Source organism: Paraburkholderia sediminicola (assembly GCF_046030555.1).
Classification (GTDB): domain Bacteria; phylum Pseudomonadota; class Gammaproteobacteria; order Burkholderiales; family Burkholderiaceae; genus Paraburkholderia; species Paraburkholderia sediminicola_E.
This window is the reverse complement of sequence record NZ_JAQQCH010000006.1, coordinates 173,015-230,130: the sequence shown is the minus strand read 5'-3', so window position 1 is coordinate 230,130 and position 57,116 is coordinate 173,015. Positions and strand designations below refer to the sequence as shown.

The 57,116-nt window shown below is 60.5% G+C and carries 53 protein-coding genes, 2 pseudogenes and 1 riboswitch (1 of these 56 cut by a window edge); of the genes and pseudogenes, 35 read left to right on the top strand and 20 right to left on the bottom strand.

What is annotated here, in order from left to right:
• Both PQQ52_RS11925 and PQQ52_RS11920 read left to right on the top strand, forming a co-directional pair.
• Positions 1-686 carry the 3' end of an ATP-dependent DNA ligase gene (locus tag PQQ52_RS11925; RefSeq protein ID WP_408210826.1) on the top strand. The gene continues 991 nt to the left of window position 1, outside the view, so only the last 686 of its 1,677 coding nucleotides appear in the window; its start codon lies beyond the left edge, outside the window; the stop codon is at positions 684-686.
• A 457-nt stretch (positions 687-1,143) separates the two neighbouring features.
• Positions 1,144-1,602 (top strand): response regulator, encoded by a 459-nt coding sequence (locus PQQ52_RS11920; protein WP_408210823.1) that lies wholly within the window; start codon positions 1,144-1,146, stop codon positions 1,600-1,602.
• A 105-nt stretch (positions 1,603-1,707) separates the two neighbouring features.
• Here the strand turns inward: PQQ52_RS11920 and PQQ52_RS11915 are convergent, their stop codons facing one another.
• Entirely contained in the window at positions 1,708-2,112 is a 405-nt protein-coding gene (locus PQQ52_RS11915) for a PRC-barrel domain-containing protein (RefSeq protein ID WP_408210820.1), read from the bottom strand.
• A 185-nt stretch (positions 2,113-2,297) separates the two neighbouring features.
• On the opposite strand from PQQ52_RS11915, the gene glgX reads away from it, so the two are divergent.
• Together glgX and PQQ52_RS11905 are read left to right on the top strand one after the other, a co-directional pair.
• Positions 2,298-4,514, top strand: a complete 2,217-nt coding sequence (glgX, locus tag PQQ52_RS11910) for a glycogen debranching protein GlgX (protein ID WP_408210817.1) — start codon at positions 2,298-2,300, stop codon at positions 4,512-4,514.
• 141 nt (positions 4,515-4,655) lie between these two features.
• Entirely contained in the window at positions 4,656-4,847 is a 192-nt protein-coding gene (locus PQQ52_RS11905) for a DUF2934 domain-containing protein (RefSeq protein ID WP_408210815.1), read from the top strand.
• A 166-nt stretch (positions 4,848-5,013) separates the two neighbouring features.
• On the opposite strand, the gene PQQ52_RS11900 is transcribed toward PQQ52_RS11905, so the two are convergent.
• A complete protein-coding gene (locus PQQ52_RS11900) occupies positions 5,014-5,196 on the bottom strand; it encodes a hypothetical protein (protein WP_408210812.1) in 183 nt (60 codons plus the stop codon).
• Positions 5,197-5,294: 98 nt separating this feature from the next.
• Positions 5,295-6,845, bottom strand: a complete 1,551-nt coding sequence (locus PQQ52_RS11895; RefSeq protein ID WP_408210810.1) for an FAD-dependent oxidoreductase — start codon at positions 6,843-6,845, stop codon at positions 5,295-5,297.
• A 386-nt stretch (positions 6,846-7,231) separates the two neighbouring features.
• On the opposite strand from PQQ52_RS11895, the gene PQQ52_RS11890 reads away from it, so the two are divergent.
• Together PQQ52_RS11890 and PQQ52_RS11885 are read left to right on the top strand one after the other, a co-directional pair.
• A complete protein-coding gene (locus PQQ52_RS11890; protein ID WP_408211042.1) occupies positions 7,232-9,385 on the top strand; it encodes a hybrid sensor histidine kinase/response regulator family protein in 2,154 nt (717 codons plus the stop codon).
• Positions 9,386-9,695: 310 nt separating this feature from the next.
• The gene (locus PQQ52_RS11885; RefSeq protein ID WP_408210807.1) at positions 9,696-13,913 is read left to right on the top strand and encodes a chemotaxis protein CheB; all 4,218 of its coding nucleotides are present in this window, start codon (positions 9,696-9,698) and stop codon (positions 13,911-13,913) included.
• A 105-nt stretch (positions 13,914-14,018) separates the two neighbouring features.
• Here PQQ52_RS11885 and PQQ52_RS11880 read toward each other — a convergent pair whose 3' ends face one another.
• From PQQ52_RS11880 to PQQ52_RS11865, 4 genes are all read right to left on the bottom strand, one after another.
• A complete protein-coding gene (locus tag PQQ52_RS11880) occupies positions 14,019-15,038 on the bottom strand; it encodes a class I fructose-bisphosphate aldolase (RefSeq protein ID WP_408210804.1) in 1,020 nt (339 codons plus the stop codon).
• Positions 15,039-15,102: 64 nt separating this feature from the next.
• On the bottom strand, positions 15,103-15,423 hold the full coding sequence (locus PQQ52_RS11875; protein WP_408210802.1) for a thioredoxin family protein: 321 nt from the start codon (positions 15,421-15,423) through the stop codon (positions 15,103-15,105).
• Between the two features lie 201 nt (positions 15,424-15,624).
• Positions 15,625-15,972 (bottom strand): hypothetical protein, encoded by a 348-nt coding sequence (locus PQQ52_RS11870; protein WP_408210800.1) that lies wholly within the window; start codon positions 15,970-15,972, stop codon positions 15,625-15,627.
• Positions 15,965-16,390, bottom strand: coding sequence for a MarR family winged helix-turn-helix transcriptional regulator (locus PQQ52_RS11865; RefSeq protein ID WP_408210797.1), 426 nt, complete (start codon positions 16,388-16,390; stop codon positions 15,965-15,967). The genes PQQ52_RS11870 and PQQ52_RS11865 overlap by 8 nt, the downstream gene beginning before the upstream one ends.
• Positions 16,391-16,555: 165 nt before the next feature.
• Here PQQ52_RS11865 and PQQ52_RS11860 point away from each other — a divergent pair, with 165 nt between their 5' ends.
• The 5 genes from PQQ52_RS11860 to PQQ52_RS11840 all read left to right on the top strand — a co-directional run bounded on the left by PQQ52_RS11860 (position 16,556) and on the right by PQQ52_RS11840 (position 21,214).
• A complete protein-coding gene (locus tag PQQ52_RS11860) occupies positions 16,556-16,936 on the top strand; it encodes a DUF2628 domain-containing protein (protein WP_408210795.1) in 381 nt (126 codons plus the stop codon).
• A 42-nt stretch (positions 16,937-16,978) separates the two neighbouring features.
• On the top strand, positions 16,979-17,500 hold the full coding sequence (locus tag PQQ52_RS11855; protein WP_408210793.1) for a hypothetical protein: 522 nt from the start codon (positions 16,979-16,981) through the stop codon (positions 17,498-17,500).
• Positions 17,501-17,672: 172 nt separating this feature from the next.
• Complete coding sequence (locus PQQ52_RS11850; RefSeq protein WP_408210791.1) at positions 17,673-18,995, top strand: sugar efflux transporter; 1,323 nt, start codon at positions 17,673-17,675, stop codon at positions 18,993-18,995.
• A gap of 473 nt (positions 18,996-19,468) precedes the next feature.
• The gene (gene gnd / locus PQQ52_RS11845) at positions 19,469-20,506 is read left to right on the top strand and encodes a phosphogluconate dehydrogenase (NAD(+)-dependent, decarboxylating) (RefSeq protein WP_408210789.1); all 1,038 of its coding nucleotides are present in this window, start codon (positions 19,469-19,471) and stop codon (positions 20,504-20,506) included.
• Between the two features lie 15 nt (positions 20,507-20,521).
• On the top strand, positions 20,522-21,214 hold the full coding sequence (locus tag PQQ52_RS11840) for an HAD family hydrolase (protein ID WP_408210786.1): 693 nt from the start codon (positions 20,522-20,524) through the stop codon (positions 21,212-21,214).
• On the opposite strand, the gene PQQ52_RS11835 is transcribed toward PQQ52_RS11840, so the two are convergent.
• Both PQQ52_RS11835 and PQQ52_RS11830 read right to left on the bottom strand, forming a co-directional pair.
• Positions 21,211-21,747 (bottom strand): ankyrin repeat domain-containing protein, encoded by a 537-nt coding sequence (locus tag PQQ52_RS11835; RefSeq protein ID WP_408210784.1) that lies wholly within the window; start codon positions 21,745-21,747, stop codon positions 21,211-21,213. The genes PQQ52_RS11840 and PQQ52_RS11835 overlap by 4 nt on opposite strands.
• Before the next feature lie 96 nt (positions 21,748-21,843).
• Positions 21,844-21,969, bottom strand: coding sequence for a hypothetical protein (locus tag PQQ52_RS11830; RefSeq protein WP_325047661.1), 126 nt, complete (start codon positions 21,967-21,969; stop codon positions 21,844-21,846).
• 307 nt (positions 21,970-22,276) lie between these two features.
• Between PQQ52_RS11830 and PQQ52_RS11825 the strand changes: the two genes are divergently transcribed.
• The 19 genes and pseudogenes from PQQ52_RS11825 to PQQ52_RS11735 all read left to right on the top strand — a co-directional run bounded on the left by PQQ52_RS11825 (position 22,277) and on the right by PQQ52_RS11735 (position 42,272).
• The gene (locus PQQ52_RS11825; protein ID WP_408210783.1) at positions 22,277-22,399 is read left to right on the top strand and encodes a hypothetical protein; all 123 of its coding nucleotides are present in this window, start codon (positions 22,277-22,279) and stop codon (positions 22,397-22,399) included.
• Positions 22,400-22,431: 32 nt separating this feature from the next.
• Entirely contained in the window at positions 22,432-22,638 is a 207-nt protein-coding gene (locus tag PQQ52_RS11820; protein WP_408210780.1) for a hypothetical protein, read from the top strand.
• A 388-nt stretch (positions 22,639-23,026) separates the two neighbouring features.
• Complete coding sequence (locus PQQ52_RS11815) at positions 23,027-25,420, top strand: phosphoketolase family protein (protein WP_408210778.1); 2,394 nt, start codon at positions 23,027-23,029, stop codon at positions 25,418-25,420.
• Positions 25,421-25,432: 12 nt separating this feature from the next.
• Positions 25,433-26,596: an acetate/propionate family kinase gene (locus PQQ52_RS11810; RefSeq protein ID WP_408210775.1), complete on the top strand. Its 1,164-nt coding sequence runs from the start codon at positions 25,433-25,435 to the stop codon at positions 26,594-26,596.
• 81 nt (positions 26,597-26,677) lie between these two features.
• Positions 26,678-27,184 (top strand): annotated as a pseudogene (locus PQQ52_RS11805) (TnsA endonuclease N-terminal domain-containing protein); the annotation flags it as partial.
• 27 nt (positions 27,185-27,211) lie between these two features.
• The gene (locus tag PQQ52_RS11800; protein ID WP_408211040.1) at positions 27,212-27,526 is read left to right on the top strand and encodes a TnsA endonuclease C-terminal domain-containing protein; all 315 of its coding nucleotides are present in this window, start codon (positions 27,212-27,214) and stop codon (positions 27,524-27,526) included.
• 1 nt (position 27,527) lies between these two features.
• A complete protein-coding gene (locus PQQ52_RS11795; protein WP_408210772.1) occupies positions 27,528-29,735 on the top strand; it encodes a TnsB C-terminal domain-containing protein in 2,208 nt (735 codons plus the stop codon).
• Positions 29,732-31,222, top strand: a complete 1,491-nt coding sequence (locus PQQ52_RS11790) for an ATP-binding protein (RefSeq protein ID WP_408210770.1) — start codon at positions 29,732-29,734, stop codon at positions 31,220-31,222. The genes PQQ52_RS11795 and PQQ52_RS11790 overlap by 4 nt, the downstream gene beginning before the upstream one ends.
• A complete protein-coding gene (locus PQQ52_RS11785; protein ID WP_408210767.1) occupies positions 31,149-32,924 on the top strand; it encodes a TnsD family Tn7-like transposition protein in 1,776 nt (591 codons plus the stop codon). The genes PQQ52_RS11790 and PQQ52_RS11785 overlap by 74 nt, the downstream gene beginning before the upstream one ends.
• 227 nt (positions 32,925-33,151) lie before the next feature.
• Positions 33,152-33,961 (top strand): type 2 periplasmic-binding domain-containing protein, encoded by an 810-nt coding sequence (locus PQQ52_RS11780; RefSeq protein ID WP_408210765.1) that lies wholly within the window; start codon positions 33,152-33,154, stop codon positions 33,959-33,961.
• Between the two features lie 188 nt (positions 33,962-34,149).
• Complete coding sequence (locus PQQ52_RS11775; protein WP_408210762.1) at positions 34,150-35,025, top strand: type 2 periplasmic-binding domain-containing protein; 876 nt, start codon at positions 34,150-34,152, stop codon at positions 35,023-35,025.
• Positions 35,026-35,048: 23 nt separating this feature from the next.
• The gene (locus tag PQQ52_RS11770) at positions 35,049-36,197 is read left to right on the top strand and encodes a methionine aminotransferase (protein WP_408210759.1); all 1,149 of its coding nucleotides are present in this window, start codon (positions 35,049-35,051) and stop codon (positions 36,195-36,197) included.
• Between the two features lie 3 nt (positions 36,198-36,200).
• Positions 36,201-36,866 (top strand): DUF2848 domain-containing protein, encoded by a 666-nt coding sequence (locus tag PQQ52_RS11765; RefSeq protein WP_408210756.1) that lies wholly within the window; start codon positions 36,201-36,203, stop codon positions 36,864-36,866.
• A gap of 13 nt (positions 36,867-36,879) precedes the next feature.
• Positions 36,880-37,292: pseudogene (locus tag PQQ52_RS11760) on the top strand (cupin domain-containing protein).
• A gap of 11 nt (positions 37,293-37,303) precedes the next feature.
• The gene (locus PQQ52_RS11755) at positions 37,304-38,572 is read left to right on the top strand and encodes an MFS transporter (RefSeq protein WP_408210753.1); all 1,269 of its coding nucleotides are present in this window, start codon (positions 37,304-37,306) and stop codon (positions 38,570-38,572) included.
• Positions 38,573-38,574: 2 nt separating this feature from the next.
• Positions 38,575-38,877, top strand: a complete 303-nt coding sequence (locus PQQ52_RS11750) for a YciI family protein (RefSeq protein ID WP_408210750.1) — start codon at positions 38,575-38,577, stop codon at positions 38,875-38,877.
• Between the two features lie 111 nt (positions 38,878-38,988).
• A complete protein-coding gene (locus PQQ52_RS11745; RefSeq protein ID WP_408210747.1) occupies positions 38,989-41,190 on the top strand; it encodes a sensor domain-containing diguanylate cyclase in 2,202 nt (733 codons plus the stop codon).
• Between the two features lie 44 nt (positions 41,191-41,234).
• The gene (locus PQQ52_RS11740) at positions 41,235-41,504 is read left to right on the top strand and encodes a hypothetical protein (RefSeq protein ID WP_408210744.1); all 270 of its coding nucleotides are present in this window, start codon (positions 41,235-41,237) and stop codon (positions 41,502-41,504) included.
• Between the two features lie 30 nt (positions 41,505-41,534).
• The gene (locus PQQ52_RS11735) at positions 41,535-42,272 is read left to right on the top strand and encodes a helix-turn-helix transcriptional regulator (protein ID WP_408210741.1); all 738 of its coding nucleotides are present in this window, start codon (positions 41,535-41,537) and stop codon (positions 42,270-42,272) included.
• Between the two features lie 90 nt (positions 42,273-42,362).
• On the opposite strand, the gene dctP is transcribed toward PQQ52_RS11735, so the two are convergent.
• The 3 genes from dctP to PQQ52_RS11720 form a co-directional block, all read right to left on the bottom strand.
• Positions 42,363-43,358: a TRAP transporter substrate-binding protein DctP gene (dctP, locus tag PQQ52_RS11730; protein ID WP_408210738.1), complete on the bottom strand. Its 996-nt coding sequence runs from the start codon at positions 43,356-43,358 to the stop codon at positions 42,363-42,365.
• A 675-nt stretch (positions 43,359-44,033) separates the two neighbouring features.
• Positions 44,034-44,294: a BON domain-containing protein gene (locus tag PQQ52_RS11725; protein ID WP_408210736.1), complete on the bottom strand. Its 261-nt coding sequence runs from the start codon at positions 44,292-44,294 to the stop codon at positions 44,034-44,036.
• 216 nt (positions 44,295-44,510) lie between these two features.
• The gene (locus tag PQQ52_RS11720; RefSeq protein WP_408210734.1) at positions 44,511-45,719 is read right to left on the bottom strand and encodes a D-amino acid dehydrogenase; all 1,209 of its coding nucleotides are present in this window, start codon (positions 45,717-45,719) and stop codon (positions 44,511-44,513) included.
• Between the two features lie 174 nt (positions 45,720-45,893).
• Positions 45,894-45,987: riboswitch (glycine riboswitch) on the bottom strand.
• 226 nt (positions 45,988-46,213) lie between these two features.
• On the opposite strand from PQQ52_RS11720, the gene PQQ52_RS11715 reads away from it, so the two are divergent.
• Positions 46,214-46,846 (top strand): LysE family translocator, encoded by a 633-nt coding sequence (locus PQQ52_RS11715; RefSeq protein WP_408210731.1) that lies wholly within the window; start codon positions 46,214-46,216, stop codon positions 46,844-46,846.
• 107 nt (positions 46,847-46,953) lie between these two features.
• Here the strand turns inward: PQQ52_RS11715 and PQQ52_RS11710 are convergent, their stop codons facing one another.
• Together PQQ52_RS11710 and PQQ52_RS11705 are read right to left on the bottom strand one after the other, a co-directional pair.
• Positions 46,954-47,487: a GNAT family N-acetyltransferase gene (locus tag PQQ52_RS11710; protein WP_408210728.1), complete on the bottom strand. Its 534-nt coding sequence runs from the start codon at positions 47,485-47,487 to the stop codon at positions 46,954-46,956.
• 12 nt (positions 47,488-47,499) lie between these two features.
• Positions 47,500-48,072 (bottom strand): helix-turn-helix domain-containing protein, encoded by a 573-nt coding sequence (locus PQQ52_RS11705; protein WP_408210726.1) that lies wholly within the window; start codon positions 48,070-48,072, stop codon positions 47,500-47,502.
• 223 nt (positions 48,073-48,295) lie between these two features.
• On the opposite strand from PQQ52_RS11705, the gene PQQ52_RS11700 reads away from it, so the two are divergent.
• A complete protein-coding gene (locus PQQ52_RS11700) occupies positions 48,296-49,000 on the top strand; it encodes a YceH family protein (RefSeq protein ID WP_408210723.1) in 705 nt (234 codons plus the stop codon).
• Positions 49,001-49,047: 47 nt separating this feature from the next.
• Here the strand turns inward: PQQ52_RS11700 and PQQ52_RS11695 are convergent, their stop codons facing one another.
• The 3 genes from PQQ52_RS11695 to PQQ52_RS11685 all read right to left on the bottom strand — a co-directional run bounded on the left by PQQ52_RS11695 (position 49,048) and on the right by PQQ52_RS11685 (position 51,587).
• Complete coding sequence (locus tag PQQ52_RS11695) at positions 49,048-49,845, bottom strand: MipA/OmpV family protein (RefSeq protein WP_408211038.1); 798 nt, start codon at positions 49,843-49,845, stop codon at positions 49,048-49,050.
• Positions 49,846-49,925: 80 nt separating this feature from the next.
• Positions 49,926-50,813, bottom strand: a complete 888-nt coding sequence (locus PQQ52_RS11690; RefSeq protein ID WP_408210720.1) for an alpha/beta hydrolase — start codon at positions 50,811-50,813, stop codon at positions 49,926-49,928.
• A 3-nt stretch (positions 50,814-50,816) separates the two neighbouring features.
• Positions 50,817-51,587, bottom strand: a complete 771-nt coding sequence (locus PQQ52_RS11685; protein WP_408210717.1) for a DUF4118 domain-containing protein — start codon at positions 51,585-51,587, stop codon at positions 50,817-50,819.
• On the opposite strand from PQQ52_RS11685, the gene PQQ52_RS11680 reads away from it, so the two are divergent.
• Together PQQ52_RS11680 and PQQ52_RS11675 are read left to right on the top strand one after the other, a co-directional pair.
• On the top strand, positions 51,493-51,744 hold the full coding sequence (locus tag PQQ52_RS11680) for a hypothetical protein (protein ID WP_408211061.1): 252 nt from the start codon (positions 51,493-51,495) through the stop codon (positions 51,742-51,744). The two genes, PQQ52_RS11685 and PQQ52_RS11680, sit on opposite strands and share 95 nt — an antisense overlap.
• 251 nt (positions 51,745-51,995) lie before the next feature.
• Positions 51,996-52,724: a class I SAM-dependent methyltransferase gene (locus tag PQQ52_RS11675; protein ID WP_408210714.1), complete on the top strand. Its 729-nt coding sequence runs from the start codon at positions 51,996-51,998 to the stop codon at positions 52,722-52,724.
• 23 nt (positions 52,725-52,747) lie between these two features.
• On the opposite strand, the gene PQQ52_RS11670 is transcribed toward PQQ52_RS11675, so the two are convergent.
• Together PQQ52_RS11670 and PQQ52_RS11665 are read right to left on the bottom strand one after the other, a co-directional pair.
• Entirely contained in the window at positions 52,748-53,266 is a 519-nt protein-coding gene (locus PQQ52_RS11670; protein WP_408210711.1) for an SLATT domain-containing protein, read from the bottom strand.
• A gap of 102 nt (positions 53,267-53,368) precedes the next feature.
• A complete protein-coding gene (locus PQQ52_RS11665; protein WP_408210709.1) occupies positions 53,369-54,427 on the bottom strand; it encodes an LLM class flavin-dependent oxidoreductase in 1,059 nt (352 codons plus the stop codon).
• Between the two features lie 178 nt (positions 54,428-54,605).
• Between PQQ52_RS11665 and PQQ52_RS11660 the strand changes: the two genes are divergently transcribed.
• Positions 54,606-55,580: an aliphatic sulfonate ABC transporter substrate-binding protein gene (locus PQQ52_RS11660; RefSeq protein ID WP_408210706.1), complete on the top strand. Its 975-nt coding sequence runs from the start codon at positions 54,606-54,608 to the stop codon at positions 55,578-55,580.
• A 1-nt stretch (position 55,581) separates the two neighbouring features.
• Here the strand turns inward: PQQ52_RS11660 and PQQ52_RS11655 are convergent, their stop codons facing one another.
• Positions 55,582-56,862 (bottom strand): acyl-CoA dehydrogenase family protein, encoded by a 1,281-nt coding sequence (locus PQQ52_RS11655; RefSeq protein WP_408210703.1) that lies wholly within the window; start codon positions 56,860-56,862, stop codon positions 55,582-55,584.
• Positions 56,863-57,116 lie beyond the last annotated feature (254 nt).

Below are 57,116 nucleotides of genomic sequence, written 5' to 3'. Positions count from 1 at the left end.
TCGCCTACGATCTGCTCGAAGCGCACGGCAAGGATCTGCGCATGACCCCGCTGGCAGAGCGGCGTGCGCAACTCGACGCGCTGGCCGCGTCGGTCGACGGGACCCTTGCACGCGATCTCTTGCGCGTGTCGCCGGTGATCTCCGCGCCGGATTGGCAGACGCTTGCGAGGCTGCGTGAGGAGAGCCGGGCACGCGGCGTGGAAGGCCTGATGGTGAAAGAAAGCGAGTCGATGTACGGGGTGGGCCGCACCAAAGCTTCCGGCACGTGGTGGAAGTGGAAGATCGATCCGTATGCGGTGGATGCGGTGCTGGTCTATGCCCAACGCGGTCATGGCCGGCGTGCGAGCCTGTACACCGATTTCACCTTCGCCGTCTGGGACGAGGCCAACGGGGTGCGCACGCTCGTACCGTTCGCCAAGGCTTATTCCGGACTTACGGACGAGGAAATGCGCCAGGTGGACGCAATCGTGCGTAAGACCACGATCGATAAGTTCGGACCGGTGCGCAGCGTCACGCCGACGCTTGTATTCGAAATCGGCTTCGAGGGGATTCAGGCGAGCCCGCGTCATAAGTCCGGTGTCGCGGTACGGTTTCCGCGCATGCTGCGCTGGCGCACGGACAAACATATCGACGACGCTGATACGCTCGCCATGTTAAAGGGCTTCATCGACGACCGCGCGGGATAACCCGCAGGCAGGATTCCATAGCGCGGTGTCGCGTTTTTCAAAATTTGGGTATTGGCCATAAGCCGAAGCCTGCGTGTTTTCCCCAACTCGCCGCGACTATATTCGCTCGTATACAACGGCCGATGATGCCGACGTGAATACGAAGTTATGCGTAATGCACGCAGCAAGGGCAGCACGCACGACGGAAGTGCGTTTCATCCATATTTCAACGCAACATCCCGTGCTTGCGCACGATGTATAGCGACGAGTCAAGAGAGCATAAATCTGGAAGCGGCGGTCCGCCCAGTGAGTTATGGTGATGAGGTAGTGCGCGTGACGGCGCATCCCGGGCACTGTGGCGAAAAACGAGGCCAAGGCTCGGCGAGCAGTCAGCGCTCGCTGCTCGGCGGGAGCGAATCTTGCGCGCGTGTTCCTCGGTGCCCAGAATCGGCACCAGGAAGAAGCCAAGGAGAATAGGGTGACGTTCGACGACAGAATGGACGAGAACGACGACGTCGTAGTCTGGCGGACTATCCAGTATGCGATGGCATCAAACCGTCGCGTGCTCGTGGTCGACGATTACCGGGAAGCGGCCGAAGCTTTGCAGATGCTCCTGAATGCAGACGGTTTCGAGTGCCGCGCGCTGGAAGATCCGTTAGCCGTCTGCGATATGGCCTGTGAGTGGCAGCCGTTCGCCGTTGTGCTCGACATCAAGATGCCCGGCCTCGATGGCCTTGAGCTTGCTCGCCGCCTGCGGGCCGACCCGTTAACTTCAGACATGCTGCTGGTGGCCTGTACCGCCTTTGCTTCGCGCGAAGACCGGGCGCGTGCCAAGGCGGCCGGGTTCGACGCGCATTGTGCCAAACCCCTGACGCCGGAGCGGCTTCTGCGCGTGCTCGAATCGGCCGCCGCGCTGCATGCGATCGGGCCGCCTTAGCGCAAAGTGCATCATCCATGGCGTATGACCACACATGCGTCATGCCCGATGCCTTAACCCATCTGCCGTAGCAGGCCGATGCTGCTACCGGCAACGACAGGCGCTTTAGTCTGGGGCGTACTTGAATTCAGGCTGGGCTTCCAGCGACTTTTTCGTCGCCTCGGGCAGAACGACGCGGCGGTTGTCGATTTGCAAATCGGTGAATGGCACGGCAACGAGATGTTTGCCCATGCCAAGGAAGCCGCCGACCGACAGAATCGCGTACGTGCTGCGGTCCGCGCTCGGCGAGACGATCAGATCGTCCAGTGTGCCAATAGTGTCTTTGTTTTTGTTGTAAACGTCCGCACCGCGCAGCTTCGACGCTCGATAGCCGCTCGCCAGCTGGACGACGTCCGTGCGTTTTTCCGTGATGGCCTGAGGAGCACCCTGGGCACAGGCGGTATTGCTGGCCGCCAGCGTGCCGAGGAGTAGCGCTGCAGCAACGAGCGGCCTGGTTGACATGGTTCGCATGGTGACTGATCTCCCTGTTGTCTGGTTTCGGCGCATATGGCGGGAGCCATATTGAGTCTTTCATCTTGCCGGCTGCAAGAGTTGTGCCTCGAAAAAAACAAACGTTCGGGTCCGAAATTTGCTATTTCAGCGGGCTTGTACACTAAAGCACGCGCGCCCGCGCCTCAGCCTCCACAGGAATTCCTATGTCATCCCAGGCCAGCTACTCGACGCGCATCGCGGAAGGCACGCCTTTCCCGCTCGGTGCGACGTGGAACGGAAGCGGTGTCAACTTCGCACTGTTTTCAGCGCATGCAACGAGGGTCGAACTCTGTCTGTTCGATGAAACCGGCGAGACGGAAATCGAACGTATCGAACTGCCGGAGTACACCGACGAGGTCTGGCACGTGTTCGTGCCGAATCTCAAACCCGGTGCGGTCTACGGCTATCGCGTCCACGGTCCCTATGAACCCGAAAAAGGACATCGCTTCAATCCCAACAAGCTTCTGCTCGATCCCTACGCCAAAGCCCATATCGGCGAGCTCAAATGGGCGCCGGAAATCTTCGGCTATACGCTCGATTCGGAAGAGGGCGACCTTTCATTCGACGAGCGCGATAGCGCCCCTTTCGTGCCGAAGTGCAAGGTGGTCGACGCCAACTTTTCGTGGAGTCATCCAGAACGCAATGCGCTGCCCTGGGAGCGCGCGATCTTCTATGAGACTCATGTACGCGGTTTTACCAAACGTCATCCCGACGTACCGGAAAATCTGCGCGGCACCTTCGCCGGGCTCGGCCAGCAAGTCGTGCTCGATTACATCAAGGGTCTTGGCGTCACGTCGGTCGAATTGATGCCGATTCAAACCTTCGTCAACGACAGCCATCTGCTCGACAAAGGTCTCACCAATTACTGGGGCTACAACACGATCGGCTTCTTCGCGGCTGATCCGCGTTTCTTTGCCTCGTCGATCGACCCGGTCGGCGAATTCAAGGAAATGGTGGACCGCTTTCATAACGCCAACCTCGAAGTCATTCTCGACGTGGTCTACAACCACACCGCCGAAGGCAACGAGCGGGGTCCGACGATTTCCTTCAAAGGTATCGACAACGCGTCCTACTATCGCCTGATGCCGGACGAGCCTCGCTATTACATCAACGATACCGGCACCGGCAACACGCTCAATCTGTCCCATCCGCGCGTGTTGCAAATGGTGACCGACAGCCTGCGCTACTGGGTGACGGAGATGAAGGTCGATGGGTTCCGTTTCGACCTCGCCACGATTCTTGGCCGTGAAACGCACGGGTTCGACGAAGGCGGCGGGTTCCTCGACAGTTGCCGGCAGGACCCTGTGCTTTCCGCCGTGCGGCTCGTCGCCGAACCGTGGGACTGCGGCCCCGGCGGTTATCAGGTGGGCGGTTTTCCACCCGGCTGGGCAGAATGGAATGATCGCTTTCGCGATACCGTGCGCGGCTACTGGAAGGGCGACGAAGGCGAGGTCGCCGATCTCGCCAAACGCCTGACCGGTTCGGGCGACAAGTTCAACCATCGCGGGCGCCGTCCGTGGGCGAGCGTCAACTTCATCGCCGCGCACGACGGCTTCACGCTCAACGATCTGGTCTCGTATAACGACAAGCACAACGAGGCCAACGGCGAAGACAACAATGACGGGCATTCGGACAACAAGTCATGGAACATGGGCGTGGAAGGCCCAACCGACGACCCCGAAATCCGGCAGCAGCGCGAGCGCCAGAAACGCAATCTGATGGCCACGCTGCTGCTCTCGCAAGGCACGCCGATGATCCTCGCGGGCGACGAATTCGGCCGCACGCAGAAGGGCAATAACAATGCGTATTGCCAGGACAACGCAATCAGTTGGGTCGATTGGGAGGGCATCGACGACGATGGCCGCGCGCTGACCGAGTTCGTCAAGAATCTGACCACGCTGCGCCATCGTCTGCCGGTGCTGCGTCGCGGGCGCTTTCTCGCCGGCGAATATAACGAGGCGCTCGACGTGACCGACGCGCGTTGGCTTTCTCCAGACGGTACCGATCTTTCGCAGGACCAGTGGGACGATCCGTCGATGCGCTGCTTCGGGCTCGTGATCGACGGACGCGCTCAGGCGAGCGGCATTCGACGTCCCGCGTCCGATGCGACTTTGCTGCTGGTACTGAATGCTCATCACGACGTGGTCAATTTCACGCTGCCCGACATTCCCGAGGGCGATCAGTGGACTTGTCTGCTGGATACGAACATGCCGGTGCGTGCCGAGTTGCCGCAATTCAGCGCCGGCGACGCGTATCAGGTCACCGGCCGTTCATTGCTGCTGTTCGCACTGGACGCGCCGAGCCGCGCGACGCAACGCGTGTTCGATCGCCTGGAAGAACAACTTACCACTGACGAAAGCGAACACCCCGCGGCAACGTGACGAGCTGAGGACCTGGCGCAAGCGCTAGCCGCTAGGTATAGCGCTTGCTCGATTCCGGATAGCCACCGTTTGCCGCATCCCGCGACAAACGCGCAAGGTCGCCGGTGCCGGTCTCGACCGGGTCCAACTGAGGGTGCTGAAATGGAACAGGAACAAACGTCTCCCGACTCTTCTCAAGAAGAGCAGATTCGCACACGCGCCTATTACCTCTGGCAGCAGGCCGGCGATCCGAAGGGGACGCCTGACGAGTATTGGGAACAGGCGCGAGACGAAATCGAGAAGGAAGCGCCCCCGATAGAAAGTGGGCCAGTGACCGACGCGCCGAAAAAGTGAAGGTGCGAAGGGGCGTCGTTCCGCGGGCCGTCGCAAAAGAAAAGCAGAGGCAGCAACGAACCCGATGAAGGCACTCCACGACCCGCGTGCCTTGGGCGCGATGTATCGATAATGAAAATCGCCCGGCGCAAAAGACGCCGGGCGATGTTTGAAACGTGGACAAGAATTAGTGGCTCGGCGGTTTGCCGGTCGACGATTTTTCTTTCGACCCGCCATGCGTATCAGGAACGATCTTCGTCGTGCCGCCGGTGGAGGGCGGATCGCTCGCGGGGAAGCTGTCTTCGACCTCCTTGTCGATCTGCTTCTCAGTCTTGTTGGCGTGCGGATGTTTTTCTTTGTGGTCTGTCATGGCAATTTCTCCTTTGAGTGAATGCGGATAAACGCGCGGGCCGACTTGGATGTTTCCTGCCTGCGCATGTCGTTGCGTGCTGGTTCGCGCAATGCCAACTAATCGCCTTTGACGATCTCCAGCGCTTGCGCCAGGGACAACCCGCGACCCATGGCGTCGATTAAACGCGCGGTTTGCGCTTCGCGTTCGCAGGCGAGCACTGCGGCCACCTTGTCGTCCTTCACATACAGCGCAACGAATTGCTGGCGATCGAGTTCGCCGTCGATCACGATGTCGTCCCACTCGCTCGCATGGCCGAGATATTCGAAGCGCTTGCCGAAGTGATAGGTCCAGAAATACGGCACGCCGGCATAGCGATGGCGCGCGCCGCACATGTTTTCGGCGGCGATGCGCGCATGTTGCTGCGCGACGCGCCAATGCTCGATGCGCACGGGTTCCTGATTCTCGTGCAGCGGAAAGACGGCGAGATCGCCGGCTGCGTAAAGTCCGGGCGCGGCCTGCATGCCCGCGTTGACGATCACACCGCCGTCTTTTTGCAGCGGCAATCCTTCGACGAAACCGGTAGCCGGTGCAACACCTGTGCCCAGCAGCACGAGATCGGCGGCGACATGCTCGCCGCTTGCGAGCATCACCTCATGCACGTTGCCTTCCTCGCCTTCCAGTGAGGCGACTTTTGTTTCGAGGCGGAACACCACCCCGTTGCGTTCGTGCAGTTCGCGAAACATGGTGCCCGCGCGCTCGCCGAACTGTTTGGCGAACGGTATTTTTTCCGGCGAAATAACCGTCACTTGCGTGCCGCGCTGGCGCAGCGACGAAGCCGTTTCCAGGCCGATGAAGCTGCTGCCGAGAATGGCGATCTGCGCGTTCTTCGCTGCCTCGCCGATTGCATCGACGAGCGCGGCTGCGTCGTCCAGATTGCGCAGCACGTGCACGCCGCCGAACTCACGGCCAGGAATGGATGGGATCTTCGGCACGCTGCCGGTGGCAAGCAGCGCGGTGTCGTACACCAGTTCGCCGCCGCTTTCGAAATGGATCGTGCGCCTGGGCACATCGAGCCGCGCGACCTTTGTGACGATACGTTCCACGTCGTGCCCCTCGAGCCAATCCGGTGCAAGGAGGGGCGGCACATCGTCTGGCGCCATCTCGCCGGACGGCACAAATTTGCTGAGGACGGTGCGATCGTAGGGTGCCTGCGGCTCTTCTCCGACCAGCGTGATACGGCCGCCAAAGCCGCATTGCCGCAACGCTGCGCAAGCCGCGGCACCCGCTGCGCCCGCGCCGATCACGACGTAGTGCGGGTGTCGAACGGATGCGTTGTGCACGGGCTGCGGCATTTTCTCCGGCGTGACCATCACGTCGTCGCCGCTGACCACGACCGGATAACGGGTGAGCGCGACCAGCGCGGGTGGTTCGAGCACGTTGCCGGTGGCAACGTCGAACGTCGCTTTGTGCCACGGACAGATGATCCGGCCATTGCATAGCGCGCCCTTTTCCAGCGGACCGCCGGCATGCGGACAATCCGCGGCATAGGCGCGCACCGTATCGCCATCGCGCACCAGCAGAATGTTTTCGCCATCCACCACGATGCGTTCAGCGCTGTCCGCTCGCAGTTGCGATAGCTGGGCGACGCGGCGGGCGGGTGTTGCCATGGTCGGTTCCTCGCGGAAGGTCGGTGGGTAGCCGGCAATTCAGAATTTCAGCGTGCCACCGTCGATGTGGCAGTGACAGGGCATTGCCGACGGTGCGCCGCGCATGGAAGAACGCGGCATTCGCAGCGCACCGCAGTGCACATTGCGCCGTGCTGCAATGCGAAAACGGACAGCGCGGTACGACACATTGTCGGACGCCTTTGTGCAGCAAACCATGTGCCAGCATGCACGCTGCTATACGTGTGGCGTTTTCGTCGCTCGCCGCGCTATGGAGAACGACGGAAGTGCGGTAAATTCCGGTAAAGGAAATAGCGCTCGAACAATGCGGGGCATCTTGTGCACCGCCATCCTGAACTTTATTTATATCTTTCATGGAGATCGTGACAGTGCAACGTGCGGAGCGTGCCGCAGTCGATTTCCCCATGCCGTCGCGTAATTTCGCGGCAACGCGGCGGGTGCTTCTGATCGTGCTCGCTGTCTCGATTGTGTTTCCCCTGGCCTGCCTCACCGGGTATGGCTATTTCGATTACCAACGCCGGATTGCCGATTCGAATGACATGATCGACCGGCTCGCGCGCGTGATCGAAGAACAGGCCGTCAAGGTACTGGACCTCAATCAGCAGGTGTCCTCGCGCATCGTCGACCTGCTCGGCAATGACAATGACGCACAGATTCGCGCGCAGGAAAGCGGATTGCATGACCGTTTGCGGCAAATCGGCGGCGACTTTCCGCAGGTCGCGTCGATTTACGTGCTTGGCGTGAACGGCGATTTGCTGGCGTCGAGTCGTGCTTATCCGGCGCCGGCCATGTCGACCAGTCAACGTGAAGACTTCACCGCTGCCAAGGCGATGCGGCCGCAGCCGTATTTTTCTCTGCCCATGTTCGGGCCGGTGTCGCAGACCAATGTGTTCAACACCGCAACCGGCCGCTCAGGCGAAAACGGACAATTTCTCGGTGTCGTGTCCGTGGCGCTGCGCACCGAGTACTTTTCTCGCTTCTACCGTGAGTTGACGAACGGCGATACGTCGCTGTCGTTGGGACTGTACCGCCAGGACGGCAGTCTGCTGGTGCGTTATCCGGCGTGGCCAGCGGGCGCCAAACCGACCCAGGAGAGCGCGTTCACCGCGGCGCTGCGCGACAAGCAGCTATTCGGTCACATCCGCTTGACTTCCACGGTCGACGGCGTCGAACGGTTGCTGGCGTTTCGCCGCGTCGGCGACTACCCGCTCTATGTGATGAGCGCGTATGACACTTCCGCGATCGGCGCGGCGTGGCGTCAGCATTTCATGTTGATCGTGGCGATCACGGCTGTGCCCTGCGTGGCGATCTGGCTGCTGGTGTTTTTCTCGTTGCGCCAGCTGGCCGGCGAACGCCGCGCATGGGAACGCTGGCAGGGCGAAGTGGCCATGCGTCTTTCCGCGGAGGCGTCGAGCCGGCAATTGCAGCGCATGGGCGCGCTCGGCAACCTCGTCGCCAACGTCGCACACGACTTCAACAATCTGCTGATGGTGGTGTCGGCCAACACCGAACTGGCGCGCCTGAAGCGCTACAACAACCTTGAAAAGGAAGTACAGGCCATCGAGCGCGCCACCGCCACGGCGGAATCGCTGACGCGGCAACTGCTGAGCGTGGCGAAAAAGCAGCCGCTCAAGCAGGAACCCGTCAACCTGGCCACCTGGTTGCCGAGCGCCGCACCGCTGATCGATGCGGCGCTCGGCGACAACGTCGAAATGGCCTTGAACATGGTCGACAACGTCTGGCAGGTGCTGGCCGATCCAATCGACCTTGAATTCGCGATCATGAATCTGGCGGTCAACGCGCGTGACGCGATGCCGCGCGGCGGCCGCTTCGTGATTCGTTGCCAGAACAACCGTCTGGTGGGCAGCGACACCTTGCTGCCCGACGGCGAGTACGTGTTGATAGCCTGCTCCGACGACGGCGAAGGCATGCCTGAAACGGTCGCCCGTCGCGCGTTCGAGCCGCTATTCACCACCAAGCTGCGCGGCTCGGGCACCGGCCTCGGCCTGGCCCAGGTCCTCGCCATGTGCGAACAGGCGGGCGGTACCGCCAGAATCGACAGCGTGCCGGGCAGCGGGACGACGGTCAGACTTTATTTGCCGCGCTATCGCGAGCGGCAGAGGGCGCTGGTGCCCGACGTAGAACAGGCGCACCACGTGGCACCGGCTGCAAAGGGCGTCGTGCTGCTGGTGGAAGACAACGAAGATGTGGCGGCGGGCGTCACCGCCGTGCTGGAAACCTTTGGCTGCAAAGTACGGCACGAGCCGACCGCCGACCAGGCGCTCGACGTGCTGACCGCTGGCGCGAAGTTCGAACTCGTGCTGTCCGACATCCAGATGCCGGGCAGGCTCAACGGCATCGACCTCGCGGAGAAGGTCCGCAGCGCCTGGCCCGGGCAGAAGATCGCGCTGATGACGGGCTACGCCGACGAACTTGAACGGGCGCGCCGACTCGGCGTAGCCATCCTCGCCAAACCCTTCAATATCGACGAGTTGCACGCACTGGTGGTTTGCGAGCCGTAAGGTTCGCGTTGTGCGGCGCGCTCGCCGGCGTTCGAAGCATTTCAAGCCGCGCGGCACACCCCTTGCTGAGAACATGATGAGGGGCCGCATCCGACTGAGGATTCCAGCGGTTCCGGTGAGGCCATATCAATGCCTGGCGCCGCCAGGTCCCTCGGGCCTTTTCTCGTCCGGTTCGCGCCGTCAATGTCGTGTGCTCAAAGGTGTGCCGGCCTTTGCAATGCGGTGCAACACACGCGACAATGCGAGCGGAACCCGCATAGGCCCATCGCGGTAAAAAGATGAGGCGGGCCAAGGACGCAGCATATAAGGGATGAGTATGGCGGGCAGTGGAGCAGGGGCGTCTCCGACGAAAACGCAGTCGGCTGCGCAGACGAGCGCCCAGACAGGGACACCAACCGGCACTGATAGCGTCGACACCGGCGCGGAGGGCGCGCGCGCGGCTGATGTCGGCTCGCTGGACTTCCCGGTGGTCGGCATCGGCGCCTCCGCGGGCGGCGTGCAGGCACTGCTGCACTTCTTCGAGAACACGCCCTCCGATATCGGCATGGCCTTCGTCGTCGTGCTGCATCTCTCTCCCGACCATGCCAGCAGCGCCGATCAGGTTCTACAACACGCTACCGGCATGCCGGTGCGCCAGGTGCAGCACGCCATGCTGGTCGAAAAAAACCACGTCTATGTGATCTCGCCGTCGAGCGATCTGTCGCTCGAGGACGGCCATCTGACGCCCGTCGAAACCGACCGGCCGCGCGGCCGCCCAGTCGCCATCGACCTGTTTTTTCGCAGTCTCGCCGACGCGCACCGCGAACGGGCGATCGCGATCGTGCTTTCGGGCACGGGGGCGGACGGCGCCACCGGTATCGGCCGCATCAAGGAACATGGCGGAGTGACGATCGCGCAGGACCCGGCAGACGCCGAGTACCCCGAAATGCCGCAGAACGCGATGGCGACAGGCATGATCGATCTCACATTGCCGGCTGCGGAGATGCCGCGTAAGCTTCGCGAGCTCGCCGACAATGCTCGCGTGATCCGTCTCCCCCCTGCGGACGACGAACCCGAAACACTCGCTGCCGCGCAGCCCGATCCAGTATCAGTCGCCGAACGGGCTTTGCTCGGCGTGCTCGCTACCTTGCGCGCCCGCACCGGCCACGATTTCCGGCACTACAAGCGCGCCACGATCCTGCGCCGTATCGAACGCCGCCTGCAGGTCAACGGCATTCCCGATTTGCAGGCGTACCAGGACTATGTCCTCACGCATCCCGACGAAACACCGGCGCTGCTCAAGGACATGCTGATCGGCGTGACCAACTTCTTCCGCGATCGTGAAACGTTCGAGGTGGTCGAGCGCGAGATCGTGCCGAAACTGTTCCAGAGGAAATCCGCGGACGATCCGGTGCGCGCCTGGGTCGCTGGTTGCGCGACCGGTGAAGAAGCCTACTCGCTGGCCATGTTGCTTGCCGATCATCCGGAACGGCATGAAGGAATACCGGTGCAGTTGTTCGCGACCGATATCGACGAGCGCGCGATTGCTTTTGCCCGTGCGGGACTCTATCCCGAGTCGATCACCGCGGATGTCTCTGTACAGCGCCTGCGCCAGTTCTTCACGCCGGAGCGCGCGCACTTTCGCGTGTCCAAGGCCATCCGCGAAAAAGTGTTGTTCGCGGTGCATAACGTGCTGCGCGATCCGCCGTTTTCGCGTGTCGACCTGGTGTCGTGCCGCAATCTGCTGATCTATCTCGATCGCAGCGTGCAGAGCCAGGTGCTGCAAATGTTTCACTTTGCGTTGCAGCCCGGCGGCTATCTGCTGCTCGGCAGTTCGGAATCCGCGGAGGCTGCGGGAGAACTGTTTACACCGGTCGATAAAAAGAATCGGATTTACCGGGCGAACGTGGTGACCAGCGCGGTGCGGCCGCCGATCAGCATGCCGGTTGTCCAGCACGGCGGGGTGACCGCGGCCGCCAGCGCCGAGCCCACGCCGCCACTGCCGCAGATCCTGCCTTTCACGGCCTTGCATCAACGCATTCTCGAGATGTATGCGCCGCCGAGTGTGGTGGTCGATACGGATGCGAACATCCTGCATATGTCCGAGCACGCCGGCCGCTTCCTGCGTTTCGTGCGCGGCGAGCCGTCGTACAACCTGATCATGCTGGTGAATCCGGTTTTGCGCCTGGAACTACGCGGCGCGCTGTTCCAGGCCATGCGCAGCAACAGCGAGGTCGCGACCGCGCCGATCGAATTCACAGCCGAAGCGCACGTGCGGATCATCGTACGCCCGTACCGGCGCAGCGAGGATTCACCGGAGTTCGCGCTGGTGCTGTTCGACGAGAGCACAGTCGGCGTGCCTGCGGCAACCATCCAGCCTGCTACGGCGGCTGCACAGGATTCGCTGCTGGGCCATCTTGAGGACGAACTGCATCGCACGAAACAGGAGTTACGCTCGACGGTCGAACAGTCGGAGGCATCGACTGAGGAACTGAAAGCATCAAACGAAGAATTGCAGGCGATTAACGAAGAATTGCGCGCGGCCACCGAAGAACTGGAGACCAGCAAGGAAGAGTTGCAATCGTTGAACGAGGAGTTGTTTACCGTCAACGCCGAGTTGCAGGTCAAGATCGAGGAAACCGGCAAGGCCAAGGACGATTTGCAGAATGTAATCGCCTCGACCGGCATCGCGACGGTCTTCGTCGATCGGGAGATGCGTATCAAGCGCTATACGCCGGCCGCGACCGACCTGTTCAACGTGATTCCCTCCGATGTGGGCCGCCCGCTGCACGACATCACGCACCGGCTCGATTACCCGCAATTGGCCGAAGATACCGTCACCGTCTTCGAATCGCTGCAGTTGATCGAACGTGAGGTTCGCGGTGTCGATGGCCGTTATTTTCTGACGCGTCTCTCGCCGTATCGCACGACGGACGATCACATCGAAGGCGCGGTGCTGACCATCGTCGATATCACGGCAGTGCGGCGCGCCGAACAGTTGGTGCGCATGGGTGAAGAGCGTTTGCGTCTCGCCGCGCAAAGCACCAATGACTTCGCGATCATCGTGCAGGATATGGACGGCCGCGTGGTGACGTGGAACAAGGGTGCGGAGCGGATCTTCGGCTACAGCGAGAGCGAGATGACGGGGCAGTTGCTCGACCGTCTCTATCTGCCGGAAGAGCGCGAGGCCAACGAACCGTCGGTAGAACGGCAACGCGCGCAGAACGACGGCCGCGTCGAAGACGAGCGCTGGTACATCCGCAAAGGCGGCGCGCGACTTTTTTGCAGCGGCGTGATCACACCGGTGTCGTCGGAAACGTTCAGTGGCTTCGCGAAGATCGTGCGCGATCTGACGCAGCGCAAAGGCACCGAGGCGCTCGAACAGCGCAAGATTTCTCTTGAACGCTCGGTGCGCCAGAAGGTGGAGGCGGCCAGCCGTTTGAAGGACGAATTTCTCGCGGTGCTGTCGCACGAACTGAAGAACCCGCTGAACCTGATTCACGTGAAAGCGGACATGCTGGACCGCGCGCCGTCGACACAAGGTCTGCCGGTGGTGCGCGATGCAGCCGACGCGATTCGCCGCTCGGTGGTCAGTCTCGCCAAGATCATCGACGATCTGCTCGATCTGTCGCGCGTGCGCACCGGCAAACTGGCGCTGGAGCGCGCGCGCGTGGACATCGCGGCGATCACGGCGCTGGTAGGCAGCGCGATCGAGGCGGATGCGCAGGCGCATCAAGTGAGCGTGACCGTGCATGGCGCGGCCGAGCCATTCTTTATCGACGCCGATGCGGTGCGCTTCGAGCAGATTCTGTGGAACCTCGTTAGCAACGCGGTGAAGTTCACGCCGCAGGGCGGGCAGGTGAATCTGACGCTCTCGCGCGAAGACGGCTATGCCTGTGTTGAAGTGAAGGATACGGGGCGCGGCATCGAGCCGGCCTTTCTGCCGAACGTATTCGACATGTTCAGCCAGGCCGAGGGTGCGCATCGGCGGCACAGCGGCGGGTTGGGTATCGGGCTCGCGCTCGTCAAACAGCTCGCCGAAATGCATGGTGGGCATGTGAAAGCGGAATCCGCAGGCGCCGGGAAGGGCGCGCGTTTCCGCGTCTGGCTGCCGGCCGACAGCACGGTGGCGCAGCACGAAACGCACGACACACCAGGCGACGCCAATTTGCTCAAGGGTATGAGGATTCTGCTGATAGACGATGCGGTCGAAAGTTTGCAGGCGTTCCAGAGCCTGCTCGAACTCGAAGGCGCGCAGGTGTGGCCGCAAACCAATGGCGCTGACGCGCTTGCTGTCGCAGCTCACCAACCGTTCGATCTGATTCTGTCGGATATCGGCATGCCGGGCATGGACGGCTACGAACTGATCGCGGCGTTGCGCAAACTGCCGGCGACCGCCTCGGTGCCCGCGCTCGCACTGACGGGCTTCGGGCGGCCTCAGGATGCAACGCGTGCCATCCGCGCCGGCTACGACGGGCACCTCGGCAAGCCGGTTTCGCTGCAGGCGCTACTCGACAAAATTGCGCGCGCAACCACCACGAATCGTTGAGTCTGGTGGGATCTTCCCTGTCGAACAGGCCTCAACCGAAGCCTGTTCGGCAAGGCGCGCGCTTACCGGGGAGCTGCAGGACGCGCAAACCGCTTCTCGTCGCGGCTAGCTTTTTTCCTGTGAAGCGTCGTACTTGCCGAGTGCCGCCGCGCTGTTCAGACGGGCGCGCTTGAGCAACGCCTCCTGCGCGCCTTTCACGTTGCTCGCCTGTCCCTTCCATGCTTGCAGCGGCGGTTCCTGCAACGCGCGGCCATACGAGAAGCTCAGGTTCCACGGCAGCGGCCCGAGGCGATTCATCGCATCGAGGTTGGCCGTTGCCTCTTCCGGCGTTTGCCCGCCTGACAGGAACACGATCCCCGGCACCGCAGACGGCACCGTGCGCTTGAGTATTCGCACGGTGTGCGCGGCGATATCCGACGTAGACGACTGCTGCGCATGATCAGCGCCCGCCAGCACCATGCTGGGCTTCAGCAGAATATGTTCGAGCACCACACGATGCCGGTGCAGCGCGTTAAACACTTCGTGCAACACGGCCTCGGTCACTTCCGCGCAGCGTCCGATCGTGTGATCACCGTCCATCAGCACTTCCGGCTCGACGATCGGCACGATGCCCGCTTCCTGCGAGATCGCCGCGTAGCGTGCCAGCGAGTCGGCATTCGCTTCAATGGCGAGGCGGCTCGGCAAGCTCGCCGTGATGTTGTACACCGCGCGCCATTTGGCGAAGCGCGCGCCTTGCCGCTTGTAGTCGACGAACCGTTTGGCGAGGCCGTCGAGACCTTCGGTGATTTCGTCGCCAGGCGCGAGCGCGAGCGGAATCTTGCCGAGGTCCACCTTGATGCCGGGCACAACGCCGTTTTTGGCGGCAAGTTGCGGAAAAGGCGTGCCGTCGTCCGCTTTCTGCCCGAGTGTTTCTTCGTAAAGGATCACGCCGCTCACGAATTCACCGAGGCCCGGCGTGGTGAGCAGCAGGTTGCGATAGGCGCGGCGGTTTTCCTCGCTGGATTCGAGTCCGATCGTCTTGAAGCGTTTGGCGATGGTCGGACCGCTTTCGTCGGCGGCGAGAAGACCTTTGCCGGGTTGGACCATCGCTTTGACGGTGGCTTGCAGCTCGCTACGGGTGTCCATAAGGTGTGCTCCCTTTAATCCGGTTTGCGGATGAAATCGTGCAGGTGTGTGTGCGCCGCCCGGGTCAGAGCGAAGCGAAGGCCTCGGCTATGTCCGCAGCGTTAGTCGGGCGCACGATGCGGGCGACTTCGGCGCCATCGCGCATGAACACCAGTGTGGGCCAAAGTTTGACCTTGAAGGAGCGGCCAAGCGGGCGGCCCGGGCCGTCTTCGACTTTCAGATGCCTGATGCCGGCGTGAGGTTCAAAGGCTTTGGTAATCGACGCTTGCGCGCCCTGACAGAAGCCGCACCAGTCCGTGCCGAACTCTATGACCGTCGCGCCCGGCAGGGCGTCGATCTCGGCTCGAGAGGGGGCGTGGGCGGAATAGGGCTTTGGGGTTGCCATGGGTGCTCCGGTGCTTTTTTACCCGCGCCAGACAGTGATTTCCGCTTGCGCGGGGCTTTGTCGCGAGTGGAATAAGCAAAAGAGTATCAGCTATGGCCAGGATCGTCAGTGGCGGGCACAAGGATGCTTTCCCGCGCCGGTCGTGCCTTCCCTGACCCGCGGTCTTACCACCGCACGAGTCCGATACGCAATGCAAGTCAGTCATCGCGCGCATTGCTCGGCCGCCAACGCCAACACATCCTGCTTAGCCGGGTTCTGGAAAAAATCTTCGACGCTCACGTGCTGCTCATTCGCCAACGCTTGCAAGCAGCGCTCATTGTTGCTGCGCACGGCAGCCGGCGCGCAAGCAATCGCGATCCCCAGCAAGATGCAAAGCGATAACCCGAGCGCGGCGCCAAACATCCAGTTTGCCGAGATCCGCGTGCCGCCTGAAAATCGTGCCGCGCCGTTTCGGGCTGTCGCGTTGCGCTGACTCGCCAGATGGTCCATTTGATCTTCCCATATGATTAGCAAGACAACTATTTGATTAAAAAAAAGCGCCTTATCCAAGCGCTTTCCGCACGCCGTGCATTGAGGTAACGGCTGCCTCGAACAGCTCAGGCCCAATCCTGGCACGCAGATTCTTCGCAATTTGCGCACTGGCTTCATTGATAGGCCGCTCAAGCGCCTTGCCTGCCCGTGTGGCATGCACCCGCCATTCGCGACCGTCGGTTTCGCCCTGGCGGCGCTCCACCAGCCCCTTGTCGCTCAGGTTATCGATCAGGCGCGTCGCAGTGGGGCGGGCAATGCCCAGCAGATCCGCCACCTGGCTGCTCAGGCAACCGGGTGTGGCCAGCACGACGCGCAGCACGAACCCCTGCGGCGGCGTCAGCCCGAATTCGGCGTACACAACACCCCATTCGCGCTCGGCAAGCCGGGCCAATGCGGATGAATTAAAGTAAAGACAGTGATCAAACATAGGGGCCATTGGAACGCAATATGGTTAGCAAGGCAACTAAAATTTGGCGTGTTGCATTGGCACTGCCGCTGGTTGTGTCGTCGCGTAAATTTCACACAAACGCATGTTCTTGCAAGCGCGACATGTTAAACGTCATGATTCGCTCTAGCGGTGTCATCGTGTTCAGGAAAGGAAATGGCAGAAAGGATCTATCTTCAGTATCCCGGCAAGGACGAAACGGTCGCGGTCGCCACCGGTTTCAGTTGGGGCGCGTTGCTGTTGGGCTTTGTCTGGGCCATGTCGAAGAGAATGTGGTTTGCCACTTTCATCATGCTGGCGGTCAATACGCTGCTGTTTTTCTCGGGCTTGTGGGGTGAAACAATCGGCACGATCGGACTGGTGCTGTCCGTGCTGTTCGGCGTTGCCTGTGGTGTTTATGGCAACCAGTGGCACCGCTGGACGCTCGAAAAACGCGGGTATGTGGTCGTGCAACCGGCGGGCGAGGGCAGTCGGGCGGGAGCGAATAGTGCTGACCCTCAGGCCGCGCCTGCCCGTGCCCCTAAGCAGGTCCCCTGAAGCACGCCGCCGGGTTTTTCCCCGCCGTCATGGAGGCATTCGATGCCCATTGCAATCGCCATCAGCACGTCCGCCTTGCCTGTCGCGCCTGTCGCCACGCGCTTCCGTCGTGGGCTGCTTGGCGCGGCCCTCGTCTCGTCGCTCTGCATCGCACCGCTCGCCCATAGCGCCGATCCCGCCGCCGCGCCGGCGCCTGGCGCGCTGGTCGTGGCAGGCACGCAAGCGGCCATGCCTGCCGCAGCGTCGGCTGCCGCGCCCGACGACACCTTCCTGCTCACCATCTTCCTGCGCCACGACGAATCGAAGCCGTTGCCGAAAATCAACGACCAGTTGCGCGCGCAAGGATTTTTCAAGACCTTTCCTCCGCCGGGCATCGAAGTGGTGTCGTGGTACGTGATGATGGGTATCGGCCAGGTGGTCACGCTGCGCGTGCCGGCCAGCCGTCTGCGTGAAGTCAACCGGGCCATCGAGACGACGGCGTGGGGCGGCTATCGCACCGAGTTCTATCCGACCTACGATTACAAAGCTCAAGCGCAGCAAATGCGCACAACGGACGGCAAGTAGCGCCGTCCATGCCGTCAGTTTGTCCGCAACGGCACGCAACACAAATCTGGGATGCGGGACTGCGGGTTTACGCGCCTGCAAGCCAGGCCGATAATGCCCTGGTTGTTCCGGCCACGACATCCGCGGCGCGCATCGCGTCGCGGACTCGCTTTCCCTGACCCACCGCCACCCCGTGTTGAAAACCTCCCGTTTTTTCGACCTGCTGCACATCCCCGGCTTCAAGCCTCTGGCTGCCGCCACCCTCATGCTCGGCGTGGCGATGTCGTTCACCGCTCCGTATCTGTCGCTGTTCGGCGTCGAGCGCGCCGGCATGACGCCGCTCAAACTCGGCATGTTCATGACGCTGATCGCCGCCAGCGGGGTGCTCGCCAGCACCTTCGCGGGCCGTTGGAGCGATGCGAGCGGACGACACCGGCCGTTGTTGCTGGCGGCACTGGCGGCCGCCGCGCTCGGCTATCTCTGTTTATGCGTGGTGCGTGACTACCGGCTATTGCTGGCCGTCGGCATTGTCTTTATCGGCGCGGGCGGCTCGGCCATTTCGATGGTGTTCTCGTTCAGCCGCGCGGCGCTGCCAGTGCCCGATCCCGCGGAGCGCGCGTTCGCCAGCGCCACATTGCGGACGATCCTCTCGGCGGCGTGGGTGTTCGGTCCATCGGTGGGCGCGTTGGTGCTTGCCGGCGCCGGCTTCTATGGGCTCTTCCTGTTCGCCGCGGCAAGCTTCGCAGCCTGCGCGACCATCGTCTGGCGCATGCGGGAGCCGCAAGGTCATCTGGGCGATCACACGGTGGAAGACACGGCCTCGGAGCCGTCAGCCTCGATCACCGTACCGCCGCTGACCGCGCCCGGCGAAGAGGCGCACGAGGACCTGCCGGGCGTCGCCTCGCCGAACGACATCCGCCGTGCCGTGGCCGCGCTCACCTTGCTCGGTCTGGCCGCGAACGCCACCATGATCGTGCTGCCGCTTTACATCGTGCACGGTCTGAACGGCACGCATCTGGACGTGTCGGTCATGCTCGGCCTGGGCGCCCTGATGGAGATTCCGATGATGCTTGCGCTCGGCGCGAAGTCGTCGACGCTCCATAAGCCTAGCTGGCTGGCGGCCTGCGCGGCGGTGCACGCCGTGTATTTCGTCGCGATGTCGCTGGCGGGGACCGTCCATGTGCTGATTCCGATGCAGATGCTCAACGCATTCGTAGTCGCGGTGACCTCGTGCCTCGGCATGACCTACGTGCAGGATCTGATGCCGCAGTCACCGGGCCGCGCGACCGCGCTGTTCTTCAATGCGGCGCGGGTCGGCTCGATTCTCTCCGGTGTTTTGTCGGGTTTGCTGGTGCAGGCGTTCAGCTTTCGCGGCACGTTCCTGTTCTGCGGTTTGCTGGCGCTGTGTGCTTTGGTGCTGTTCGCCGTGCCGGGGTATCGCTATCCGCAGATGTGGCGCGCGGTACAGCGTTTTGCGCGCACGCAATATGGGAAGTTTCAGGCACGGCGGCGCTAAGGCTTGCCGTTCGCACGCGGCACGGCGCACGGGACACACGCCTCGCGCCATCCACATCAATTCGCATACAGCGCGCGAGACACGCCTCGCGCAGGCCACCAATTCCAATGCCAAGGGCGGCCGCCGCGAAAACATCCCGCCCGATCGCCCGACCAAAGTGTAAGAAGGCAGTTAGCCAAATCGAAGCCGGCGTCCTGATCACGGATCACACCGATGCACGTCGGGAACTTCAGGCTGCGCAAAACCTCTGCAAAGAAGCGTATCGTCGTTCGATGCAGATGGGAATGCCCGATTCACTGCACAGGCGATCCGGGGCTGCTACCGTATGTCCATCGGATCACGTCAACGCAACGCAACGCCAGCAACCAGCAGCTACAGTTAGGAAAGCCACTCGCCGCAATTCAGGCGCGCGGCATGGCCGCAGTAGGTCGAAACAGATCGGCAGCGCAACGAGACACTTTCCGGAGCGAGATATGCAGCTAGGCATGATTGGATTGGGACGCATGGGCGCGGACATGGTGCGACGCCTGACGAAGGGCGGTCAGCAATGTATCGCTTATGACGTGCAACCGGCAGCGGTGGACAAGCTGAAACAGGACGGCATAGCAGGCGCAGCCTCGCTGGAAGACCTGGTCGCGCAACTGCAAAAACCGCGAGCGGTGTGGCTGATGGTGCCTGCGGCGGTGGTCGACAAAACGCTTGAGAACCTGGTGCCCTTGCTGGAACCCGGCGACATCGTGATCGACGGCGGCAACTCCTACTACCACGACGACATTCGCCGTGGTGCCGATCTGGCCAAACGTCAGCTGCACTATGTGGATGTCGGCACGAGCGGCGGCGTCGCGGGACGTGAGCGCGGCTACTGTCTGATGATCGGCGGCGAGGCCGAGGTCGTGAAGCGGCTCGAACCGATTTTCTCGACGCTCGCGCCGGGCGCGGGCTCGGTGGCTGCCACGCCGGGCCGCACAGCCAGCGACAGCACGGCCGATCAGGGCTTCCTGCATTGCGGCCCGCAGGGTGCAGGGCACTTTGTGAAGATGGTCCACAACGGCATCGAATACGGAATGATGGCCGCGTACGCCGAAGGCCTGAACATTCTGCGCCACGCCGACGCCGGCAAACACGCGCGCGAAGCCGATGCCGAAACGTCGCCGCTGCGCCGTCCCGAGCTTTACCAATACGAATTGAATCTGGCCGAGGTCACTGAGGTATGGCGGCGCGGCAGCGTGATCGGTTCGTGGCTGCTGGACCTGATAGCAGGGTCGCTCGTCAGCGACGCCGATCTGCAAAGCTACGCCGGGCGCGTATCGGATTCAGGCGAAGGGCGCTGGACGGTGGCGGCAGCGATCGACGAAGGCGTGCCGACGCCGGTGCTGAGCGCGGCGCTGTTCGCGCGTTTCAGCTCGCGAGGCGACGCGGATTTTGCGAACCGGGTGTTGTCGGCCATGCGGCACGACTTCGGCGGTCACGTCGAGAAAGCGGCCACGCCGGCCGATGGGCACAAGAGCTAATTCATGGGAGCCGCAATGGGAGCCACCAACGCTACGCCTCACGACGTCGTGTTTCTATTCGATTGCGATAACACGTTGCTCGACAACGATCATGTGCTGGCGGATTTACGCGCGCACATGATGCGGCAGTTCGGCGAGCAGAACAGCACACGGTACTGGGAAATCTTCGAGGACTTGCGGGCAGAGCTGGGCTATGCCGATTACCTGGGCGCGTTGCAGCGCTATCGGCAGGAGCATCCGCGCGACACGGGCTTGTTGTTGATGTCGTCGTTTCTGATTGATTATCCGTTCGCGAACCGGCTTTATCCTGGGGCACTGGATGCGATCCGGCATGTGTCGCAGCGAGGACCGGCGGTGATTTTGTCGGACGGAGATGTGGTGTTCCAGCCAAGGAAGATTTCCCGCTCGGGCTTATGGGACGAAGTCGACGGGCGGGTTCTCATTTACATCCATAAGGAGCAGATGCTCGATCAGGTCATGGAGTGTTATCCGGCGCGGCACTACGTGATGGTGGATGACAAATTGCGGATTTTGACAGCCATGAAGAAGAGTTGGGGGAAAAGGCTGACAACGGTTTTTCCCCGCCAGGGGCATTACGCTTTTGATCCCAAGGAGATTGCAAGTAATCCGCCAGCGGATGTGACGGTTGAGAGGATCGGGGAGCTGGCCGAGATCGATCTGGATGGCTTAATGAGCGGTGGCGCTTAAGAACCCGCCTTCTTCAATTGCGCGGGCGTATCCGCCGCCCCCATCTTGTTGGCGGCATCCAGCGGAGTAAAACCGCTCGCATCTCGCGCTTGCGGATTCGCCCCGTGTCGGATCAGCAGGTCGACGATGTCCGTGCGGTTGAACATCGCCGCGATCATCAACGCGGTGCGGCCATCGGGCGACGCGCCTTCGACATCCGCGCCATGCGCGAGCAAGGTTTCAATGACCGCGTTGAAACCCTTGAAAGCGGCGCCCGCAATGGGTGTCTGTCCGTTATCGTTACGCAGATCCGGATCAGCCCCATGCTCGAGCAGCGCACGTACCGCATCTGTGTGACCGTGATAGCTTGCCAGCATGACGAGACTGTCGCCTTTGTCGTTGCGTAAATTCGGCGGCACGCCTTTTTCGATGACCGCGGCAAGCATGGCGGCATCGCCGCGTCGTGCGAGATCGAAAACCTGATGTGCCAGTTCGACCAAGGCCGGATCGATCTCCGGTTTGGAGGGCGGGAGAGGTTCAGCGTGGTCCGTCAATGCAATCTCCTTGCAATAATCCTGGCCGCCAGGGCGGTTCGGGGAAGATCGATCAGGATACACATTTTGCACCGCTAACGCCCGCCCGGCGGCGGCCTACAGTTTGCCGAGCACCGTTACCAGCAACCCGAACACGCCCACCAGAACGGCGACACCGGCGCACAACAGCACGAGCGAGAGAACAAGAATCAGGGGCGCTTTGAGGCGGCTGGGTGTCGACATGGTGGCCGTTCAGATGATGGGCGAGCAGGGCAGGACGCGCCAGATGCGGTCCGCCGTCGCGCATTTAGCATGGCGAGCTTAGCCGCATTGACTTAATGCTCGCTTAAAGTCTAGCGCAAGACCGGCAGCCTCTGGCCCGCCGACTGTCCAACAGCGTACAGACATATCGTCCAAAAGAGAGCATGATCCTTGCTTGTCGCGCGGCGAGAACAGGTTTATTCAACGTCCGCCATGCGCGCAATCGATTACCCACCTTCACGTCGCAGGCGATAAAACGCTGTGCGGCCGGCGGGCTAAAGGAAAAATCATGACATCCGCAATCTGGGGCATCGTGGCAGGTATGGTGCTGTTGTTCGGCTCTTCGATGTACCTGCGTCAGCTTCGCCTCATACGCCGCCCGGATCGCCGCTGGACAGGCAAGAAACGTTGATTCGTCCTACATCCCCAAAAAAAGGAGGCCCTATGTCACCCGTACCGACCCAAAAACGCTCGCCGTCGCCATTGCGACCGGCCGATTCGCCGGGCGCCGTGCGCGACCGCCGCGCTGAACTTGGCCGCGCCGATGAAGCGCGCGCCGAGCAGCGTGAACAGGATGACGCGCGCAACGACCCCAATGCCAGCAAATGGCGCTACCGTCCGCCACAACGCGAGGAGAAAGAGCAGGAGTAAAGCTTTCAACTGAATACCAGCGAATGAACAGACGAACGGGCGCTAGCCAACGTTCGGGCCGGCAATCGGATCGGCCACTACATTGTCCACGCACTATCCACGGTTCCCACGCGTACACGAAAGCGACGCACGCACGTCGCAAGATCAAGGTTCGGACGATCGCGTCGAACCATGACGTATGCTTCCTGTCACACCCCTGACGCTTCCTGGCTCGATTACTGGCTCGATTCCCTAAAGCTTCGAGCAACGGGCCATTGCCGGAACGCTTGCGTTATGTCATGCGCATGACAGGACGGCCGGCATTGCTGGTTTCTTCACCGGCCGCGTCACGAACAATCGCTGCAGCACCCGCTAACCTGCCTGACAGTCCTTTTCAAGGAGTGACGCCATGGCCGAAGCAACCTCCCGTCCGACCCCGCCGAACACCTTAGAACCCGAAGCCTTGCGCAAGATGGACCGCTACTGGCGTGCCTGCAACTATCTTTCGGCCGGCATGATCTACCTGCGCGACAATCCGCTGTTGCGCGAAGCGCTCAAACCCGAACACATCAAGAACCGCCTGCTGGGCCATTGGGGCTCGGACCCAGGGCAGAGTTTCCTGCTGGTGCATCTGAACCGGCTGATCAAGAAGCTCGATCTGGACGTGATCTATATCGCAGGCCCAGGCCATGGCGCGCCTGCCACGCTGGCTCATTGCTACCTCGAAGGCCACTACTCGGAAATCTATCCTGACCGCAGCGAAGACGAAGCCGGCATGCGGCGCTTCTTCCGGCAGTTCTCGTTTCCCGGCGGCATCGGCTCGCATTGCACGCCCGAAACACCGGGCTCGATTCACGAAGGCGGCGAACTCGGTTATAGCCTGTCGCACGGCTACGGCGCGGCGTTCGACAACCCCGATCTGATCGTCGCGGTAATGATCGGCGACGGCGAGGCGGAAACCGGCCCGCTCGCCACTTCATGGCACTCGAACAAATTCCTCAACCCGATTCGTGATGGCGCCGTGCTACCGGTTCTGCATCTGAACGGCTACAAGATCGCCAATCCGACGATCCTCGCGCGGATTCCCCGTGAGGAACTCGAAGCCTTGCTGACCGGCTACGGCCACAAACCGTATTTCGTCGAGGGCGACGACCCGGACACCATGCATCAACAGATGGCCGCAACGCTTGAACAATGCATCGGCGAAATCCGCGCGATCCAGCAGCATGCGCGCGAGACCAATGACGCAACGCGGCCGCGCTGGCCGATGATCGTGCTGCGTTCGCCGAAAGGCTGGACTGGCCCGAAAGAAGTCGACGGTCATCAAGTGGAAGGCTCATGGCGTGCGCACCAGGTGCCGGTGCTCGATCCGGTCACCAATAGCAAGAGCCTGAAGCTCGTCGAGAACTGGCTGCGCAGTTATGAACCGCAGTCGCTATTCGACGAAGCGGGGCGTCTGGTCGAAGAACTGCGCGAACTGGCGCCCGTTGGCACGCGTCGCATCAGCGCGAATCCGCATGCGAATGGCGGCTTGTTGTGCAAAACGCTCGACATGCCGGCGTTTCGCGACTACGCGGTGGAAGTGAAGAAACCAGGCGGCTCGTACACGTCGCCCACTGAAGTGCTCGGCACGTTTCTGCGCGATGTGATGCGCAACAACATGACGAACTTCCGTGTGTTCGGCCCCGACGAAACCGCCAGCAACAAGCTGACGGCCATCTACGAGGCTTCCGAGAAAACCTGGCTGGCCGAAACGATGGCAAGCGACGCCGACGGCGGCGAACTCGCCGTGGACGGCCGCGTGATGGAGATGCTGAGCGAGCACACGCTCGAAGGCTGGTTCGAAGGTTACGTGCTCACCGGCCGACATGGGCTGTTCGCCACCTATGAAGCCTTCGTCCACGTGATTGATTCGATGTTCAACCAGCACGCCAAGTGGCTGGAGAAAGCGAAACGCGATCTCGGCTGGCGGCAACCCGTGCCATCGATCAATCTGCTGATCACGTCGCTGGTATGGCGCCAGGATCACAACGGCTTCACGCACCAGGACCCTGGCTTTCTCGATGTCGTGACCAACAAGAGCCCGGACGTGGTGCGCATTTACCTGCCGCCGGACGCGAATTGTTTGCTGAGCGTCGCCGATCATTGCTTGCGTTCGCGTGACTACGTCAACGTGATCGTGGCCGACAAGCAGCCGCATCTGCAGTACCTCGACATGGAATCGGCCGTTACGCATTGCACCAAGGGCATCGGCATCTGGGATTGGGCGTCGACGGATCAAGGGGTTGAGCCGGACGTGGTGATGGCGTGCGCGGGCGACATCGCGACGATGGAAGCACTCGCCGCCGTGCAGATTCTGAAGAAGCATTTTCCCGAGTTGAAGATCCGCTTTGTCAACGTGGTCGATCTGTTCCGTCTGATGCCTGAGCATGCGCATCCCCACGGCCTGTCCAGCCGCGATTTCGATTCGCTGTTCACCACCAGCAAACCGGTGATTTTCAACTTCCATTCTTACGCGTCGCTGGTGCACAAGCTGACCTATAACCGCACTAATCACGATAACCTGCATGTGCACGGCTACCACGAGAAAGGCAACATCAATACGCCGCTCGAACTGGCGATCATCAACCAGGTCGACCGCTTCTCGCTGGCGATCGACGTGATCGACCGCGTGCCGGCGCTGCGCGGTGTCGGCGATCATACGAAGGAATGGCTGCGCGGGCAGGTCATCGAGCATCTTGCTTATGCGCATGCTGAAGGCATCGATAAGGAAGAGATCCGCAACTGGACGTGGAAGGGTTGAGCGAGGCTTGATATGGCGACGCGTAAGGAGACTGACGAGCCGACAATTCTGGTGCTGAACAGCGGGTCGTCGTCGCTGAAGTTCGGGCTGTTTGTGCGCGCCGGCGGTGACGAAGCATTGCTGCTGGAAGGCAGCGCCGAGGGTATTGGACGGGACGACGGCAGCTTGCGCATCAAGTCGCCCGACGGCCGCGTGCTGGTGCAGGAGGAGCATGTGATGCAGTCGCAGACCGACGCATTGCAGAAGCTCTCGCGCGTGTTGGCGGAACAGAAACGTGAGCGGCCCACGGCAGTGGGACATCGCGTGGTGCATGGCGGCCCGCATTTGCGCACGCATCAACGATTGACACCTGAAGTCCGGCAGCGCTTGCAGGATGCCGTGCACTTTGCGCCTTTGCATATTCCACCGGCGCTGGCGCTGATCGACGAGGCGACGAAGATTTTCAGCGATGCGCAGCATTTCGCCTGCTTCGATACTGCGTTTCACGCGACGCTGCCACCGCGTGCGGCGCAGCTTGCGTTACCGCGCCGCTACGTGGATGCGGGCGTGATTCGCTATGGCTTTCACGGGCTGTCGTATGAATCGCTGGTAGCGAAGCTCGGGACCGGTCTGCCGCCGCGTGCGGTATTTGCGCATCTGGGTAACGGTTCGAGTTTATGTGCATTGCAGGACGGCAAATCCGTTGATACATCGATGGGATTAACGCCGACCGGCGGCGTGCCGATGGGCACACGCAGCGGCGATCTCGATCCGGGCGTGCTGTTGTATCTGATGCGCGTGGAGAAGCTCGATGCTGACGCACTGGAGACGCTGTTGAATCGCCAGAGCGGCCTGGCCGGCTATGCCGATGGCGAAAGCGATATGCAGGCGCTGGAAAAGCGCGCGGCGGCGGGTGACGCGAATGCGTCGCTGGCGCTGGATGCGTTTGCTACTGCTGTGCGCAAAACGATTGGTGCGTATGCGGCTTTGCTCGGCGGGATCGATTTACTGGTGTTCACGGGCGGGATCGGCGAACACAGTGAGGAAATTCGCAGACGTGTGTGCGATGGGCTTGCGTTTCTGGGGCTATCCGAGGGTGACCCGTCGGGCAAGGTGAGGGCGATTCACACCGAGGAGGAAAAGCAGATTGCACGGCATTGCCGGAGATTGTTGCAGACTGGTGTGAACGAACAATAGAGTTCGACACAAAACAATAGAGTTTGACACAAGCAGTTGCTCCGGCCGCTATACTGCGCGGTTTGATTTGGCCAGACGCACATGCGGGCACGACGTTTCAAGACTCAGAACGACATTGACAGGTACGTGGCGCAGGGCTATGGACAGGGTGTCGGCGCAGACTACAAGCCGTGGCTTCGGATACAGGATGTGCCGTCGCGTGGCCGGTCTCGCAAGGTGAACGGCCTCAGGACAGGACGCGTCCATCACGTTCTCTCTGATCTTGAATACGCATATCTGACGATACTGGAATTCTCAGAGCGCGTGATCGACATCCGCGAGCAGTTTCCGCTATTTCCGAGCGCGCCAATTCAGGACATAGCTCGCCAGCTTGGCATTCGCTATCCGCTTTATGCCGGCACGACCGTGCCCTATGTCATGACGACCGATTTCGTCGTCACAGTCAAAGCAGATGACGGCTCGGTCCGTGAATTCGCCTGAACGCTCAAATACGCCGATGCCCTGTCGAGTGGCAGCGGGCTCCAGCGGACCCTGGAGAAACTGGAGCTCGAGCGCGCCTACTGGCAGCAGCGCGACGTTCACTGGCAGATCGTCACCGACGAAAACGTAAATCCCGTGGTTGCAAAGAATCTCGTCTGGTTGCGCGGCGGCGAGCAGATTGAGCGAGGGCTGCAGAGCGGCGATTTGCACACCCGGTTTCTCGATGGTATCGACGAGGCTGGAACTCACGACCGGACGTTGTCGTCGCTTTTGCGCACGGTCTGCTATCGGTTGCGTCTGCCCTATCCGGACGCTGTCAAGATTTTCAAGTACCTTGTCTGGCACAAGGTGGTTCAGGTGGACCTCTCTATCCCCATGTTGTTGACATCGCAGGCACCGAAGATACGGATCGTGTCGTTAGATTCAGCGACTGCAAAGCGGGCGGCCTGACGTGGCCGACGCAATTGCACTGATCAATACGGTGATCGAGGCGCTGTCCGATCAGTTGCCGTTCGCAGGGATGGCACGCATCCTCTGGGTCGACGAGCGTGCTGCGCTGACCACCTTGATCACGATAGCGCAAACGCCACGCCAACCTTGGGTTGCGGCGAACGAAGACGTCCAGACCTGGCTCCTGCGGGGTGACGCCCGTCGTAGCCAGCTACGGTTGCCGACCTACATGCTTCAAGTTGAAGAGGATATCCCGGAGGCGGAGAGGGCTCTGCGCGATCGTAATTGGGAGCGCATTGCAGAGCTGATCAATACAGAGGCTCCGGGCAGAATATTCGAACCGCGCGCGATGGGCGCGCTTGTCGCGTTGCATGCAAAAGCTACAGGAGCGCAACGCAAGACTCTGTACCGGCTGCTGTACCGATATTGGACGTTCGGGCAGATTCGCAACGCATTGCTGCCAGACTACGAGAATGCGGGCGCTCCTGGTAAGCCTCGCATGTTTTCGGCCGGAAAGCGTCCGGGACGCCCTCCGAAGCGAGCAGCGAACAGCGGTGAGCGGCGCGGAAAGATACTTGGCGACGACGACAAGAGCTTCATCAAGATCGGCTATTCGCTGTACCGGAAAAACGAAGTGGCTTCGATGATGGATGCCTACCACCGAACCCTGCGGCGATTCTACGTCCAAGAACATGTCGCCCCCGGCGCGTCGACCGATGATCTGACACTCAAGCCGCTCGATCAACTGCCGAGCTTGCGGCAATTCAGTTACTGGGGTCGTAAGGCGTTCGACCACCTGACGGTACTACGTTCCCGCGTGGGAGAACGACGCTGGCAGAAAGACCATCGGGGGCTAACGGGGAGAGCCAGTGATGGCGTGTACGGCCCCTGTCACCGCTTCGAAATCGATTCAACGATTGCCGATATTTATCTGGTGAGCCGTTATAACCGCAACTGGGTCATCGGTCGTCCGGTCGTCTACGTCGTCGTGGATGTATTTTCGACGATGATCGCGGGGATCTTTGTCGGCCTGGAAGGTCCGAGCTGGAACGGCGCACGTCACGCGTTGTTTAACGCATTCACCGACAAGGTCGCGTTCTGTCGCGCGTACGGCATCGATATTGAATCGTCGTCGTGGCCTTCTCACCATCTTCCTCATGAGCTGATGGCCGATCGTGCCGAAATGCTGGGGCAGGCGGCCGAAGGCATTGTGTCGGGGCTGGGTATAGACATCGCGATCGCCCCGCCGTTCCGGCCGGACTGGAAGGCAATCGTCGAGAGCCGGTTTCGCCTGTTGAACAAGACCTCGCAGATCCACTGGATTCCAGGCGCGGTCAGAGAGCGGATTGCCGAACGAGGCCAACGGGACTACCGGCTCGACGCCACCCTCGATCTGGCTGAGTTCACCAACATCATGATCAGTAGCGTGCTGCACTATAACCACCATAGCCGTCGACCAGACCGGCTCACCGCGGACATGATTCGCGACGAAACCGAACCCTCGCCGATCAACCTTTGGCGCTGGGGCATGGAAAATGGGCTGGGCACGCCCAATGCGCAGCCCGATGACCTGGTGTATCTACACCTGCTGCCGCGTAACACCGCGTCGATCCAGCGAGGCGGGATCTGCTTCAAGGGGATGTATTACACGTGCGCGTACGCGGTGCAGCAAAACTGGTTTGCGAGCGCGCGAAAGGACGGACGTCGTTCGATGACCGTCTGGTACGATCCGAACGACACGGCGCATGTTTGGCTACAGGACCATCAACGCAATTTCGTGCGCTGCGACCTGCTCGCGTCGGAGGAACGCCTGGCGCAGCGCCGGCTGGAAGAGGTTCTCGACATGCTTGAGATGGTCAAGACGCCGACAGCCGATCATACGTACGCGACGCTCAACGACAAGATCCGCCTCGATGCACATATTGAGGCCGTTGTTGGGCATGCACAGCTTGAGCGGCAGGCGGGGCAACCGTCAATACCCGTTCCTGCGAGTCATCAGGTCGCCGACATCAAGGCGCATCGCGCTTTCGAAAAGGCGGCCGAGCAACGGCGCGCTGTCGCAAGCTCTCCTGTAGCTGATTCGCGAGCGGCGGATGCTACCAATCCGGACCCGGTGTCATCGAGCGTGGTGGAAGCTTATGCTGGCGAGCGCGGCGGCGAAGTGTTAAGTCTGCTGGGGAAATTGCGCAGTAAAGGGAGCAAGCCATGACGCTAGGCGGAAAGCTTGTGGCTGCCGAGTACGGCGAATCTCCAATTGCGCAGTATAAGGGCAACCCGCTCATCGAAGCGTTGCCGCCGATCCGCGCGGAGGCTGACGCAGCGGCGGCGCTTGCGCTGTTTCCCGACGAGCCTGGCGTCGAGATCAGGTTGTCGAAGGAAGTTCGCCTGCACTGTATCGATCGGCTGCTACAACTGATCCAGCCGTTGCCGATTCACTTGGAGCTCGAGTCGGCGTTGTCTTCGTTAATGCGCGGTGGTTATGTCGGCCGCAATCCTCTGGCGCAGTCGACGTGGCGTCACGTGTATTCGCTGGCTGTCGGCGGAACCGCAGACAGCGGTTTCCGGTCGACAGCCTCCACGTTGAGCGTTGTGGGCCTGAGCGGGATCGGCAAGTCGACGGCGCTTGAGTCCATCTTGCGGCTCTATCCGCAGGCTATCCGGCACCGGAAATTCCGCGGGCAGGAACTGGTTCAGGTGCAGATTCCCTGGTTGAAGATCGAGTGCCCGTTCGACGGGTCGCTCACCGGGTTATGCCACTCGTTCTTCCGGGCGTTGGATCGCGCGATCGGGGAGGAACGGTACGCCAGGCGCTATCGTTCGGTCCGGGGCATCGTGCAACTAGTCCACCAGATCGAGCAGATCGCCAGTACCCATTTCGTCGGCGTGTTGATCATCGATGAATTGCAGCATTTACGTGTCGCGAAAGCGGGAGGCAAGGACAATATGCTCAACTTCTTTGTGAACCTGATCAACAGCATTGGCATTCCGGTGGTGTTCGTGGGCACCAATTCGATGATCGGCCTGTTCGGCGACGTGATGCGCAATGCGCGCCGTGCCACGGGACTGGGACTGAGTGATTTCAGGCAACCGAAGGCCGACGATCCGGCCTGGGCCCTGCTGGTCGATGCAGCATGGCAATACCAATGGGTGCGTCATGTGGAGCCGTTGACGACCGAACTTCGCACCGTGCTTTACGATCTGACGCAGGGCGTGACGGACTTCCTGATCAAGTTGCTGGTGCTCGCGCAGCGGCATGCGATTCATACGGGCACAGAACGATTGACGGCCAGATTACTGCGTACCGTCGCCGACACCCGGATGCAATTGCTCAAGCCTGCGCTCGGCGCGTTGCGCAGTGGCGACGTGCAGCGCATGGCGCAATTCGAGGATCTGCTTCCACCAGACAGTCAGATTGCGGCGATGATGGGAGCCGCTAACGGGGATGCCCACGTTTCGTCGAGACTGGAAATGCTTCAGGGCATGCGGCGAAGTCCTGTCGAGACGGTTGAAGCACCGACCCAGGGCGCGGTGGACGAGACCGGATCTGCGCCGGTAATCGCAGCAAAAACCGGGAGTACAACGCGTTCAGAGTCGCGGCGGTTTGCCGAACACGAGGCGCCGATTGCTGCTCTTCGTGATGCTGGCTGGATATCGGGCGATGCGCTCGAATTCTCGACTGCATACGCTGCCTCCTGAATACGCCATGTCGAATCTGCCGTTTTTTGTTCCGTCTCTGCCCGACGAGACGATCCAGTCACGGGTTGCCAGGCATCACGTGCTGTCGGGCAACCGGCTCGAAACCGATACCTTTTTAGACCTGTTCGACAGTGCGCCATTTGCACTTGAGCAGATTGTGCCGCCAGGCCTGGCGCGGCTCGCTGATCGTCTGGCCGATGACCCAGACGCGGCGATGCAAGGGCTACTGGAACGCAACACCCTGTTGCCGCTCTTCGCACCGTTTCTGGGTGGTGAATCGCGGTCGGGGCTAACAGGTGTTGAGGCGATGATGGGTCGTTTGCCCCGGCGTGTGGTGGGGCTGCATGGTGAGGCCCAGTTGTGCACTGTCTGTGTGGCAGAGGACGTCCGGGCGCACGGAATGGCGCACTGGCGCCGCGCGCACCACATACCAGGCGTCAGTGTGTGCTGGAGGCATGGCACACCGCTGCTGTCGAGCTGTCCGTGTTGTCACCGTCCTTTCCAGTTTGCCAACCGGCTGCTGCGTCTGCCATGGCGAGCCTGCCGCTGTGGCTGGCAGGCGTCTGGGGCGGACGCGACCAGCGTCGCAGTGACCTCGACCATGCTCCACTACGCGCGATTTGCATCCGATCTGCTGAACCGGCCGTTGGGCCGCCTGGAATCACCACGCTTGCGCGCGGCCTACCTGTATCGCATTCGAGAACTGGGTTTCACATGGGGGGCCAACGTACAGATGAAGGCGTTCGAGAATCACCTGATAGAAGAACTGGGTGATACTTTTCTCGCGGCAGTAGATCCAGCGTTTGCTGCGAAGAGAATGAGTTTCTGGATACGCTTTACTCCACGCGGCAGTTCGGAGTGCGATATGCCGGTTACCCGGCATTTATTGCTGGCAATGCACCTGTTTGGGACGCGAGACCAGTTCGAAAGGAGCCTGCAGCGTATCCCTGCGGACGAGCCTTTGATCCCGACAACGAGATCGATGGTCGGCGGGGCTGACCAACCAGACGAGGCTGTACCGGCAAGCCCCCGCGCCGCACACCGCCGCCGGATACGAGACGAGATCGTGAGGAACCCGAAAACGACGATCGAGGATCTGTGGCGCAAGGCGTATCGCATCACGTCATGGCTTTACGACCACGATCGGAGTTGGTTGCTGGCGACGCTCTCATTGCCCTACGCGGCAACTCCTCCCGGCACGTCGACTGCCATCAAGGTGTCGACTGAGGACGAACGTTTTGCGGCACACGTCGATGCGACAGCTGCCGCGTTGCTCAGCCAGGATGGCAAACCGCAACAGGTGACGAAAGAACGCCTGCTCGCGGCATTGCCCCTTCGCGTGGCCGACACGCCCGCGTATCGTGAGCGCTTCCCGGGTACGCTTGCGCGGGTGACGGAGAACAGAGAACCAACATGGCATTTCCGGGCGCGTCGGGTCTGGTGGGCGTATGGGGTACTGGGCGCGCGGGGCGATCCACTTTTGGCGAGGGAGGCGTCGGTCCTGTCAGGAGTCGGGTATAACGCCGTGCGCGCCATTGTTGAGCACTGTAGCTGGGCGTCGTTGCTGTCATGCACTGCACAGTTCGATGTGTTGCAAAGGCTTGCCGAGTCGGGCATTACGCAGAAATGGGATGGTCCACCGGCGTGGCGGGGTCGAGCGATTGGTGGCCGTGCCTATCAGCGCGAGATATCGGAGCTATAGATGGGCGCGCTCACGGCTTCGGTGAACATGCTCCGCGCTAAACGGGCTGCATAGATCTCGTCGCTCGTTTCCCATCGCAGCCGTGTATTGAACGACCGTGTCAGAGGAATCGGCCTCTACCTAGATTGGTGCCGAGAGTCAATCACAAACCACACCGGTGTTTTCGTGATCTCCCGCGTGTACGATGCGCTAAGACTAGGCGACATCGCCGCACGACGGGGCCAACCATGCACTTCACCTTTGTGACAGAATTCTCTACGGCATCGTTACCGGCGCAAGCCGTGCGCATGTTCGCCGGCATATTCAATGAGCCGGACGAGCCGCTCTTCAATGTTGTCCCTTTGTACGACTGGGAAGCCTCGTCTCTCAATATCCTGAAAGAAGTGAGCCGAGGGAATCTGGACGGTGCCGCAATTCTCGCAAATCACTGCCAGTACACACCCAGTGACGGCGGGGAAGCGGTGTCACCTTATGCGCCCAATTTGGGCCGGTCTGCAACCGAGACGGTTGCGAGCGACTCGATAGTTTTACTCGCTACCGCCCCGGCACCGGCTGGAGGGCTTTGGACGAAGCACGCTATCACGAGCATTGGTGATCTTAAGGACGCGCGGGTGTGCGCGTTTGATGTTGAGTCGGGTGAGTTGCTGCGGCAGCTCGGCGCGGAGCCGGTGACCACTGATTGGTGTCATGTAAGAGAGAGGGTGGCCGATAAGGAAATAGACGCGGTGCTGTGTTTTGGTGACGGGGCGGCGTCTCTTTCGCTATCACAGCATTTCCGTTACTTTTCCGCGGTTCGTTATCCCGGATCTGCGTGCGCTCTGCTGATCTCGGCACTCACGTTTACGCGGCTATCGATAACGCAACAGGATGCAGTTCGTCAGGCGGGCAGGTCCGTCGAACATCAGCTCGCGGCAGTCGCACTCTATCAGGAGCGAATCATTTTCGCGAATCTGCATGACCTTGGGGTGCATGTGGACTCTCGACCTTCGGCCGAGCTAAGCGCAGCATTCGCTGGAGGTCCATTGGTCGTAGCGTGACGTTGAGCGATTGGCGGGGAATCACCTAATCATTGTCTAGTCTTCTGCCAGTTCGGCAATTGATTGTCAATGGGAATTGGATGCGGTGATTTCTTGGGGACCTGTCCCTAAACTTCGGGGCGAACGGTAAACCGCCGAAGCACACGAAGCACACGAAGCAATGTGAGCCGACACCCTCAGGAAAAGATATGCGCTTGATATTCGCAACGGAGTACCCCCGAGAGGCCTTGCCCGGCGAAGCAATAGGAGTTCTCGCTGAACTGGTGAATGACGCCGACGGATCTGACCTGAGAGTCGAATCACATTTCGAATCAAACCAGTCGCTCTTTGCAACAGACGCAACTGCACTCGGCGGGACTGTATTCGGCGCATCCTTGTTGGAGCATGCAAAAGAGTTTGAGCTTGCCGCTATACCGCGGGGTAAGAAGGGACATGAATCCGAGCAGGACGCAAAGCGTTTTCAACGTATCTTCGACGACTGTCTGCATCGCGAAGGGTTTCGCCTGCTTGCTACCGTGCCCATGCCGCCGACGGGCATGTGGTCTTCACGGGAGATTGATAGCGCAGCGAGCCTCGTCGGATTGCGTATTAGGTCGTACGACGCTTTGTCGCGCGAAGTCTTCTCGTCGATTGGCTGTGCCGCAACTAATTTGCCATTTTCCCGGTTACGCGCCGCGCTCGAAGCGGGAGCATTTGACGCGGTCCTGTCCTCGGGAGACGGAGCTGCGGGGGATCTTCTGGCCAGTCACTTCGGACACTACCTGCCCGTCGCCTACAGCACGCCTTTGTGCTTTCTCATTGTCAAGGATGTGACTTTCCGGGCGCTATCGATGCGTGGACAGCGGACCCTGAAATGGGCCGGAAGGGAAGTCCAGTTCCGGTACTGGGCGCGACAGACCGTTCGAGAAGAAAAAAATCTACGGGCGATCCAGGACCGCGGCATACGGGTGAGACGCAGTCTTCCCGGAGACGTCATGGAATTGCTGGAGAAAAAGATGGAACTGGTACGACGGCGCCTGATTGCGGAGCATGCCTTGGCCGACGTACTCGTACCGATTGCCTGAGAACTTATAAAAGGAGTGCGACCGTGTCGTCGATTGTCTCTGATTCAAGGCTTCCGCACATCAAGGGTTCCATCTTTGCAACGATGGCCCGCGCGGCAAAGAAGTACGGTGCGGTGAACCTATCGCAGGGCTTTCCGGATTTTGCTCCCGACCAACGGCTGCTAGATGCGCTTTCCGAGGCGGTCCAGGGCAACCATAACCAGTACGGCCTTCCTGAGGGTTCAGAAACATTGCGTCAGTCCATCGCGCGCATGTTTCAAAACCTCTACGGACTCGACTTCTCCCCGGAGACCCAGATCACGATCACTGCTGGGGCGACGCAGGCAATCTCGGCGGCTATCAGCAGTCTCGTTCACGCTGGAGAAGAGGTAATTTTCTTATCGCCTGCGTTCGAATCGTACGCGCCCGCGGTCCTGCTCGCCGGCGGCGTTCCGGTGTATGTGGAGCTCAGGGCTCCGACGTTTGAGATCGACTGGGATGAGGTCGAAAAGAGCGTGACGACGCACACGCGGATGATCGTCGTAAACAGCCCACACAACCCGACTGGTCGGTGCTGGACGACGGCAGATGTGGACAGACTCGCGCAGATCGCTGACCGGTACAACCTTCTGGTGCTGAGCGACGAGGTCTATCACAACATCGTCTTTGCCCCACAACAGCACGTTACGGCAATGTCGGATGCACGACTGCGCGAGAGAACTGTTGTGGTGGGTTCGCTCGGCAAAACAATGCACGTTACCGGCTGGAGAATCGGATACGCAATCGGCGCGACAGCCTTAACCAATGAAATCCGCAAGGTTCTCCAGTTCAACACATACGCTGCACCCACGCCGCTACAGCAGACTATGGCTGCAGTACTGGATGACGCCGCGTATTGCAATTTGCCGCAACTCTTTCTTCAGAAGCGCAATCGCTTTCTTGAGGGATTGGGTAGCTCACGCTTCAGCTTCATACCAACAGGCGGCGGCTATTTCCAGATGGTCGACTATTCGGCAATATCCGAGCTTCCGGATACGGAGTTTGCCAACCACCTCATCGAACGCCACGGTATTGCCGGGCTGCCGATGTCAGGGTTCGGGCCTCAGTATGCGAAGTCAAAGCTCCTGCGGTTCTGTTTTGCCAAGAAAGAAGAAACACTCGACGCAGCCACCGCCATTCTCCGCGCAATCTAAACCATGAACATACACGAAATCACCGAACAGGGCGGCCGCAGCCACGCGATACAACTGGTCGCGAAAGCTCTCACCATTGCCGGATGGACCGGCCGGAATCCGGAGGCCGTTCAACACCACATCGATGAACTCGCGGCGATTGGTGTTGAGGCGCCTAAGCAGATTCCGACGCTATATCGCGTGGCTCGCGCCCTGCTCACAACTGAACCGGTCATCGAGGCCGTCGGGTCTACCTCAAGCGGCGAGGCGGAGTTTTGCCTTTTCAACACGGACGGCCAACTGTACGTCGCGGTCGGCTCAGACCACACTGACCGCGCGCTCGAGACACATGACGTGGCGCTTTCCAAACAGGTCTGCGCAAAGCCATTGAGTAGTGACTGCTGGCGATTCGATGAAGTGGAGGACCATTGGGACCAACTGATCCTGCGCAGCTTCGCCACAACGAATGGCATCGAACGGCTATATCAGGAAGGGACTGTAGCCGAGTTGTTGCACCCGCGGCAATTGCTCGCAAAGCTTGAAGTGCCGTTCGACCACGGCAATGTCCTTTTCGGAGGCACCGTGCCCGTGACAGGCACCATGACTGGAGCCGAGGCCTTCCGCGCCGAACTGCACGACCCAGTCCTAGGCCGCACTCTGGCCTGTGAATATCAAATCAAAGTTCTTTAATAGGAGAACGTCAATGCTGAAGCCACATCTTGAGTTTGTCTCGCTGGACCTGAATGAAGGTTGGAGCGTACCCCCGGGCTATCCGCAAGGAATCGAGGAAAAAATTCTCTGTGGGTCTCTTCCCTAGAAACCGCCACCGGCTGCAGAACCCGACTGCTGCGCTTTGCGCCGGGCATTTACACGACCGCACCGTTTGTGCATGCGTACTGGGAAGAAGTCTACCTCGTCCAGGGTGACCTGACCGTTGGCAACGACGCGAACGGGCAAGGCGGGACACCATTCGGTCCGAACACATATGCGTGCCGCCCGCCCGGCGCGTTCCATGGTCCGTTTAAGTCGGAAAACGGCTGCATGCTCCTCGAAATCCATTACTACGTGAAAGAGCACGCTATTGCAACGGCGGTACCGGCTGCGGTGGCGGCGTGAAAGGGTCTCCTATGGACGCGAACGCCCAGCGAAGACTACGACTCGCACAGTGGACCGCATTTTGGCTCACGATTGTGGCATACATGGTGTCGTTCTTTCATCGAGTTGCACCTGCGGCACTATCGATTGAGCTACAAAAGGCATTCTCCGCTACCAGCACGGAACTCGGATCGATCACGGCAGTTTTTTTCTTTGCCGTGATGGCAATGCAGATTCCGACCGGCATTATTGCCGATACCTTGGGCCCACGCCGGATACTGGTGGTCGGCTGCGTGATGGCAGCACTCGGCGCTTTCGTCTTCGCGAGCGCTCACACCGTCGAAGTCGCCTGCATCGGTCGTGGACTTATTGGTCTCGGCGCCGCCGTCCCGTTTGTCGCGTTGCTGCGATTGAACGCTTCTTGGTTCTCGGCACGGCAGTTTGCGACGCTAAGCGGGCTCACCCTGCTATTTGGTAACCTGGGGTCAATATTGTCGACTGCGCCGTTACAGATGATGTCCCAGATCGTTAGCTGGCGCGTCGTCATTGGCGGCATCGGTGGTCTTACCCTCGTAGCCGGAGTGCTCATCGCCGTGTTCGTGCGGGACAAGCCCGCCGACCTTGGACTGCCGCACCCGGACGGTCAGCCCAGCGTTCCTATGCGTTCCCGGCAGTCGTGGGTCGGGCAGTTGCGCGATGTCGTTACCAACGCACGTACGTGGCCGTGCTTTTGGGTGGGATTTGGCATCTGCGGGACATTCTTCGCATTCACCAGCCTATGGGCAGTACCCTATCTAGTCAGATTTATCGGCCTGAGCAAGGGCGAGGCGTCCATGCATGTCCTTGTCATGATTCTCTGTCATTCGGTCACGGCACTCTTCTTGGGGCGGGCATCCGATCGGCTGGGTAACCGCAAGGGGCTGCTGCTGATCCTCGGAGCTGTTTATCTCGTCTCGTGGATGCCCATGTTGGGTCCGATGAACGCGTTCTCTGGCGAGAGCTATGTCGTATTCGCGATTCAAGGTATGGCCTCCACCAGTTACACGCTCATCTGGGCCATCGCCAAAGAGGTGAACGATCCAAATTCGGCCGGCATGGCTATCGGAGTCACGAATACCAGCATGTTCATGGCTGCGGCAATCCTGCAGCCTCTGATTGGTTCGCTGATAGACCGGTTTGGTATGCAAGGGATGACTTATTCCATCGCGCTACTGGCGGCGGTATCCGGAGTCGGTCTGCTTGCCGGGATGTGTCTGGTCGAAACACGAGGAAAAAACATTTACGTAGCGAGGGCCATATAACGATGCTTTTCTCGTTCTATAACATCGACGCGCCAGGCACAGACCTGAGAGCGACGCTACGCCCTGCACACCGCGAGTACCTCGCAAAATTCGCAGAACAGTTTGCCTTCGCGGGGCCGCTGCTGGCGGAAGACGGGGTGACGCCGGTTGGTAGCTTGCTTGTGCTCGATTTTGAGACCGTCGAGGACGCGAACGCTTTCATTGAGGCAGAGCCTTACACGGTCGCGGGACTTTATGCGAGTGTCAGTATCCGGCCGTTTCTCAACCTATGGCGGCAGTGCAAGGGCTTTCCCGAGCCTCGCTGATACCCTTTAGCCTATGCTGGGAAGACGCCCCTTTTCGGTGAGGCGCTTCTCAACAGAGTAGCTCGGCGCATTCTTGTACAATCGCCAAGCCCGCACCGAACGATTGGCGACATGTCCACAAACCCTCCCGCAAAACGCCAGTTTCGAAGCGTCATCCTGATTCCAGCCGTGGGTGTTCTGGTACTCGCCACCGTCTGGATTGGCGTGTTGGCCCGGCTATCTACGGAAAGGGTTGAGGTATTACAGGCGGCTCAGGCCAAGGCAGATGTCTTAGCTGATGCTCTGGTCCAGCACACTGAGACCACGATTCACGATGTGGATGTCATCGCGCTCGTGGTGAAACTTCAATTTGAAAAGGACCCAGCGTCAGTCAACCTAAAGGCGCTGCAAGACGCGGGTTTTTTCACCAGAGAAACTGCGGCCCAAGTCTCGATTGTCAACCCCGCCGGACGTATTCTACAAAGCACTATCCCTTACGCCGGCGGAGTTTACATTACTGACCGCCAGCACTTTGCGGTCCATCGGACGCCTGATGTACCTGGACTCTATATCAGCAAACCGGTGCTCGGCCGAGTCTCCGGAAAATGGACAATTCAACTGACGCGTCGGCTGGAGACAAAGGACGATAACTTCGCGGGTGTGGTAGTCGTCTCGGAGGACCGACGCTACCTCACACGCGGATTTACTGACGTCGCCGCGCTCGGGGAGAACGGCTCGGCGGCTGTCTTCCTACAGGACGGCTCAAAGCTTTCCGATGACGGGACCGGGGAGGCAGCGGACAAGCAGGCGAAAGGTCGCGATAGTCGAAAACCCAACTGGAAACCTGCGGACCAGATAACTGCGCAACGTACCGTCCCGGGCTATCCGCTTCACGTTGAGGTGTCCCTTCGTCGTTCGGATGCCCTGACGCCTTATAACAACATGAAATCGGTGTATCTCACGAGCACCGCCTTGCTATCGTTCTTTTTCGCGATATTCGTGATCGCCATATCGGTACTCGTACATCGCCTCTTCAAGAGTCGAGACCGGCTTCGAGTCCTCTCCGAGACCGATACACTCACGGCTCTGTGGAACCGCTATGGCCTACTCGCGCGGTTAAACGAGGAATTGGCAAGGCAGTCATGCCTGAACCGCCTCGCTGTCGTCTACATCGACCTTGGCAATCTTAAACAGGTTAACGACACGCTCGGCCACGAAGCCGGTGACCAGTTGTTGAAGAAAATTTCCGTGCGACTTCGGCAAGGGCTTTCGCCTCACACCGTCGGCCGGTTTGGCGGTGATGAATTCCTTGTGATTGTGACGCCTGACGATAGCGATGCAGACGTCTATCCTGCGACACACAAGGTGATAGATGCGATTATCGCCATATTTGAGACGGCGGTCACGCTGCGCGGAAGCGTTTTTAATATCCGGGCAAGCATTGGAGTCTCGATACATGCATGCAGTGACGATGGCGTTTCGACGCTTATTCGCGAGGCCGACGAGGCGATGTACGCCGCCAAGGCGCAGATGGTGAGTACGCACAAAACGATCTGGCGACACTATTCAAACGAGATGCGCGAGAGCGGGCGTCTGGCGGTTGAAAACGAGCAACGCTTGCGCATCGCGTTAAGCGACGGAAGTCTCCGGCTTGCCTTTTACCCCGTCCGTGAGACGCACAGCAATAGCGTGGGAGGTTTTCGTGTCGGAGTTGCCGTCCTGGAGGAGAACGGCGACCTGGTGTCCGTGAACTCCTCCCTGTCAATCAACGAAGAAAATGGGCTACTTGGACCGATAACTGAGTTCGCCCTTGTTCAGATCTGCCTCACCCTCTCGAGCTGGCGCGAAGATGGGGCTGAGCCCACACGACTTAGCTATCCGCTGGACAAAGATCAGTTTCTCAACGTCGACTGCGCCCTCATCGTCCGCGAACTCGTGCGGAGGTTTGAATTCGTGCCGGACGAATTCGTGCTGGAAGTCCCGGAAATCGCGTTTTTTGACGAGCCTGTCCTCGCGGCAGAACGCGCCGTTGCACTTGCCAGCACAGGCGTGCGCCTAATGCTTGGCACCTTCTCGGGTGGCTTTGGCGCGTTTGAGTTACTCAAGAATAGTCCGATCCGGGGTGTGGTAATTGGACCCCAGTCATGTTCGGCTGATATATTGGCCTCGGCGGTCGGGTGCGTAACACATTCAGGTCGGACAGTTATGCTGGAATCGGAAGAGCTATCTGCAAAGGTAGCTCCCAGTTCGGCGGTATCGGTACTAGAGTCCTTCGACGCTCATCTCGACGCAAACGCGGCCTTTCGATTATTGAGACAGGTTGCGAGCTCTTGAAGAAGCTAAGCTTACATAAGTAAAAATCATGGCTGACGCAGTAAGTGAAAAATCGGGAAACTATCGTTTACGCGGCAGAAGTCGTGGTCGGTCGCGAGCGCGTAAGCGTGAAACTACTGGTGCGTGGCGCACTGATCCTCCTCGAGCGGGAGCTTATTCAGGCGGATGACACGTCCTTCATCCACTCCGTCTTGGTAGACGCGCATGCCGCCGCGTACGACTATCTGACTGCGGACCCGTACTTCGCGCAATTGGAACGGCACTATAGTGCTATTCAAGAAAAAATTCGTCAGCTTGTAAGCCAAGAAGAATAAGCCAACCAAATATTTTCTAAGAGGCTCTGCATGAAGATGCAAGCGAATATCGGGGAAGTGCTGGCCGCAATCAATGTGCTAAGTGAGTGCGGAGACGACATAGAACTTCATCCGCGGCTCAGAGCCATTTTCTCGCGGCTTCAGGTTCCCTCGTTTATCTTCAGTTCCTTCCGAGTGGACACGAACGGACCGACGACCGATTATCGCTTCCTCGTTGGATGCAACCCGGAGTGGATTCAGATCTATCAGCACCGCCACTGGTACAGCAATGACCCGTATCTTCAGTACGCGCGGGTCAATGCGATGCCAGCGCTCGGCAGTAGCATCCAGATAACCAGCGCAGGCCAACGTGCTATGTGCGCCACGGCCCGTCAATACGGGTTTCGGAGCAACTTGATCGTCCCTGCACATTCACGCGCGACATCGCTCCTTGGCGTCTTGCATGTCGCAAGCGAAATCGAAATTGAAGATGGTGGGGAAGCACGACTGTTTGAATGGCAGGCGCTCTTACGCGCAATTGCGATGACGCTTCTGGATGTACGCATGATGGCGCGGCGCAACTTGATGGTCGCCAAGTTTGAACTCGATGAACGCGACCTGACTGTACTTCGGCTTGTGCTGATAGCGGAACCGGCACAGGAGGTGGCGAGGAGCATGGGACTCTCGGTCGCGAGCATCTATTCCATGTACTCACGGATAAACGAGAAAATGGGCACACACCGAATTAACGAGGCCGCGCGTCTAGCTCAACAGAACGATTTGCTGTAAATCGCTGCGGCACTGTTATTCCGCGACGCAACCGGTGCGGGCAGGTTCCCCCTAATGTGACGCCGCCCCGTTGGGGATCCGCTCGAAACGTTATCGGGCGATCGATGTGCCGCAGGAGTCCTCGGCATCTTCCCGAGACGAACGGACCAGCAGTGCGCGTGCGTCGGACGGCGCCTGCTCAAGCCAGCTGGTCGTGCGTGCGGCACCCGCGGCATGCATAGAGAGACGAAGGGCCGCACCGACGGATTCGTGTACATCGACACCGGCACGTACCATGGCAGCGTAATTGGATTTGACGCGATCAGGAAGCGCTTTCCACTCCAGACGCTCTGCCTCAGTGGCCGCTTTTTGTACGGCGGTCCGGATTTCAGGTGAGAGCGCATTGAAGCGGCTTCTGCTTACGACGACAAACGACAGCGGATAAGCGTACGACACCGCGGTGAAATTTGGCAGATGTGGAGCAAAAGCCCGGCCAACCTCGCCGTCGCCCGAGGACAGCACCGCGTCAAGCTGGCCGCTTTCAACTCGACTCTGCATCTCGCTCGCCGAGCTTGCCACCGCCTTTGCGCCGAGCATGGTGAAAACGCCTGCGGACGCCTTGTCGTAAGCACGTAGACGAAGACCCTCAAAGTCATCGGGCGTCTCTAATGCCTGCTTCGACCAGATACCTGTTGGTGGCCACGGCGTGACGAAAAGCAGGTGCAGGCCGGCAGCGCCGAGTGATTTTTCGTATTGCTCGCGCGCCATGCACGCCAACTGCCTGGCTTCGTCAATCGAACTGACCTCGAAAGGCAGGGTAGAGAGGGCAAAGACCGAGTCAACGGGAATCAACGAGCTGGCGAACACGGAGGCCACGTCAAACCGACCGTCTTTCAACGCGTCGAGTACGTCAGAAGGCAGCGGCGTGCCGAAATGCGTTTGGGCCACGAGGTTGCCATTCGTTGCTCGTGCAAGTTCGGAAGCAAAGGTCGCGATACCATGACCCGACACAGTGTCGGGAGGGTACGAAGTCGTGATGTTCCATGTGTCCGCATTGTTGGCGGCAAACACGGAAGGCGCTACACTCGCAACCAATAACAACGCCATGCATGTACCACTAATCATCCTGGTAAACCGACGCAACGCGCATCCCTCTTGAGAAATATGAACAGATCGGCGGCCAGGTCATGTCTTTAGCGATAGCACCTGCGCCGACGAAAAGGCACTATCACACGAAGGCCGCGATAATCCCCCCCCTGCAATTATCGCGAAACTTGTGGTATAGGTGCCGCGCACCGCGGACACTCACAGGTCGATGCGAGATCTCCTCGACGCTCGCTGTTAAGTGATCCGGCAGTACCCGAACCTGCGAAGGAGGGCGCGAGTGGGGGCAGGTACGTGGCAGCGACGCTGCCGCGCGTTAGCCGTTCGTCAAAGTCACAAACAAGTGTCGCCTTACCATCCAACCCGAACCTGTGTGAACGCATGGGCAATGCCAACCCGTCAGTCGGGTACGTCGCCAATCGCCGCCGCCGGTCAGTTGCGCCAAGCCTTATCGTTACGCAACCGAATCGTGAACTGCTGCACGCCGTTCGGTCGCAATGTGAGATTCCGTTCCTTTTGTGTCAAACTCTATTGTCACAAGTTCCTTGCGTCCATTGAGTCGAGAGGCGTTTGTGTTGAACTCTATTTGCACGAACCTTAGTCAGGAAAATCGCTAGGTGTCTGATTTGATTGAAGGCCTTGTGTCAAACTCTATTGTTCGTTCACAACTGGTTGAAGCTATTTTGTTTTGATCGTGGAGAGATCAGAAACGCCGGTGACGCCGAACAGACGGGAAACATCTTCGAGTGCGGCGACGCGTTGTTGTTCATGTGGAAGGATGCCGATCAGGGTGATGCGTCCGTGTGAGACTTTGACTTGCAGGGCGTTTGGGGGAACGGCGGCATCCCAGGCGAGGCGCCGAGTAGCTTCTACGGCGATCTGTTTATCGGTGAGGCGCGTGCTTGCGTTGCCACGCGTGCCGGAGCGGGGTTTGGTCACAGCGATTTCCTCGAGAGCGGGTCACGATTGGACAACACTAGCAGATGTGACAGGTTTTGCCTTGGCGACGCCTCGTCGAGGCGAAGCCGACGGCACTCGAAACGCGCAAGCCGCCCCGCACAGGGGCAACGCTAATAAACCACTAACAAAACAAGGAAAAGCCAAAACCCTAAAAGCCCAGACAACAAAGCGCCGCCCAGGCAAACCCACCCCTTATTACATAGCCCCCGCCAAAGCCTGCGCTGTAGCCGCCGACAACGTCCACCCCAAATGCCCATGCCCGGTGTTATAAAAAACGCCGCGCCGTTTCCCACGTCCCACCTTTGGCAACATACTCGGCAGCATCGGCCGCAGCCCTGCCCATGGAATCACCTTCGAAGTCGACACCTCAGGAAAATACTGTCGAGTCCAGTCGACCAAAGGCGCAATCCGATCCGACCGAATATCGCGATTAAACCCATTAATCTCCGCCGTACCGGCAACCCGAAACCGATCCACGCCAAGCCGGCTCGTCACAATCTTCGCGCTATCGTCGAGCAGACTCACCCAGGGCGCGCGTTGCTGACTCACTTCGTCATCCAGACAAACGGTAATCGAATAACCCTTAACCGGATACACATTCACGTGATCGCCAAGCATGGCCGCGAAATCGCGACTCTTCACCCCGGCGCACACGACGATCCGCTCAAAGGCAAAGCGCTGTGACTCGCCCTCCAGATTGACCGTCAGCGAAAACCGTCCTTCAGCCGGCTGCTCGATCGCCGTGATCTCAGCATCATAGTGAAACTCGACGCCATGCCGCACGCAGGCGTCCGCAAGCCCACGCGTGAACTTGTGGATATCACCGGTCGAATCGGAAGGCGTGAAAAACCCACCAAAAAATTCGCCATGCAGCGTAGGCTCAATCGCCTGCAACTCACCCGACGTCACAGGATTACGGTCCAGTCCGCCTTCGCGCAGCAACGCATTCACCCTGCTAGCCGCATCGAATTCCTTGCGCGTTTTATAGATGTGCAAAATGCCGCGCCGCTCCAGATCGAAGTCGATTCCTTCTCGCTCGGCAATCGAAAACAGATGCTCACGCGCGGCAATCGCGAGCCGCACCGTTTCCACGGTGTTCGCCCGATAGTGCGGAATCTGCCGTAGAAATTCGCCCATCCACGAATACTTGTGCCACGTGGGCATCGGATTGAGCAGCAGCGGGGCGTCGCGCGTGAGCATCCAGCGCAAGCCCTTCAGCACGGTGGCCGCGCTGTTCCAGACTTCAGCATTGCTGGCGGACAACTGGCCGCCGTTGGCGAACGAGGTCTCCATCGCCGCATAGCGATGACGTTCGAACACAGTAACGTGGTGGCCGCGCTGCGCGAGGGCGTGAGCAGTCGTGACGCCGGTAATGCCGGCGCCGATAATGGCGATTCGTGACATGACATGGTCCAGAGTAGTTGAGCATCACCGGTGTCGATTTCGTGTCGAAACCGGCGTCGATGCCCCATCTGTCCATGTACCTGAGAGTTTCTTCCCGTGAGCATACGAGCGCAATACAGGCCGTATGCAGGGAATCCCCTTCGGTGGGCGCGCACGGCGCCGCTCTCCAGATGTTCCAGCTGCGCGGTCCTTTTGCCTGAGAGTTTCCGGGGCGGTTGCTCCGTCGGCGTCGTCACAATCCTCTGACGATCTCTCCCGCGCTGCGTTGCAGAACGACATGACAATACCGGGCAAAGATTTTCACCGCAAGTGTTTCTTGCGATGCAGTGCGCCATCGACACTGTACAGACGGCGCTTTTCGCCACAGACAGAACGAACGCCGTTCAACTGCGTATAGGAACTTTTCACGTGTGGGTTTAAGGCCTGAATCGGCGACATCGGCTATATTTAGCGGCACTGCCCGACTTCGATTTTCAGCCCACAGGGAGACCGCCGTGCCCGCTGTCACAACGATGCTTGCCTTCGCCCTGGTCTCGCTCGGCATGGTGCTTACGCCCGGCCCGAACATGATTTATCTGATCTCGCGATCGCTCTGCCAGGGGCGGCGTGCCGGGCTCGTATCGCTCGGCGGCGTCGCGCTCGGCTACGTGTTCTACATGTTTTGCGCGGCGTTCGGCATCACCGCACTGCTGTTGACGGTGCCCTATGCGTACGACGCGCTGCGTTTCGGCGGCGCGCTTTATCTGCTGTATCTGGCATGGCAGGCCGTCAAGCCGGGCGGCCGCTCGCCGTTCCAGGTGCGCGATCTGCCGCACGACAGCCGCCGCAAGCTGTTCACCATGGGTCTCGTCACCAACCTCGCGAATCCGAAGATCGCGGTGATGTATCTGTCGTTGCTGCCGCAATTCATTTCACCGTCGCACGGCAGCGTGCTTACGCAGTCGATCGCGCTGGGCTGCGTGCAGATCGTCATCGCCGTCACGATCAACGCGCTGATCGCCGGCATGGCGGGTTCGATCGCCGGATTTCTCGCCGGGCGACCGGTATGGCTGCTGGTGCAACGATGGCTGATGGGCACCGTGCTCGCTGGTCTGGCTGTGCGGATCGCGTTCGATTCGCGCCGTTAAACCGTGGCTTGAAGACTCGCCTGAGTCTGCATTGCGCGCGTCCTGATGGTGTATTCCTGATGGCGTATCGCTCGCCCTGAGCATGCGTCACAGCCGGCCAGCCGGCGTTACGCTCCGAGCGTCTTGTACATGATGGTGGTCGAATCAAGCCGCTCCTCCAGCGTGTCGCGGCAGAACTGCGGGATCACACCGGCCGTCTGATAACCCAGCGCGGCATAGAGCGGCTCGGCCTTGTCGCCGGTGCGCGTATCGAGCGTCAGCAGGCTGCGTTGCAACTGCTGCGCACGCTGTTCCAGTTCCACCATCAGCGCTTTGGCGATGCCCTGGCGGCGAAACGCGGGATGCACCAGCAGCTTGCGCACTTCCGCGCGATGACGCTGGTTCGGCATCGTGTCGTAATCCAGTTGCACGGTGCCGGCGATCGATTCGCCGTGACGAGCGACGAACAGCACGAGCGCCCCCGCGCACAACGAGGGCAGCACTTTGCCGCGCCAGAACGCCTCGCTCTCTTCAACGCTATAGGGCAATACAAATCCGACACTGGCGCCGTCATGGACACAGGCACGCAGCAGCGCGCCGAGTTCGGTCAGGTGGCGAACGAGGTCGTCCGCGGAAAAGATCGTGATGGTGGTCACGCTCATGTTGGCTCGCACTCAGACAATGAAGAGAATGTAGCGGGCCGCGCTGTGCGCGGGCGTGACGAAGGCGCTGGGGCCAAACAGCTGATAGCGCAGACAGTCACCGGGACGCAGATCGTGGCTTCGGCCGTTGACGGTGATCTGCAAATGCCCTTCGAGCAGGATCAGGTGATGCTCGAGGCCGGCTCTCGGCGACGCGTCGTAAGTAATGCGGGCGCCGGCATCCAGCTCGCACTCCAGCGCCTCGCCGCTCAGCGCTTGCGCCGGCGGCGACACCGAGCGGCGCCGGAAGCCGACACTCGCGTCGGTCCAGACCGCCTGCGCCTCGCGCGGCACCAGCGGCGCGAAGTCTTCTTCGACCATGTGCATGAGGCGCGACATCGGCAAACCGTAGGCGACGCAGAGTTTGCCCAGCACGCTCGCCGTGGGGCTCACGGCGGCGTTTTCGAGGCGCGACAGGGTGGCGCGGCTGACGTTGCTGAGCTTCGCCAGATCGTCGAGCGACCAGTTGCGCCCGGCACGCAGCTCCCGCAGGCGCTGGGCGATACGACGGTCGATGGCGTTGTCGGCGGCGGCTATATTTTCCATATTCGGGAAATTATCTCGAATATGGGATGTCGTCAACAAAACAAAAATGCGCCGGGACGGATGCGGGCGCGTTCGGGATGCGCCTCGTCATTGCGGAGATTCGTACACCGCGAGCGGCTGGGGCGTTTATCATAGGGCCCACAAACTAAAACCTGCCGCCCGGCTGTGCAACGGTAAGGCACACCATCCACGAGACCTGGCGGCGCACGCCGCGACTTCCTCTATGAACTCCACTCCCGACGCTGTTTCCCGTTCCTCTATCCGCGCTTTGACTTTGCTTGAAGGGCGCGTACTCGGCGTGCTCGTCGAAAAGCAGCACACGGTGCCAGACAGTTATCCGCTCTCCCTGAACGCGCTGACCTTGGGCTGCAACCAGAAAACCGGCCGTACGCCGGTGATGAATGCGACTGAAGCGGAGGTGCTGACTGCCGTCGACGGGTTGAAGCGCCTGAGCCTGGTGATGGAGGGCAGCAGCAGCCGTGTGCCGCGTTTCGAGCACAACATGAACCGGGTGTTGGGATTGCCGAGTCAGTCGGCTGCGTTACTGACTACCTTGTTGCTGCGCGGCCCGCAAACTGCGGCTGAGTTGCGTTTGAACAGCGCGCGCCTGCATGGGTTTGCCGACATTTCGTCGGTCGAGGCGTTTCTCGACGAGCTGGCCGACGGGGATCCGTCGCGAGTAGTGAAGCTCGCCCGGACGCCGGGCGAGCGCGAAAATCGCTGGACGCATCTGCTCTGCGGCGAAGTCAGCGCGAGTGAGCTTGCACCGCTCGGCGAGGAAGATGAGGTTGTGCCGCTGTCGGCGTTCGAGGCGTTGAAAGCCGAACAGAAGCGGCTCGCCGATGAATTGAGCCGGCTTCAGGTGGTGGTGCGGCGCATGGCTGGGGAGTTGGGAATCGAAGTTGAAGAGCTTGGCGCCGGAGACTGAAACGCTACTGGCTTTTTGTGCGCTGCGGGCGCGCAAAAAGCCAAAAACTAAAACTTGTAGTTCACCGAAGCGAGCGTATTCAGCTCGAACCTTTTTTCGGTAATCGGGCTATTCGCCGCGTCGTGCTCCAGTCGTCCGAAAGTAGCGGAAACCGAGCCATTCCAGTGCTTTGAAAAGTCGTACGACACGACGGCGTTCATATGGATGTCCCGCACTCCGGCACTGGTGCTATACGTGGGTAATCCCGATGCCGCACTCTGCTGATCTGAGACGCCGAAAAACGTCCGCGTGTAAGTCCCGTTCGCCCAGGTGAACCCTGGGCCCACCGAGAACAACCAGCCGCCAACCGGCGCCGAAGCCACGAAATCCGTGCTGACCGTCGTCCCCTGGTGATGTCCTGCGATATCCTGGTACAGCGCCACCGAGCCGGTAAACGCCCACCACGTGTAGTCCGCGAACAGCTTCAGCTTGGGGCCGCCATACACGTTGCCAAGCCCATGCAGCCGCGGATCGTCAGACTCCTTGCGAGTCTGGAAATCGAAACTGAGAGCAGCGCCCACATGATAGGCGGGACCGCGCAGCACGTTGACGCCAAGCACGTCAGGGCCTTGCGAGAAAATCCGATCGTCGTAAGAGATGTCCAGCGCAGGGAACGGGAATACCTTCAATTGCCGCGATCCCGGGTACGTGGGCGTGATCACCACACCAGGGCCCACGCCGATTTTCCACTTGCTGTCGGTGGCCGCGCCCGTGCTCGCGTCGCTCGTCGCCGTCGGACTTGCATCGTCCGCATACGCGGCACGCGCTGTGCAAAGGCCCAGCGCCGCGGCGAGCAGCAGTGACATGGGGGCGGACTTGCCGAATCCGAATGAGGTACGCAGCGACGCGCTCGCCGGTTTGCCGAATCTGGGCGTCGTATGCACCGTCACGCACGCTCCTTGGTTAGCGCGGCGAGTTGCCTGAGGCGGCGCGCCAAAGCCTTTGAGACGACCTGTTGCTTGCCGCTGTCGTCGCCGCTATGGGCGGCTTCGCTTTCGCGCAAAAATAGCGCGGTTTCGCGCGCGACGATTTCGCGCTCGTTGTCCGACGTAATCATGTGATACGAATCATCAAGCCAGATCGTGCGTAAGAAGGCAGCGCCGATATTCGCGGCGACAAAACGGGCATTGCGGGGGCTCGAGGTCTCATCGTCGATCGCATGGACAATCAGGCAATCGGTCTTGATGTCGCGCACCTGCGTGCGCACGCTCGCGGCGAGGCGGCTCGCCTGGTGCAAGGCGGGCAATGAGATCGTGGACGGCCCGACTTCGCTGAAGTCGCTGCGCTGCATGGCACGGGCGATCTTCGCTCTAAGCGCTTCATTGCGCAGGCCGAATGGCGCTTCCTCGCGGTAGCGCCAGCGTTTGCGCAGTGGCGTGAAGTACGCCCAGTTGAGCAGGAAGCGATACCAGGGGATCGCCCAGCCGTCGTATGAGAGCGTCAGCGACAGCAACACGAGCGACTGCGCCGCCGGACGGCGATGCGCCAGCGCCAGCGCTAACGCCGCACCGATCGATAGCCCACAGATCGAGACACGTGCAAAACGCGCAGCCAGCGCGTCGTACTCGCGCACGGCGGCATCGAGCCATAGCTCCATTGCCGCTTCTTCCGAGCCGGCGCTATAGCCAGGCAGGAGCGGCGCGCAGGCGGTGAAGCCCTCAGCGTTCAGAAAACGTGCAAGAAAGCGTAATTCGAGCGGCGAGCTCGACAGGCCGTGCAACATCAGCACGGCGTGGTCGTCGCCGGGTAAGAAAAGACTCGTCGGTTGGCTCATGGATCAGATCCCGATCCGCAGCACGAGAAACACGCCGGCATGGGTCATGAACCGTTCGCACACGCATTCGATCAACTTCGACACACCGTCGCCGCTTTTCAGACGCACGCGATGGCTGCCGGGCCACAGTGATTTGCTGAGCCGCTGAATGTCCTCGGGATCGACATCGGCAAAGCGCGGACCGGGCGCAATTTCGTTAGGCAGACGCGGTAGCACGCCTTGCGGTTTGAGGTCGTCCGCAGGTTGCAACGCGTTGCGCTCGAGTGCCTGAATGAAAATGAAGGTCCTGTGATGATGCGAAAGATGGCGCAGCAGTCGATGTGTTTCGTCGACGGCACGGCGCGCGAGCATGCGTTCGTTGTCGTGACGCAGCAGCATTTCATAGCGCGATTGCGCAACCGATGCGATCAGTTCCGCACGAAACTGCGAGCGGCGCAGGCGTTCGATCAGCATGATGACGAACAGCGTTACCAACGGATAGGACACCACCAGGACCAGGTCGGCGCTGTTGAATACCGTGATGGCTGCGTAGGGCGGGACGAACAGATAGTCGGCGATACCCAGGCCGAGCAGCATGACCGTGAGCGCCGGGGCCAGCCCGCAAAAATATTCGACCAGTGACGCCGCGATACAGAACGCGGTGCCCGGCATGATCGGTCCGATAAACGGATGGAGCAACATGCGCACTCCGCTGGCGATCGCCAATGCGGCGGCCGCGCCCAGCCAGACGCGTGTTCCCCTTGGTGCCCAACGACGGGCGTTCTGGACTTCCATAATCTTTTTTTTAGGGAGCGATTATGCTTCCCGATTGAGTGTGGCAATGCGCTTTACAGCGCAGGTCGGACAATACCATATAGTCGGGCAAAGGAAAGACCCGGAAAGATGCAAGCACTGGAATGCCTGGTGGGAATACCGCATTTCAACTATCTGACAGAAAAACATGTTCAGTAATAGGGGTATTCTCACCCGCATGTATTGTGCGGGCGGTGAGCTTAAATGACGCTTAAGCGGCCTGAAAAGCGGCCTGTGCAGGCCTTCGGCCGCCTTTCCAGCAAGCATGGCCGAACTCCCCGGCAAGCGACATTGCACGGCGTAGCATGGAGTAAGCGGCGCGCCGTAGTGATTCCTCGCTTATACATCAGGCGGCCGCATTGCCTCAATTACAGTTAATGCTATTTACAAATGACACAGAACATTTACGACGACCCCGCATTCTTCGAGAACTACAGCCAGTTGGGCCGCTCGAAACACGGCCTCGCGGGCGCCCCCGAATGGCCTGCGCTGCGCGCCATGCTGCCGGAGATGCGCGGCGTGAACGTGGTGGATCTTGGCTGCGGCTATGGCTGGTTCTGCCGATGGGCGCGCGAAGCGGGCGCAGCCACGGTGCTCGGCCTCGACGTCTCGGAGAAGATGCTGGAACGGGCACGATCGTCGTCGAACGATCCGGCCATCCGTTATGCCAGAGCCGATCTCGAACATCTCGACTTGCCGCAGGCAGGCTTCGACCTCGTGTATAGCTCGCTCACGTTTCACTACATCGAAAATCTGCGCGGCTTGCTCGACACTGTGTACCGCGCGCTGGCGCCGGGCGGGCGCCTCGTGTTCTCGATCGAGCACCCGATTTTCATGGCGCCGCAGCAGCCCGGCTGGTCGGTCGATGCGGATGGCCGCAAGCACTGGCCGCTCGACAGCTACCAGCTGGAAGGGCCGCGCGTCACGAACTGGCTTGCCGACGGCGTCATCAAGCAGCACCGCACCCTCGGCACCTTGCTCAACCACCTGATCGGCGCGGGCTTCACCATGACCCATGTCGACGAGTGGGGGCCGACCGATACCGATCTTGCCGCACGTCCTGAACTGGCAGAAGAACGCGAGCGGCCGATGATGTTGCTGGTGTCCGCTACACGGTAGTTTTCAGTCGACTGGGACACCGCTCAGGCATCGCGGCTTCGCCGCGATTCGTTGGACAGGGTTCGCTGGGTGCGATAAAAGACGCGCGGCGGCACATTCGGCGAATCTTCAGCGAGCCGGTCGAGTTCGTCGCGGATCGCAGTGAGATAGTGGCCGTCGCGGGCATCGGCGTCACCGGCGAAGATCGCTTCCAGCCTGCGCCGCACCGCGCCATAGCGCGCACCTGCCGCACGATGCTTTTCCGCTCGCTCAGCGTATCGGAGGAAAGTTTGCAGCGCGGCGGAGACCGCAGCCGCAACGCTCACGAGGCCCAGGACGATCCTGAGCGCCGGTGAGACGGTGGCCGAACTCAACGACGCGAACACGGCCGTGCCCACAAAGGCACTCAGGACGGTGACCAGCCAGCCGACGCCGCGGTCTCGCGCCGACAGGAGGTCGGCCATGTCGTAGTGGCTCATCTGGGATTCACGCGCGCGCCGGATCCACTTCAGCAGAAGCTGGTCTTCGTCGACAGGGGGTTCGTACGCAGTCAGGTTCTTCATGTCGCTCGTCAGGGCTATTCAGTTTCGCAAGCGTAGCGCATGCGCTTGACGATACTGTGCCACATGAGGACCCGGAACTGAACGCTGCGGAACGTGCCCGGATCAATCGAGCAGGTGGCGTACGCGTGGAATCACTTCTTCGGCAAAAATGCGCATGTCGGTCTCGAACGGCTGGAATTGCAGCATGAACAATTCGATCCCGGCACGATGAAAGCCGGCGATTCGCTTGGCGATCGCGTCATAGCTGCCGACCAGTCCAGCTGCCGTGCCACCGTTCGAGCCCACTCGCGGCGTTCGCGCGAAGGTCTGGAACATGACCGCTTTCGGGTCGATGTTCGACTTCTGTTGCTCACGTAACGGGGCATCTTTCGAGGCCAGCGCGAAGAGATGGTCAAGGTGCCGATCTGCGGCCTCATCGGTTTCCCGGGCGATGACGAATGCCGACAAGCCGAAACGCAACGGCTCGTGCGCCGCGGGGCGCCTGCGGGCCGAGACATCCGCGATCAATGACTTGACGTCATCCAGCGGCTGGCCGTTGATGAACCACACGTCGCCCTTGTCGGCGACCAGTTCCCGCGCCGGTTCCGATTCGCCACCGACGTAGATACGCGGACGATTGCGAAACGGATCCGCAGGCCGCAATAAATAGTCATCCACATTAAAATGCGCGCCGCGAAAACGCGTGCGCTCGCCGCGCAGCAGAGAATCGACCACGGTAATCCACTCGCGTCCATAGGCATAACGCGCGTCGTGTTCCGCGAAGCCGATGCCGGCGCGCTCCAGCTCAGGACGATTCCATGCGTTGACGAGATTGATCGCGAAACGGCCGCCGCTGATGTGTTCGATCTGTTGCGCCATCTTTGCCAACACCACCGGGTGATACAGATACGGCTTGATGGCGGCGATGATCTCGATGCGCTCGGTCAGCGCCGCGAGCGCAGCCGACGCGGTCCACGCTTCGAGCTGATCGAAGTCGGGATTGTGCGGATTGATCGTATGTTGCGCGACCAGCACGGAGTCGTAACCGAGCCGTTCGGCTTCCAGAACGAGGGCTTTGTTTCGCGCCCACGACGCGTCGTACGGTTCATCGGGGTCCTGCAACGCGGCACGGCTGCCGTGAACCAGCGCCCAGATGCCGAAGCGGGGAGGGAGGGTTGACATAGTGCAGAAATCTCCGCGGGAAGCGTGTTCTTCAACTCGCATCAAACCTCGAATGATGAGCGATAGCGCCGCCGCGCGTTCCAATTTCTGCCCATATCGATCGATGAAATCGGTCTTTGGCCGCGCGCCGTTCTTTTATATATTCAGCGATTGCGCCTAACGTCATGGATTTCAATCGATGCACCTCGCTTTCTCCGGCTCCCGAAACCTGCGGCACCTCTGCGTGTGTCTGATGTTGATCGGCGGTGTGCTGTCGTTCGGCGCGGCACGCGCTAACGAAACGGTATCGATCAGCTACCAGCGTTCGTCGACACTGTTCATTCTGCTGAAGCGAACCGGTGCCCTGGAGAAGAAGCTCAACGCGCTCGGCTACGACGTGAGCTGGCATGAGTTTTCGACCGGACTGTTGCAGTCGCTGAATGCGGGTAGTGTCGATTTGCATGCGGATGTGGCGGATGCCTTCGCGCTCTTTACGCAGGCCGCCAATGCACCGTTGACGTACTACGCCGAAGAAACCTCCGCGCCCAGCGCTCAGGCGATCATCGTGCCGCCGGATTCGCCGATTCACTCGGTGGCGGACCTGAAGGGCAAACGCGTGGCGGTATCCAAAGGCTCGGGCTGCAACTTCCTGTTGTTGAGCGCTTTGGCCAAAGCGGGGCTGACGATCAACGATATCCAGATGCGCTATCTGGAGGCGCCCGACGCGCTCGCCGCCTTTCGCGGCGGCAACATCGACGCCTGGGCCATCTGGGATCCGTTCCTCGCCGCCCAGCAACGTGAGGCGCATGTTCGCGTGATCGCGGACGGCAGTGGCGGTGTCGCTCAATACAACCGCTTTTATACGGCCACCACCGCCTTCGCCGACAAGCATCCCGACGTGCTGCGCGTCGTGTTCGACGAATTGAACACAACAGGCAAGTGGGTCAAAGCCCATCCGCAGGAAGCGGCGCAGATTCTCGGCCCGATGTGGGGCAATATTCCCGGACCGACTGTCGAGTTGGCGAATAGCCGTCGCAGCTACGACATCGTGCCGGTGAAACGCGACCAGTTGGCCGAACAGCAGCGCATCGCCAACACTTATCGCGCGGCCGGGCTTATTCCCGCCACCTTGAAAGCGACGGACATCCGTATCTGGACGCCACCGGCGAAGTGATTCAGGGACGCCGTTGATTCTGTCGTCGGTCCGGTTCCTGATTCCGCGCCACACCGAACCTTTCGTTATGCGCGTTTCCGTTCAGATAGAAGTCACCGATAGCGGCTTCGCGGATGATCGCCGGATTGTGCGACGCCAGTACCCGCGCATTGCGCCAGTAGCGGTCGAAGCGGCGCGACTCGCTGGTTGCCGATGCGCCGCCCACTTCGAATAGCAGCGTGGCCGCTTGCAGCGTTTGCTCGATGACGATCTGTTGCGCCTGGAAAGTCTGGATATCCAGATGGATATAGGTCTGTTCGCCGGTCCGGCCTTCCTGTCGTGCTACTGACACTTCATCGATCGCGCGGGCCAGCGAAGCGCTGATGCTTTGCGTCGAGTAAGCGAGGCTCGCCAGACGGCCGACTACGCGATGCACCAACGGATTGTCGCGCGGACTGGATTCTCCTGGGACACCGAAGGTTCGGGTTTTGGCTTGCGTGAACGCCACCGCATCGCGCAGCGCCGCACGGCTGATACCCGCCAGATTCGCGACATGCAGCGCCTGATAGTACGCAGTAAGCAGACTGTTCCGGCGTGCTTCGGCGGCGTTATAGCGGCGGTACAGATTGTCGAGCGAGACCGGCACGTGCTCGAAACGCGCTGTGCCGCTGCCGGTAAGACGCTGCCCGAAGCCGTCCCAGTCGTCGATCCGGGCGAGTCCTGGCGTATCGCTCCTGACGAGCACGCGCACGTCGCTTTGCCCGTCGTGTGCGGTGACGTCGACCCAGTCGGCGTAGAGCGTGCCGGTGGTGTAGTACTTCTCGCCGTCGAGATGCCACGCACCGTCGGTTTGCGTGAGGCGCACGCTGTTTTGGGTGACGCCGGTACGTTCGGACACCGCGCCGCCGACGATCTGGCCATGGGCAACACGCGTGAGCCATCGGTCGCGCAGTGGTTCATCGCCATTTTCCAGCAGCGATTCGATAAAGCCACCGTGCACACGCAGGATTTGCGGAAGGTTCGAGTCTGCCTCGCCAAGACGGGTGACCAGGGCGAAGAACTCCGTGAGCGAAATGCCGTCGCCGCCGTAGCGCTTCGGCACGCGCAATCTCGTGTAGCCGGCTTCGCGTAGCCATTCCACAGGCTCATAGGCCAACGCCCGATTCTGTTCCCGTTCTACTGCACCTTCGGCGATGCGGGCGAATACGGGTGCGAAACGACGGGTTAGTTCGTCGTCGCCGAAAAGCTGGGCGGCGTCTGCGGTGGTGTGATTCGGGTTCGGCTGCGATTCGAATGCTGACATGAGTTCTCCAAAGCGAGGCGGGCGCCGGGAGGCGCGCCAGGCGCAGTCTGAGAACGGTACGGGAGCGGGCAGGGTGCTAGCAACGAAGTATTTGGTCGATTCTTAGAACCGTTAATGAAATGGTTTTTGCCTGCGTGCTATCTGGCGCCGTCATGCGCGGCTCGCTCCACTTCAGTGAAGTACGCACGGGTTGACGTTTTGTTTTGGTCGGGCATCATCGCAATTGCAGTTTCATTTGCGCTGTTGTGCACACA

What these genes read in the sequence shown, in the direction of transcription:
- PQQ52_RS11915 (WP_408210820.1), bottom strand. Translation starts at nt 2,112, where the DNA reads ATGCGAACCATGTCAACCAGGCCGCTCGTTGCTGCAGCGCTACTCCTC.
- glgX (WP_408210817.1), top strand. Translation starts at nt 2,298, where the DNA reads ATGTCATCCCAGGCCAGCTACTCGACGCGCATCGCGGAAGGCACGCCT.
- PQQ52_RS11905 (WP_408210815.1), top strand. Translation starts at nt 4,656, where the DNA reads ATGGAACAGGAACAAACGTCTCCCGACTCTTCTCAAGAAGAGCAGATT.
- PQQ52_RS11900 (WP_408210812.1), bottom strand. Translation starts at nt 5,196, where the DNA reads ATGACAGACCACAAAGAAAAACATCCGCACGCCAACAAGACTGAGAAG.
- PQQ52_RS11895 (WP_408210810.1), bottom strand. Translation starts at nt 6,845, where the DNA reads ATGGCAACACCCGCCCGCCGCGTCGCCCAGCTATCGCAACTGCGAGCG.
- PQQ52_RS11885 (WP_408210807.1), top strand. Translation starts at nt 9,696, where the DNA reads ATGAGTATGGCGGGCAGTGGAGCAGGGGCGTCTCCGACGAAAACGCAG.
- PQQ52_RS11880 (WP_408210804.1), bottom strand. Translation starts at nt 15,038, where the DNA reads ATGGACACCCGTAGCGAGCTGCAAGCCACCGTCAAAGCGATGGTCCAA.
- PQQ52_RS11875 (WP_408210802.1), bottom strand. Translation starts at nt 15,423, where the DNA reads ATGGCAACCCCAAAGCCCTATTCCGCCCACGCCCCCTCTCGAGCCGAG.
- PQQ52_RS11865 (WP_408210797.1), bottom strand. Translation starts at nt 16,390, where the DNA reads ATGGCCCCTATGTTTGATCACTGTCTTTACTTTAATTCATCCGCATTG.
- PQQ52_RS11860 (WP_408210795.1), top strand. Translation starts at nt 16,556, where the DNA reads ATGGCAGAAAGGATCTATCTTCAGTATCCCGGCAAGGACGAAACGGTC.
- PQQ52_RS11855 (WP_408210793.1), top strand. Translation starts at nt 16,979, where the DNA reads ATGCCCATTGCAATCGCCATCAGCACGTCCGCCTTGCCTGTCGCGCCT.
- gnd (WP_408210789.1), top strand. Translation starts at nt 19,469, where the DNA reads ATGCAGCTAGGCATGATTGGATTGGGACGCATGGGCGCGGACATGGTG.
- PQQ52_RS11840 (WP_408210786.1), top strand. Translation starts at nt 20,522, where the DNA reads ATGGGAGCCACCAACGCTACGCCTCACGACGTCGTGTTTCTATTCGAT.
- PQQ52_RS11830 (WP_325047661.1), bottom strand. Translation starts at nt 21,969, where the DNA reads ATGTCGACACCCAGCCGCCTCAAAGCGCCCCTGATTCTTGTTCTCTCG.
- PQQ52_RS11825 (WP_408210783.1), top strand. Translation starts at nt 22,277, where the DNA reads ATGACATCCGCAATCTGGGGCATCGTGGCAGGTATGGTGCTGTTGTTC.
- PQQ52_RS11820 (WP_408210780.1), top strand. Translation starts at nt 22,432, where the DNA reads ATGTCACCCGTACCGACCCAAAAACGCTCGCCGTCGCCATTGCGACCG.
- PQQ52_RS11815 (WP_408210778.1), top strand. Translation starts at nt 23,027, where the DNA reads ATGGCCGAAGCAACCTCCCGTCCGACCCCGCCGAACACCTTAGAACCC.
- PQQ52_RS11810 (WP_408210775.1), top strand. Translation starts at nt 25,433, where the DNA reads ATGGCGACGCGTAAGGAGACTGACGAGCCGACAATTCTGGTGCTGAAC.
- PQQ52_RS11790 (WP_408210770.1), top strand. Translation starts at nt 29,732, where the DNA reads ATGACGCTAGGCGGAAAGCTTGTGGCTGCCGAGTACGGCGAATCTCCA.
- PQQ52_RS11780 (WP_408210765.1), top strand. Translation starts at nt 33,152, where the DNA reads ATGCACTTCACCTTTGTGACAGAATTCTCTACGGCATCGTTACCGGCG.
- PQQ52_RS11775 (WP_408210762.1), top strand. Translation starts at nt 34,150, where the DNA reads ATGCGCTTGATATTCGCAACGGAGTACCCCCGAGAGGCCTTGCCCGGC.
- PQQ52_RS11765 (WP_408210756.1), top strand. Translation starts at nt 36,201, where the DNA reads ATGAACATACACGAAATCACCGAACAGGGCGGCCGCAGCCACGCGATA.
- PQQ52_RS11755 (WP_408210753.1), top strand. Translation starts at nt 37,304, where the DNA reads ATGGACGCGAACGCCCAGCGAAGACTACGACTCGCACAGTGGACCGCA.
- PQQ52_RS11750 (WP_408210750.1), top strand. Translation starts at nt 38,575, where the DNA reads ATGCTTTTCTCGTTCTATAACATCGACGCGCCAGGCACAGACCTGAGA.
- PQQ52_RS11745 (WP_408210747.1), top strand. Translation starts at nt 38,989, where the DNA reads ATGTCCACAAACCCTCCCGCAAAACGCCAGTTTCGAAGCGTCATCCTG.
- PQQ52_RS11735 (WP_408210741.1), top strand. Translation starts at nt 41,535, where the DNA reads ATGAAGATGCAAGCGAATATCGGGGAAGTGCTGGCCGCAATCAATGTG.
- dctP (WP_408210738.1), bottom strand. Translation starts at nt 43,358, where the DNA reads ATGGCGTTGTTATTGGTTGCGAGTGTAGCGCCTTCCGTGTTTGCCGCC.
- PQQ52_RS11720 (WP_408210734.1), bottom strand. Translation starts at nt 45,719, where the DNA reads ATGTCACGAATCGCCATTATCGGCGCCGGCATTACCGGCGTCACGACT.
- PQQ52_RS11710 (WP_408210728.1), bottom strand. Translation starts at nt 47,487, where the DNA reads ATGAGCGTGACCACCATCACGATCTTTTCCGCGGACGACCTCGTTCGC.
- PQQ52_RS11705 (WP_408210726.1), bottom strand. Translation starts at nt 48,072, where the DNA reads ATGGAAAATATAGCCGCCGCCGACAACGCCATCGACCGTCGTATCGCC.
- PQQ52_RS11700 (WP_408210723.1), top strand. Translation starts at nt 48,296, where the DNA reads ATGAACTCCACTCCCGACGCTGTTTCCCGTTCCTCTATCCGCGCTTTG.
- PQQ52_RS11695 (WP_408211038.1), bottom strand. Translation starts at nt 49,845, where the DNA reads ATGTCACTGCTGCTCGCCGCGGCGCTGGGCCTTTGCACAGCGCGTGCC.
- PQQ52_RS11690 (WP_408210720.1), bottom strand. Translation starts at nt 50,813, where the DNA reads ATGAGCCAACCGACGAGTCTTTTCTTACCCGGCGACGACCACGCCGTG.
- PQQ52_RS11680 (WP_408211061.1), top strand. Translation starts at nt 51,493, where the DNA reads ATGCGCACTCCGCTGGCGATCGCCAATGCGGCGGCCGCGCCCAGCCAG.
- PQQ52_RS11685 (WP_408210717.1), bottom strand. Translation starts at nt 51,587, where the DNA reads ATGGAAGTCCAGAACGCCCGTCGTTGGGCACCAAGGGGAACACGCGTC.
- PQQ52_RS11675 (WP_408210714.1), top strand. Translation starts at nt 51,996, where the DNA reads ATGACACAGAACATTTACGACGACCCCGCATTCTTCGAGAACTACAGC.
- PQQ52_RS11670 (WP_408210711.1), bottom strand. Translation starts at nt 53,266, where the DNA reads ATGAAGAACCTGACTGCGTACGAACCCCCTGTCGACGAAGACCAGCTT.
- PQQ52_RS11665 (WP_408210709.1), bottom strand. Translation starts at nt 54,427, where the DNA reads ATGTCAACCCTCCCTCCCCGCTTCGGCATCTGGGCGCTGGTTCACGGC.
- PQQ52_RS11660 (WP_408210706.1), top strand. Translation starts at nt 54,606, where the DNA reads ATGCACCTCGCTTTCTCCGGCTCCCGAAACCTGCGGCACCTCTGCGTG.
- PQQ52_RS11655 (WP_408210703.1), bottom strand. Translation starts at nt 56,862, where the DNA reads ATGTCAGCATTCGAATCGCAGCCGAACCCGAATCACACCACCGCAGAC.